The sequence below is a fragment of the Conexibacter stalactiti genome, assembly GCF_033542075.1.
Taxonomy (GTDB): Bacteria; Actinomycetota; Thermoleophilia; order Solirubrobacterales; family Solirubrobacteraceae; genus Conexibacter; species Conexibacter stalactiti.
The window spans coordinates 1-56,683 of sequence record NZ_JAWSTH010000023.1; the positions used below are offsets into that span (position 1 = coordinate 1).

Below are 56,683 nucleotides of genomic sequence, written 5' to 3' on the forward strand. Positions count from 1 at the left end.
CTGGCGCGGGCAGAGCGCGACCGCGCGGCCGACACGGGCCGCGGCGCCGACGCCCCCACCACCGACCTCGCCGCCGTGCGCGCGCGGCTGGAGCTGCTCGACGCCGTCGCCGCGCGCCCGGTCGCCGACCTCGGCGCCCGCCGCACGCCGGCCTTCTGCTCCGGCTGCCCGCACAGCGTCAGCACGAAGGCGCCCGACGACGCGATCGTCGGCGCCGGCATCGGCTGCCACACGATGGTGCTGCTCGACACGACCGGCCGCGGCGCCGTCGCCGGCATCACGCAGATGGGCGGCGAGGGCGTCCAGTGGGTCGGCGCCGCGCCGTTCGCCGAGCGCCGCCACTTCGTCCAGAACCTCGGCGACGGCACCTTCCACCACTCCGGCTCGCTGGCGATCCGCGCCGCCGTCGCCGCCGGCATCGACGTCACGTACAAGCTGCTCTGCAACGGCACCGTCGCGATGACCGGCGGCCAGCACGTCGAGGGTCAGCTGCCGGTGCCGGCGCTCGTCCGCAGCCTCGCCGCCGAGGGCGTCGAGCGGATCGTCGTGACGGCCGAGGACCTGTCGCGCTACGACGGCGTCGACCTCGGCCCGGGGGCTGAACTGCGGCCGCGCTCGGAGCTGGAGCGGACGCAGCGCGAGCTGGCGAAGGTCGAGGGCGTCACCGTGCTGATCCACGACCAGGCGTGCGCGGCCGAGCTGCGCCGCGCGCGCAAGCGCGGCCTCGCGCCGCCGCCGCCGCGGCAGGTCGTGATCAATGAGCGCGTCTGCGAGGGCTGCGGCGACTGCGGCGAGCGCTCCGGCTGCCTCTCGGTCGAGCCGGTGCAGACCGAGTTCGGGCGCAAGACGCGGATCAACCAGGACTCCTGCAACGGCGACCTGACCTGCCTGGAGGGCGACTGCCCGTCGTTCCTGACGGTGATCCCGCCGCGTGCCGAGCAGAAGGCCGAGCGCGCGCTGCCGACGCCGCCCGCCCTGCCGGAGCCGCCGCCGCTCGCCGCCGACGACGTGCGGCTGCGGCTGGTCGGGATCGGCGGCACCGGCGTCGTGACGGTCAGCCAGGTGCTGGCGATGGCGGCGCTGCTCGACGGCCGCCACAGCCGCGGCCTCGACCAGACCGGGCTCAGCCAGAAGGCCGGCCCGGTCGTCTCCGACGTGCGCATCGCGACCGCCGCCCCGGAGGGCGGCGCGAGCGCGCCGGCGGCCGGCCTCGACCTGCTGCTCGGCTTCGACCTGCTCGGCGCGGCGGCGCCCGCGAACCTGCGCGCCGCCGACCGCGCGCGCACGCTCGCCGTCGTCGCGACCGATGTCGTGCCGACCGCGACGATGGTGCGCGACGCCGACGCGACCGCGCCCGACGTGATGGCCGCGACCGGCGCGATCGACGCCGTCACGCGCGCCGCCGACAACGTCTACCTCGATGCCCACGCGCTCGCGCGCGAGCTGTTCGAGAGCGACTCCACGGCGAACGTGATCGTGCTCGGCGCCGCCTGGCAGCGAGGCGCGATCCCGCTGACGCAAGCGTCGCTGCACGAGGCCTTCCGCCTCAACGGCGCCGCCGTCGAGCGCAACGTCGCGGCGTTCGAGTGGGGCCGCGCCTGCGTCGCCGCGCCGGAGGCGGTCGCGGCGCTGCGAGAGGACCGCACGCCAGCGTCGGCGAGCCGGCGGCCGAGCGCCCGCGAGCGCGCGCTGATCGCCCAGGCGGCGCCGGCCGGCAGCGAGCTGGAGCGGCTGCTGGAGCTGCGCGTCGCCGACCTCACCGGCTGGGGCGGGCGCGCGGTCGCCGCGCGCTACGCCGCGACCGTCGCGGACGTCGCGCGGCGCGAGCAGGCGGCGCTGCCCGGCAGCAGCGCGGTCGCCGAGGCGGTCGCGCGCAACCTCCACAGACTGCTCGCGTACAAGGACGAGTACGAGGTCGCGCGGCTGCATGTGATGGCCGTCGCCGAGCTGCCGCGCGGCACGCGCGTCGCGTTCCACCTGCATCCGCCGGCGCTGCGCGCGCTCGGGTTGAGACGCAAGCTGCAGCTCGGCCGCTGGTTCCTGCCGGGGCTGCGGCTGCTGGCGCACGGCCGCCGCCTGCGCGGCACGCAGCTGGACCCGTTCGGCCGCGCCGAGGTGCGGCGCGTCGAGCGGGCGCTGCCGGGCGAGTACCTGGAGCTGGTCGACGACGCGCTCGCACGGCTGACGCCGGAGACGCTCGCGCTCGCGCTGGAGGCGGCCGAGCTGCCGGCGCTCGTGCGCGGCTACGAGGAGATCAAGCTGCGCGGCGTCGCGCGCTTCCGCGCCCGCGCGCAGGAGCTGCACGCGACGCTCGAAGCGGACGCGGCGACGACGCTGCCGCCCGCGCAGGACGCACACACGGAGGCGCGGCCACCGGCCGCGCCGCAGAACCACGACGAGGAGCGGAAGCGATGACGAGCGAGACGATCTGCACGAGGCTGACGGAGTCGCTCGGCTGGGGCCACGAACGGGTCGAGCTGCTGCACGACCGCGACAGCGGCATGCGCGCCGTCGTCGCGATCCACTCGACCGCGCTCGGTCCCGCGCTCGGCGGCCTGCGGCTGCGCCGCTACGCGCACGGGCTGCCGGAGGCGCTCGACGACGCGCTGCGGCTGTCGCGCGCGATGACGTTGAAGGCGGCCGCCGCCGGACTCGACCTCGGCGGCGGCAAGGCGGTGCTGCTCGACGACGGCCGCGACGACCTGCGCGCGCCGCGGCTGGCCGCCTTCGGCCGCGCGCTCGACGCGCTCGGCGGCTCCTACATCACCGCCGAGGACGTCGGCACGACGACCGCCGACATGGACCTGATCGCGCTGCAGACCGAGCACGTCGTCGGCCGCGCGCATGCCGGCCGTGTCGGCGGTGACCCCTCGCCGGCGACCGCCGTCGGCGTCTTCTGCGCGATCGGCGCGGCGCTGCACGCGCTCGACGGCGACGACTCGCTCGCCGGCCGCCGCGTCGGCGTCGTCGGGCTCGGCAAGGTCGGCGGGAGGCTGGCGCGGATGCTGCTCGACGCCGGCGCCGACGTGATCGGCTGCGATCCCGACCCGGATGCGTTCGCAGCACTCGAGGGTGTGCGTGCGGCCGGCACCGCCTCCCTGCTGGCCGAGCCGCTCGACGTGCTGGCGCCGTGCGCGCTCGGCGGGATGATCGACACGCAGGTCGCGCGCGAGCTGCGCTGCCGGATCGTCTGCGGCGCCGCCAACAACCCGCTCAGCGGACCCGACGCGGCCGCGCTGCTGGCCGCGCGCGGCATCCTCTACGTGCCCGACTTCCTCGCCAACTGCGGCGGGCTCGTGCACGTCGACGCCGAGCGCCACGGCGAGCACGACGAGGCCGCGGTCGCCGCGCGCGTCGCCGCCGCCGCCGAGCGGATCCGCGACACGCTGCTGGCCGCGCGCGCCGAGGGGCGAACGCCGCAGGAGGTCGCCGAGGAGCGCGCGTGGGCGCGCGTCGAGCAGGCGCGCGAGCGGCTCGCGGCGGCGCCCGCCGCGAGCCTCGCCGCGGACCCCGCCGAGGCGTCCACCGCGGGCGCGGAGGCGGCCCTGACGGGATAGGCTTCCGGGGTGCCCCGCGCCAAGCGCCAGAGCCCCGCAGAGCCCGCGCGCGACGGCGCGATCGACGCGACCGACCTGGAGATCATCGCGGAGCTGCAGGAGGACGGCCGGCGCACCTACGGGCGCATCGGCCAGCAGGTCGGGCTCTCCGAGGCGGCCGTCCGCCAGCGCGTGCAGCGGCTGGTCGACTCGGAGGCGATCAAGATCGTCGCGGTGACCGATCCCGAGCGCTTCGGCGTGCGCGTGCGCGCGACGATCGCGGTCTCGGTCGACGGCGACGTCGAGCCGGTCGCCGAAGCGCTCGCGGAGATCCCGCAGGTCGACTACGTCGTCGCCGTCGCCGGACCCTTCGACGTGCTCGTCGAGGTGCAGTGCAGCGACGAGGCCGACCTGTTCGCGGTCATCAACCGCGGCATCCGCCAGATCGACGGCGTCGCCGGCACCGAGACGTGGCCCTACCTGCGCCTCTACAAGCAGACCTACCCCTGGCCGCCGAACTGAGCTAGGCCGAGCGGCTCCGCAGGCGCGGGTCGACCAGCAGCTGCAGCACGTCGACGACGGCGTTGGCGATCACGTAGACGGCGCCGATGCAGAGCGTCACGCCGGCGATCGCGGGGAAGTCGTTGGTCGTGATCGCCTGGCTGGTGTAGAGCCCGAGGCCGGGCCACGAGAAGACGGCCTCGACGACGACGATCCCGGCGAGCATCACGCCGACCTCCAGCCCGAGGATGCTGAGCGGCGCGTTGAGCGCGTTGCGCAGCATGTGGCGGAGCAGGATCTGGCGCTCGGTCAGCGCCTTCGCGCGCGCCGTCCGCACGTAGCCGGCCTCGCGCTGCGTCACCAGCGTGCTACGCAACGTGCGCGCGAGCACCAGCGCCGGCGCGATCGCGATGCAGAAGGCCGGCGCGAGCAGGTGCCAGAGCGCGTCGGCCGTCACCCGCGGGCGCAGCGTCAGCAGGCCGTCGACCGTCAGCAGCCCGGTCGGCCCGCCGGGCGCCGCGACGTCGGCCGAGAGGCGGCCGGCGCCGGGGATCCAGCCGAGTCTGTTGTAGAGCAGCAGCAGCGCGAGCAGCCCGACGAGGAAGCTCGGAACCGACGCGCCGGCCGCCATCACGAGGCGTACCGGCGTGCCGAGCCGGGTGCCGCGCGCAGCGGCCAGCCCCGCGAGCGTGCCGAGCACGATCGTGATCACGAGCGCCGCCAGCAGCAGCTCGAGCGTCGCCGGGATCGCGCGGCCGAGGTCGTCGACGACCGGCCGGTGGGTGTGCACGGAGATCGACAGGTCGCCCTGCAGCGCGTTGCCGATGAAGCGCACGTACTGCTGCGGCAGCGGCTCGTCGAGGTGCAGTTGCGCGCGCTTGGCGGCGACGACCTCGGGCGGCGCCGACTGGCCCGCCATCAGGCGGGCCGGGTCGGACGGGATCACCGTCTGGATCACGAAGACGATCGTGACCAGCGCCCACAGCACCGCGACGAGCGCGACGAGGCGACCTGCGATCAGCCGTGCCACCTCACTTCTCCCTGAGCGCCGGCATGTCGACCTGCCAGATGTAGAGCGGCGTGTGTCTGATGTCGTCGATGCCGCTGCGCGCGACGATCACGTCGTCGAAGTCGTCGACGGCGAGCACCGCGGCGTCCTCCTGGACGAGCTGCGCCAGCTCGTCGTAGAGCGCGTCGGCCTGCGCTCTGGTCGGCGCCGAGCGGGCCTCCGCGATCAGTCTGTCGACCAGCGGGTTGCCGTAGCCGAGCAGGTTCAGGCCGCCGCCGGTCATCCACACCGGCGATGCCCACGCGTCGGGATGCGCGGCGTCGGGATTGAGGCCGGCGAGCAGCGCGTCGGGCGCCTTCTCCGGTCTCGTCGCGTAGGAGAACTGGGCGGCGAAGGTGTCGCCCTTGAGCTTCACGTCGAAGCCGGCCGGCTTCAGCTGCGCCTGCAGGTACTGGACGAGCCGCAGGAGGCTGGTCTGACCGGCGCCGGTCGCGTACGACAGCACGACCTCGACCGGCTTCGCCGGCTTCTCGGCGGTCAGCGGGGTCAGTCTGCCGAGATCTGTGTCACCGGCGATCACGGCCGGATAGTTGGAGGTCGCGACGCGGCCGGTCTTGCCGTAGACGACTCTGACGGCCTCCTCCGGTCTCAGCGCGGCGGAGAAGGCGCGCCGCACGGCCGGGTCGTCGAACGGCGGCTTGTGCGTGTTGAGGAACAGCACGTGGCGCAGCGCGGCGGGGAAGATCTTCGCCTGCAGGTTCGGGTTCTGCTCCACGTTCGGCAGGCCGGCGGCGTCGATCCCGTGGGTCATCATGTCGAGGTCGCCCGACTCCAACTGCAGCCGCTGCGTGCCGAGGTCGGGGATGACGGGGAACTCGACCTTCGCGAAGCCGGCTCTGCCGCCCCACCAGTCGTCGTTGCGCGTCAGCTCGGCGGTGTCGCCGATCCGCAGCGAGGCCAGTCTGTAGGGACCGGTGCCGACGGCGTTGCCGGCGAGCCATCTCTGCGCGTGGTCTCTGCCGGCGTGCTCCTTCAGCGCTGCCGGCGAGATCATCTTCGGCCCGTACATCGAGGCGAGCAGGTCGAGGAAGGCGTTGTTGCGCGCTCTCAGTCTGATCACGACGACGTATCTCTTCGAGGCGTCGATCGACTCGACGTCGGCGACCATGTAGGAGACGGCCTGTCTGACCGCCAGGCGGCGCTCGATGTTGGCCTTCACGGCCGCTGAGTCGAACGGCGTGCCGTCGTGGAATCTGACGTCGTCGCGCAGGCCGAACGTGTAGGTGCGGCCGTCCTTGCTGACCTCCCAGACGGTCGCCAGCGCCGGCCCGACTCTCGTCGAGCCCGGCTCGTAGGCGACGAGCCCCTCGTAGAGCGAGGTGATGACCGACTCGCCCTCGACGCCGTAGAAGACGTCGGGGTCGATGCCGCCGGCCGGCGACTCCTGGTACGGGATCCGCAGGACGGCGTCGGCCTTCGCGCCGCCGCCGGCCGGGGTCCCGCCGCCCGGCGGGGTCGAGCGCTCCGACGAACCGCCGCAGCCGGCGAGCGCGGCGACGGCTCCGAGCGCGAGCAGCGCGTGTGGCAGCCTCATACATCCTCCAACAGATCGCGGAGACCGTCTCCTGCCACGTTGGCGGAGAAGGCCAGGACGAACAGCGCAACAGCGGGTGCCAGGCAGATCCACGCCTGGCCGAACAGATACGAGAGCCCCTGCGAGGCCATCGCTCCCAGCTCGGGCGCCGGCGGCGGCGCGCCGAGGCCGATGAAGGAGAGCCCGGCGAGCGCGAGCACGAGCGCGCCGAGGTCGACCGACGCCGTCACCAGCACGGCCGGCAGCACGCCGGGGACGACGTGCCGCAGCGCCAGCCGCACGCCGCCGACGCCGGCGACGCGCGCCGCCTCGACGTGCGGCCGCACGACCAGCGCGCGCGCCTCGCCGCGCACCAGCCGCGCGTACCACGGCCACCAGACCGCGATCACCGCCAGCAGCGTGTTGCGCAGGCTGGGGCCGAGCGCGACGATCACGGCGATCGCCAGCATCGGGCCGGGCAGCGCCAGGCCGATCTCGGTGATCCGCATCAGCAGGTTGTCGACCCAGCCGCCGCGCATCCCCGCGACGACGCCGATCGTGCCGCCGATCACGACGCTGACGGAGACGACCAGCAGCGTCGCCAGCCACGAGGCGCGCACGCCGTGGATCACGCGCGAGAGCACGTCGCGGCCAAGCTCGTCGGAGCCGAGCGGCGCGCCGGGCGAGCCGGGCGGCAGGAAGGGCGTCGTCGAGGTCGCGACCGGGTCGTGCGGCGCCAGCAGCGGCGCCAGGATCGCGACGACGGTGACGAGCAGCAGCAGGCCGATCGCCGTCCGCTCCAGCCAGCCGAGCCGGGCGAGCCAGCCGCGCCGCGGCGCGGCCAGCAGCAGCGCGCCGGCGCCGGGTGTCGCGGCCAGCCTGCGGCCGCGACGCGGGAAGCCTGTCATCGCTCTCTCATCTCCTCGTGCTCCTCGTGCGGCGGGATCAGGTGCTCGACGAACCAGGCGGTCAGCGCCGCCTCCTGCGCCTCGCGCATCGGCGGCGGGCCGAGCACCGAGGCGTCGTGCGTGCCGCCCGGGATCCGCACCATCTCGGTGGCGCGGCCGTGCAGCCGCAGCAGCCGGTAGAGCTGCTCGCCCTGCTCCGGCGGGCAGCGGCGGTCGGCCTCGGCCTGGATCAGCAGCAGCGGCGTGCGGCAGCTGTGGGCGTCGGCGACCGGCGACTGCGCCAGCCACTCCCGCAGCCCCGGTCCGGGCGGCCCGAGCAGGTCGGGCAGCAGCTGCGAGCCGATGTCGCTGCTGCCCAGCAGCGAGACGAAGTTGGTCGCGGCGTTCTCGGCCGCCGCGGCCATGAAGCGGCCGGTGCGGCAGGCCAGCCAGCAGGTCAGCGTGCCGCCGGCCGACTGCCCGTGGACGCCGAGTCGCGCCGGGTCGGCCCAGCCGCGCGCGACGGCGGCGTCGACCGCGGTCAGCACGTCGTCGCAGGTGCGCTGCGCCCAGCGGCCGCGCAGCGAGACGCCGAAGGCGTCGTCGTAGCCCATCGAGCCGTGGTGGTTGACGAGCAGCACCGCGATCCCGTGCGCCAGCAGCAGCTGCGCGTCGACGTGCGGCAGCTGGCCGCTGGCGGCGTGTGGGCCGCCGTGCAGGAGCGCGACCGTCGGCCACGGCCCGGCGCCGCCGTCCGGCGGCGCGGCGAACCAGGCATCGATCCCGTCGCGCCGCGGCGTGCGGTGCAGCAGCGGTCTCAGCGGGGCGAGCGCGATGCCGTCGAGCGCGGCGCCGTTGAGATCGGTCAGCCGCCGCTCGCCGCCGCCGGCGTCGCGCAGCACCAGCTCGGGGAGCTGGTCGAAGGAGGCGACGAGCGCCAGCAGCGCGCCGTCGGCGGTGATGCCGCAGGGCTGGCAGGCGCGCGGGCCGCCGAGCACCAGCTCCGAGCGCTGCGGCCCCGCGAGCGCGATCCGCCGCAGCTCGCAGCTGCCACCGGCGTGCACGCGCACGAGCGCGTCGGCGCCGTCGTCGCCGACGACGATCGGCGTCGGATCCCACCACGCCGCCGACGGCAGGTCGCCGTCGAGGAAGCCGCCGACGGCGCCGGGCAGCTCGGAGCTGCGGTCCGCGGGCCGCGCGCCCGGCTGCGCGGCGACGACGAAGAGGTCTTCCTGCGTGCCGGCGAGCGAGCCCGGCGCGACCCCGGCGAAGACGACGGTCCGCTCGTCGGCCCAGGCGCTCGCGAACGGGCGGTAGCTGCTCGGGACCAGCTCGGCGTCGCCGCCATCTCGGTCGAGCAGCCGCAGCGTCGTGCCGCGGATCCGCTCCAGCGCGCGCTGCTCGAACAGCAGCCGCTCGCCCGACGGCGACCAGACCGGCGCGGCCTTCGCGCTCGGCGTGCAGGTCAGGCGCCGCAGCCGGTCGCCGTCATCGCCGTCGCCCTCGCGCTCGCTCTCGCCCTCGCGCTCGCCGAGCCGCAGCTCCCACAGGTCGCTGCCGGCGCGGTCGACGCGGCCGACGCCGTCGCGCTCCCACACCTCGTCGGTCGTGCGGTACGGCTGCTCGCGCGGCGTGCAGCGCTCCTCCTCGCGCGCGAGCACGAGCGCGAGGCGGTCGTCGCCGTGCCAGGCGCAGGCACCGGTCGGCTCGCCGGTCAGCCCGCCGCGCGGCGCGGCCCAGGCGGCGCCGGCCGCGACGATCGCCAGCCGCCAGCGACCGCCATGGCGCAGCCGCACCGCGAGCCAGCGCCCGCTCGCGCTCCAGGCGAGCGAGGCGACGTCGGCGCCGCCGCTGTCGACGCGCGTCTCCTCGCCGCTGCGCAGGTCGTGCCACCACAGCTCGACCGTCTCCCGTGACGGGTCCTCGCCGCGCACCCGCAGCGTGTAGGCGACGAGGTCGCCTAAGGGTTGCAGCGCCGCCTCCTGCAGCCACCGCAGCCGCCGCAGGACGGCGCCGTCGAAGCGGGCGCTCACGCCGCCGCCTCCCCGAACGCGAACAGCGTCGCGATCCCGCTGCGGATGCCGCGGCGGAAGGCGTCGAGCGTGATGTTCTCGTCGGGCGCGTGCGTGGCGCAGTCGTGGTCGGCGTACGTGACGATGTAGGCCGGGCAGCCGAGCTGCCGCTGCCAGGTCGCCAGCGGCAGCGAGCCGCCGACGAGCGGCTCGACCAGGGGCGCGGCCCCCTGACCGCGCGCGACCGCCGCCTCCAGGCGCGCCAGCAGCGGCGAGTCGACGGGGCTGGCCGCCGGCGCCATCGCGCCGCCGGTCGGCCGCAGCGTCACCTCGGGCGCGACCTCGGCGAGCCGCCGGCGCAGCGCCGCGAGCGCCTGCTCGGGCTCCTGGCCGGGCACCAACCGCAGGTCGCAGCGGGCGCTCGCGTGGGCGGGGATCGCGGCGCCGGCCGCGGCCGGATCGCAGGGACCGGCCGCGAGCACGTTGACCGACAGCGCCGGCCACGCGATCAGCCGCTCGTGGAAGCCGCGCGCGGCCGGTGCGTCGAGTCGCGCGATGCCGCTGTCGGAGCGCACGGCGTCGAGGTCGACCGGCAGCGTGCGCGCGGCGCTGCGCAGCGGGCCGACGTGAGCCGGGTCGGGCTCGAGGCCTGGCACGGTCAGCGCGCCGTCGGCGCCGCGCAGCGCGGCCAGCGCGCGCACCAGCTCCCACGCCGCGTTCGGCGCCACGCCGCCCCAGTTGCCGGAGTGCAGGTCTCGGCGCGCGGTCGTGACCGACAGCTCGAAGGAGAGGCAGCCGCGACAGCCGGCGATGATCCGCACGCGGCCGTCGGGGTGGCCGGGGCCGTCGGCGACGACCACGACGTCGGCGGCGAGCAGCTCGCGATGACGGCCGACGGTCGCGGCGAGGTGCGGGCTGCCGATCTCCTCCTCGCCGTCGAGCACGACGACGACGTTGCAGGGCAGCTCGCCCTCGCAGGCGAGCACGGTCTCCAGCGCCAGCAGCTGCGCGACGTGCTGGCCCTTGTTGTCGGCGGCGCCGCGCGCGTAGACGCGACCGTCGGCGATCCGCGGCTCGAACGGCGCGCCGCTCCACAGCGCGCGCTCGCCGGGCGGCTGCACGTCGTAGTGGCCGTAGAGCAGCACGGTCGGCGCGCCCGGGACGGTCCGCCGCGCGCCCGCGACGAGCGGATGGCTGCCCTCGCCGAGCAGGCGGGCGTCGAAGCCGAGCCGTTGGAGCCACTCGCGCAGCCGGCCGGCCGCCGCCCGCAGGCCGTCGCCGGTGGCGCTGACGGTCGGCTGCCGCAGCTGGTCGCAGAGTCGCCGCAGGTGGTCGTCGGCGTGCGCGTCGGCGTGCGCGAAGGCGCGCTGTTCGGCGGCGCTCATGCGATCGTCGGCACCGCGGCGAGGAGCGCGCGCGTCTGCTCGGCGACCGGCGCGTCGAGCACCTGCGCCGTCGGGCCCGACTCGACGATCCGCCCGCCGTCCATCACGACGACGCGGTCGGCGACCGCGCGCGCGACGCCGACGTCGTGCGTCACGACGACCAGCCCCATGCCGAGCTGGGCGCGCAGCTTGCGCAGCAGCAGCAGGACGTTGGCGGCGAGCGACACGTCGAGCGCCGAGGTCGGCTCGTCGCAGATCAGGAAGGCCGGCGGGACGATGATCGAGCGGGCGAGCGCGACGCGCTGGCGCTGACCGCCGGAGAGGCGGCCGGGGCGCACCTCGCCGACCTCGCGCGGGAGGCCGACCAGCTCCAGCGCCGCCGCGATCCGCGCGGCGTGCTCGGCGCGCGGGACGCGCTCGACCTGCAGCCGCTCCCGCAGCAGCTGCTTGACCGGCAGCCACGCCGTCAGCGAGGCGCCGACGTCCTGGAAGACGAGCTGCGGTCGCGAGCCGGGCGCCAGCTCGACGGTGCCGCTGGTCGCCTTCTCCAGCCCGACGGCGATCCGCAGCGTCGTCGTCTTGCCGCAGCCGCTCTCGCCGACGACGGCGACCGCCTCGCCGGCCTCGACCGTCAGCGAGACGTCGTCGAGCACGGTCACGTCGCCGAAGCGCTTCGTGACGTCGGTGAGGCGGAGGGCAGGGGTGCCGGACGCGGCGGGCGCCCGGCCGATGGGGCGCTCCCGCGCCTCGGCGAGCGGCGGGTGCGGCACGGCCGGGATCTCCCCGGCGCGTGCGCAGGCGTTGCGCAGCAGGCCGTCCGCGCTGCGGCGCAGCGGCGGCTCCGGCAGCTCGCAGGCGTCGGCGCGGAAGCTGCAGCGCGGCGCGAACGGGCAGCCGTCCGCGGCGCGGCGCGGATCGGGCGGGTCGCCGGGGATCGGCCGCAGCGACGCGCCGTCGCTGGTCAGCGGCAGGCGCGCGGCGAGCAGCGCGGCCGTGTAGGGGTGCGACGGCGCGCGGCAGAGCTGCGCGGTCGGCCCGCTCTCGGCGACGCGACCGCCGTAGAGGACGACGGTGCGATCGGCGATCGAGGCGGCGAGCGCGAGGTCGTGGGTGATGAACAGCGTCGCCAGCCCGAGCCGGTCGCGCAGCTCGGTGAACAGTCTCGCGATGCCGGCCTGGACGGTCACGTCGAGCGCCGTCGTCGGCTCGTCGGCGACGACCAGCGCCGGTCTGCCGGCGATCGCCATCGCGATCATCACGCGTTGGCGCAGCCCGCCCGACAGCTCGTGCGGGTACTGGCGCATGCGCCGATCGGGTGCCGGGATCCCGACCGCCTCCAGCAGCTCTTTGACGGCCGCGCCGCCCTCGCCGGCCGCCTCGGCGACCTGCCGCTCGATCCGCATCGTCGGGTTCAGCGATGTCATCGGATCCTGGAAGACGGCGCCGACGTGCGCCTTGCGCGCGCGGCGGCGCGTCTCGGCGTCCGCGCTGACCATGTCGACGTCGAGCAGCCGCGCGCTGCCGCTGACCTCGGCGTCGTCGGGCAGCAGCCCGAGCGCGGCGAGGCCGAGCATGCTCTTGCCCGAGCCGGACTCGCCGACGAGCGCGACCAGCTCGCCGGGCTCGATCCGCAGGTCGACCCCGCGCAGCGCGCGCACGCCGCCGGGGAACGACACGCGCAGGCCCGCGACGTCGAGCGCGGCCGGGCGGCCGCCATCGCTTGCGCGCGCCGTCGACGAATCGTCGGGCACCGACACAACTCCTCGCTCCATGCTCCGATATTCGCAGAGTTTTTAGGTATCTTCAAAGGAATTCGTTGTGTCTATGCCTTAGTACAACGATTCCTATCACTTAAGAGGGAGAGAGATGACCTCGGACCAGAACCAACGGCTCGCCGGCAGAGTGGCGTTGGTGACCGGCGCCGGCTCGGGGATCGGCCGCGCGATCGCGACGCGCTACGGCGCCGCGGGCGCCCACGTCTTCGCGCTCGACCGCGACCTCGACGCCGCCGAGCGGGCGGCCGCCGCGATCGTCGCCGCCGGCGGTCGTGCCGCCGCGGTCGCCTGCGACGTGACCGACGCCGCCGCCGTCGCCGCCGCGGTCACGCGCGTGCGGGAGCAGGGCGGCGGAATCGACCTCGTCGTCAACAACGCCGGGATCTCGGTGCTCGGCGCCGTCCACACGCTCTCCGAGCAGGAGTGGGACCGCCAGCTCGACGTCAACGTCAAGAGCGTCTTCCTCGTCTCGCGCGCCGTCTGGCCCCACCTCGTCGAGCGCGGCGGCGGCGTGCTGCTGAACACCGGCTCGGTGCTCGGCCTGCGCGCCGAGCGCGACGACGCGGCCGCCTACTGCGCCTCGAAGGCGGCGGTGCTGATGCTGACGCGCTGCATGGCGCTCGACGGCGCCGCGCACGGGATCCGCAGCAACGCCGTCTGCCCCGGCTACGTCACCGGCCCGATGCTCGACCACTACACCTCCGCCCAGCCCGACGCCGCGGCGGCGCGCGCGGCGGTCGCCGCGCAGCATCCGCTCGGCTGGCTCGGCGATCCGGCCGACGTCGCCGAGGCCTTTCTCTATCTCGCCTCCGACGCCGCCCGCTGGGTGACCGGCGCGGTCCTGTCGGTCGACGGCGGCATGGCCGTCGCCTGATCCGGCAGCAGCCGCTCCGGCACGCACTCCCGCGCGAGCAGGTCGTCAAGCGTCTCGGCGCGCTTGACGACCTCGGCGCGGTCACCGCTGACGAGCACCGTCGCCGGCCGCCCCATCGCGTTGAAGTTGCTCGCGGTCGTGTCCTGGTAGGCGCCGGTGTCGAGGAAGGCGAGCAGGTCTCCTGCCGCGGCGCGCGGCATCTCGCGCGCCTCCGCGAGCACGTCGAAGCCGCATGAGATGCCGGTGATGGCGGCGTGCGCGCGCTCGCCGCGATCGAGCGCGCCGGCCAGCAGCACCGTCCAGCCGTTGCGCTCGATCATCGTGTCGGCGAGGAAGGTCTCGGAGGTGTCGGTCTCGACCCACGTGCGCGCGAGCGGGCGGGCCTGGTGCTTGACGTGGCGGACGGTCGCGAGGTGGATGCCGGCGCTGCCGTAGACGGCGCGGCCCGGCTCGACCTCGAGCGCGATCCCGGCCGGGTCGAGGCCGCCGGCGCGCAGCTCCGCGCGCAGCGCCCCGGTCAGCTCGCCGAGATAGGCGGCCGGCGACGGCGCTGGCGGCGCATCGGCGCGGCGCGGGAGCGCACGGGCCGTCGGGTCGCGCGGGACGGCGAAGCCGCCGCCGAGGTCGAGCTCGCGCGGCCGCCAGCCGCCGTTGGCGCGCGACAGCTGCGCCGCGGTGCGGCCCATCGCGGCACCGTGCTCGGCCCAGAAGCCCAGCTCGACGGTCTGACGCGAGACGTGCGCCATCAGCCCGGTCGGCTCGATCTCCGGCGCGCCGAGCGCGATCGGCAAGCTCGCCTCGACCTCCTCCGGCGGCATCCCGGCGCGGTAGTCGTGGACCGACAGGTAGGCCGGCAGGTCGTCGAAGAAGTCCGACGGCGCCTCCGAGCCGGCGAGCCACGGGCGCAGGCGGAAGCGGACCGTCGCGACGCGGCCGAGGTCGCGCGCGACCGCGCGCACGCGCTCCAGCTCGTCGGCCGAGTCGAGCGTCACGCGCACGCCGGCGGCGACGGCGCGCGTCAGCGTCGCCGTGTCCTTCGTCGCGCCGTTGAGCGAGAGCCGCCGCGGCGCGACGCCGCAGCGCAGCGCCAGCTCCAGCTCGCCGAGCCCGAAGACGTCGCAGCCGAGCCCCTCGGCGTTGAGCACGTGGCGCAGCGCCAGCGAGGTGTTCGCCTTCAGCGACGGCATCACGAGCGTCGGCCCCTCCGGCCACGCCTCCGCGACGGCACGGCGCCACTCGCGCGCGTTGGCGCGCAGCGCCCGCTCGGAGACGACGTAGAGCGGGGTTCCGAAGCGCGCGGCCAGCTCGGTCGCGGCGATCTCCTCGACGTAGAGGTGCCCGTCGCGCTGCGACAGCGCGACGTCGCCGGCGAACAGCTCGTCGGGCAGCTGCAGCGCGCTCATGCGCTCGGCTCCAGCCAGCGGCGCAGTGCCGGTCGCAGGACGGCCTGCTCGAAGTCGTCGTCAGGCGCGGCGAGCTGGGTCAGCATCAACCCGTCGAGCAGCGCGAGGAAGAGCTGCGCGTCGAGGCGCGGGTCGGGGTGGCCGAGCCCGGCGAAGAGCTGCTCCAACAGGTCATGCCAGCCCGCCGACCAGGCGCGCACGACCGGCTCCAGCTGAGGACGGTGGGCCGCCTCCTGCAGCAGCGCGTACTGCGCCCGCGCGCGGATGCGATCGGGGCCGAGCTGGAGCATCATCAGCGCGGCGAAGCGGTCGACGAGCCGTCTCGGATGGCGTCCGGCATCGGCGAGCGGGCCGAGGCGGTCGCGCATCAGCTCCAGCTCGTGCTCGGCGAACCACGCCAGCGCCTGCACGAGCATGTCGTCGCGCGACGTGAACCAGTAGGTCGTCGAGCCGAGCGGGACGCCCGCCAGCTCGGCGACGCGCCGGTGGTGGACGGCATCGACGCCTTCCCGCCCGACCAGCTCCAGCGTCTTCTCCAGCAGCAGCTGGCGGCGCGCCTCGCCGCGTCTCTCCGCGGGCGCGTCGCGCTTTCTCTCGGCCGCGCGCTGCTTCGCGGTGGCTGGTCTGGGACGCGTCGGCGATGGGGCCATCGAGAGATCCTGTACGTTCGTACTGTACGAAGGTACAAGTTAGCTCAGCCGCGCACCCGCCCCGCGCACCGCGCGGGAGATCCCTCACCGCACCCCGATCCGGCCTTAACGACATCGACCCGCTCCGGAGAGCGGGCCGAGCGCGGGCTGCTGACCCGGAGCGCCTGATAACCGCAGATGAAGTCTAACGCGCGTTCCTCACTCTGACCGGCGGCGCCGTGACGCGAGGCGAAGCGACTCGCTGGCGCATGATCGTGCGTCCCGTCACATCGGGCCGCCGGTCAGCAAGGTTTGGCGGAGGGCGGGAGACTCGAACGCCATCCCAGGGAGCAACCCTCGGACTCGCGGTTATCAGGCGCTTGCGTCACCTCGACGCTTCACCCTCCGTCGCGAGCGACTGTACGACGGAGCACGGTGATTGGCTCCACACTACATCTGTGAATTTGGATGACGGCAATTCAGATCTGGCAGAGTGCCCCACTGGGATGGTGCGTCAGCGCGGCGGCATCCGCAGGGCGCCGTCGAGGCGGATCGTCTCGCCGTTGAGCATCGCGTTGTCGAGCACGTGCTCGACAAGCGCGGCGAACTCGTCGGGGCGGCCGAGCCGTTGCGGGAAGGGGACCGCGCGGCCCAGCTCGTCGCGCGTCGCCTGCGGCAGGCCGGCGAGCATCGGCGTCTCGAAGGTGCCGGGCGCGACCGCGCAGACGCGGATGCCGACGCCGGCGAGATCGCGCGCGGCCGGCAGCGTCATGCCGGCGACTCCGGCCTTCGAGGCGGCGTAGGCGATCTGGCCGATCTGGCCGTCGAAGGCGGCGATCGAGGCGGTCGAGACGATCACGCCGCGCTGGCCGTCGGCGCCCGGCTGTGAGCGCGCGATCGCCTCCGCCGCCAGCCGCATCACGTTGAAGCTGCCGATCAGGTTGACCGCGATCGTGCGCTGGAAGGCGTCGAGGTCGTGCGGGCCGTCGCGGCCGAGCACGCGCTGGCCGATCACGACGCCCGCGCAGTTGACGGCGACGCGCAGCGGCGCGACGGCGGTCGCGGCCTCGACGGCGCGCAGCACGTCGCCGGCGTCGGTCACGTCCGCGGCCGCGAAGCGCGCGCCGCCGCCCAGCTCGGCCGCCAGCGCCTCGCCGCGCGCGGCGTCGCGGTCGACGATCACGACGGCCGCGCAGCGCCCGTGCAGCCGCCGCACAACGGCCTCGCCGAGGCCAGAGGCGCCGCCGGTGACGAGCGCGCTGGCACCGCTGAGGTCGAGCCCGTCCGCACTCGCGCCAGCCGCACCGCGCGCGGAGGCGCCGCCCGCGTCGAGCCCGCTCACACCGCCCCCACGCCGAGCGCGGCGCGGATCAGGGCGACTTCGCCGAGGCCGTCGTCGGGGACGACGTGGCCGTCGAGGTCGAGGATCGCGTCGAGCCGCTCCTCGATCGTCTCCGGCGTCGCGACCTCGGGCCCCACGTACACCCCCGGCGTGACGCCGACGAAGATCCGCCCGACGCGACCGCCGCCGGCCGTCAGCACGTGATGCGTCAGCGTGCAGCGCTCAGAGGCGAGGTAGGCGACGACGGCGGCGACGTGCGCCGGGTCGAAGTGGTCGGCGATGTCGCCGAGCAGGTCTTCGGTCATCCGTGTCAGCGCCGTCGGCGAGATCGCGTTGGCGGTGATGCCGAAGCGCGCGCCCTCGACCGCGAGCACGTTCATCAGGCCGAGCAGCCCGGCCTTCGCGGCGGCGTAGTTGGCCTGGCCGAAGGTGCCGAAGAGGCCTGAGGAGGAGGTCGTCAGCACGATCCGCCCGTAGCCCGCGCCCTTCATCACCCTGAAGGCCGGGCCGAGCACGTTGAACGCGCCACCGAGGTGCACGTCCATCACCGCCTGCACGTCGTCGGGCTCGAGCTTCGCGAACGACTTGTCGCGCAGGATCCCGGCGTTGTGGATCACGACGTCGAGCCGTCCGTAGGCGGCGACCGCCGCGGCGACGATCGCCTCGCCGCCGGCCGGGCTAGCGATCGACTCGGTCGACGCGAGCGCGCGGCCGCCGGCCGTCTCGATCTCGGCGACGACGGCCTCCGCCGCGCCGCTCGACGCGCCGTCGCCGTGGACGCTGAGTCCGACGTCGTTGACGATCACGGTCGCGCCGCGCTGCGCCAGCAGCAGCGCGTGCGCGCGGCCGATCCCGCCGCCGGCGCCGGTGACCAGCACGACGCGGTCGTTGAAGTCGATGCTCATGCCGGTTCCTCCGTTCCGACCACTGCCATGAAGGCGACGCACGCGCCCGGCTGGCCGCCGAGGTTCTGCGCGACCGCGAGCCGCGCCCCCTCCACCTGCCGATCGCCGGCCTCGCCGCGCAGCTGCGTGAAGCACTCGAACAGCATCCGCAGCCCCGTCGCGCCGACCGGGTGGCCGAACGACTTCAGCCCGCCGTCGGGGTTGATCGCGACCTCGCCGTCGCGGTCGAAGACGCCGCCGAGCACGTCTCTCCAGCCCGCGCCGCGCTCGGAGAAGCCGAGGTCCTCCATCAGCACCAGCTCGGTCGGCGTAAAGCAGTCGTGCACCTCGGCGAGCGCGATCTCGCTGCGCGGGTCCGTCACGCCGGCCTGCGCGTACGCCTCCTGCGCGGCGGCGACGACCTCCGGGAAGGTCGTGAAGTCGTAGCCCTCGGCCGCGATCCCGGCGCCCGAGCCGGAGACGAACGCCATCCCCTTCAGGTAGATCGGCCGGTCCGTGTACCTGTGCGCGTCCTCGGCCCGCACGATCAGCGCCGCGGCAGCGCCGTCGGCGACGCCGGAGCAGTCCATCACGCCGAGCGGCCCGGCGATCTTCATCGAGCCGCTGATCGCCTCTCTGGCGATCTCCTTGCGGAACTGCGCGCGCTCGTTCAACGCGCCGTTGCGGTGGTTCTTCCAGGCGATGTGGGTCAACGTCTCGCGCAGCTGCGCGTCGCCGACCTCGTAGCGGTCGGCGTAGGCCGGCGCCAGCAGCGAGAAGGCGCCTGGCGCGGTCCACTCGACCTCGGTCCCGTCGCTCGGCGGCCAGGTCGCGGTGAGGCCGGAGAAGGAGGAGTCCTTCAGCTTCTCGACGCCGGTCGCCATCACGACGTCGTAGGCGCCCGAGGCAACGGCGAAGCAGGCGTTGCGGAACGCCTCGGAGCCGGTCGCGCAGAAGTTCTCCACGCGCGTGACCGGCTTGCCCGTCATCCGCAGCGGTCTGGAGAGCGTCATCCCCGACATGCCGGAGCCCTGCGTGCCGACCCAGTAGGCGTCGACCTGGTCACGCTCCAGCCCGGGCACGCTCGCCATGCACTCCTGCACGGCGTCGACGATCAGGTCGTCGGCCGACTTGTCCCAGTGGTCGCGGAACGGGGTGCAGCCCATCCCGACGATCGCGACGCGATCGCTCAGTCCGTTGCTCGCCATCTCAGGCCGCCTCCGGCCGTGCTTTCCAGAAGTAGTTGTGGATCCCGTCGCTGCTCGACAGGCGCCGGAAGGTCGGCCGCAGCAGGTCGCCGACGGCGATCCCGGCGGCCGGCAGGTCGGTCACCTGGACCGAGCGGCGCCCGCCGCCCTCGACGTCGACGATCGCGACCACCAGCGGCGGCGCCGGCGTCGGCGTGAGGTGGTCGACGGTGTAGCTGACGACGCGCGCCGGCTTGTCGCGCAGCGAGACCGGCTCGCTCGCGTCGACGGCGCCGCAGCTCGCGCAGGCGCGGCCGGGCGGCGTCGTGACCGTGCCGCACGCGGTGCAGCGGGCGGCGACGAGGCCGAACTTCCAGTCGCGCGTGCGCAGCGAGGGCGGCGCGGCCGGCGGCGCCGGGTCGGGCCGCTTGGCGCCGCTGATCTCCAGCAGGCCGCGCCAGCGCAGGAAGCGGTCGTAGGCGATCCAGGCGAGCGCGCCGGCCTGCGCGCGCACCGGAGCGGCGCGGTTGCCGGCGCCGGGCGCGCCCTCGGCGCGCAGCAGGAAGGCGTCGGCGCCGTCGGCGCCGGAGAGCGCGAGGATCGTCTCCCCAGCGGCGGCGCGGTCGAGCGCGTCGGCGATCAGCAGCGGCAGGTGGGCGGCGCCGGTGTGGCCGGTCAGCCGCTCCAGCTCCCCGTCGGCGCCGTCGCTGCCGAGCGCGCGGCGGGCGGCGCTCGCGGCGCGGCCGTTGGCGCAGGCGACGACGACGTGGTCGGGCCGTTCGACGCCGGCGGCCGCCAGCGCACCACGCGCCGCCGACGCCAGCGCAGCGCCGAGCACGCCGGCCGTGAAGCGCTCGTCCCAGACCGTCGGGTGCGCCTCGCCGGGGGCGCGCCAGCGGTCGAGCAGCTCCTCGGTCGCGGCGGCGTGCGCGAGCACGGTCGCGGCCGGCGGCTGGCCGTCGCGCGGCGGTGCCAGCGCGACGGCGGCGTCGCCGTGGGCCAGCTCGTCGGGCGCGCCGGGGGCCGGGGTGCGCAGGTCGGCGGCGACGATCGCCGCGCCGCTGCGCAGCGCCAGCGCGAGCGCACCAGCGCCGGCGCGCAGCCCGACGAGATCGGCGGCGGCGACCGTCGCCGGCAGCTCCAGCACGGCGTGCACCGTCGCGGCCGAGCCCTTGTCGAGGTAGGGCGGCTGCGAGGTCGCCAGCAGCAGCGAGCTGGCGCCCGCGATCTCGTCGGCGAGCGGCAGCGCGGCGGCGACCGCGAGCGTGACGGCGTCCTCGTCGTGGGCGGCGACGGTGCGCGTCTGGCGCCCCGGTCTGCCGGCGTCGCCGAAGCGCGTCGTCGCGAGGCCGTGCGTCGGCAGGCGGACGGCGTAGGCGCCGATCGCGCCGAGGGGCTGGGGGTCAGACGGTGACAGGGGGACCTCCGGGGGATGCGCCCGGCGCGGTCGCCGGGGACAGCGGGTGGATGCAGCGGTAGCCGTCGCGCTCGCCGCCGCCGGACCACGGGATCGCCGCGGCGCGGCACTCCTCGGTCGCGCGCGGGCAGCGGTCGGCGAAGCGGCAGCCGGTGAAGGCGCCGGTGACGCGCGGCGCCGAGCCCTCGATGCCGCGGATCGGGCCGTCGGCGCTCCAGCTCGGGACGGCCGCCAGCAGGCCCGCGCTGTAGGGATGACGGGGGTCGAGCAGCACGCGCCGCGTCGGGCCGATCTCGGCCGCCTGGCCGCCGTACATGACGACGACGCGGTCGCACAGGTCGGCGGCGAGCAGCAGGTCGTGCGTGACGAAGACGAGCGCGACCCCCAGCTCGGCGACCAGCTCGCGGAAGAGCGCGACGACCTCCGCCTGCGTCGTCACGTCGAGCGCCGTCGTGCACTCGTCGGCCAGCACGATCTGCGGCTCGGAGACGACCGCGAGCGCGATCGCGACGCGCTGCCGCTGGCCGCCGGAGAGCTGGTGCGGGTAGCTCCCGAGGACCCGTTCGGGATCGTCGATCTGCATCCGCCGCAGGACCGTCCGCATCCGCTCCTCTGCCTCGCCCTTGGAGATCCCGCGCTTGTGCGCCTTCAGCAACTCGCGCAGTTGCGCGCGCACCTTCAGGACCGGGTTGAGCGAGCGCGAGGCGTCCTGGAAGACGGTGCCGATCGCGCCGCCGCGCACGCTCGCGGTCGTGTCGCGACCGGGCGCGAGCACCTGCTCGCCGCCGACGCGGACCGCGCCGCGCGCGACCGTGACGTTCTTGTCGAGCAGCCCGATCAGGCTGCGCACGAGCGTCGTCTTGCCGCTGCCGGACTCGCCGACGACGCCGACGATCTCGCCGGGGGCCAGCTCGAGGTCGAGCCCGTCGACGAGCACGAGCGTGTCGTCGGCGAGGCGCGCCTCGATCCGCAGGTCTTCGATCTGGAGCGCGGACGCGGTCATCAGAACTTCCGCTTCTTCGGGTCGTAGTGGCTCAGCAGCGCGTCGCCGAGCAGGTTCACGAGCAGCACGACGACGGTGATCGCGACACCGGCGAACGTCGAGATCCACCACGCCTGGGTCAGCACCTCTCTGCCGGAGGCGAGGATCTGCCCCCACGAGATGTCCGGCGGCTGGATGCCGAGGTTGAGGAAGCTGAGCGCGCTCTCGATCAGGATCGCGGTGCCGACCTGCAGCGTCGCCAGCACGACGATCACGCCGGTCAGGTTCGGCAGCACGTGGCGCAGCACGATCCGCGCGCTGGAGGCGCCGGCGGCGCGCAGCCCGAGCACGAACTGGCGCTCGCGCACGGCCATCGTCTCGGCCCGCACGACGCGCGCGCAGGGCGCCCAGCCGGTCAGCGCCAGCACGACGATCAGGACGCCGAGCGAGCTGCCGCGGTTGGCGATGATCGCGAGCGCGATCAGCACGAACGGGAGCGCCAGCTGCGCCTCGATGAAGCGCGAGACGACGGTGTCGACCCAGCCGCGCTTGTAGCCGGCGAGCAGGCCGATCAGCGTGCCGGGGACGATCGCGACGATCGTGCCGACGATCCCGATCAGGAAGGTCAGGCGCCCGCCGGTGACCAGCCGCGAGAGCAGGTCGCGGCCGAGCTTGTCGGTCCCGAGCGGGTGCGACATCGAGCCGCCGTCGAGGAAGAACGGCGGCAGCAGCGTCTCGTCGAGGTGCTGTCTGTGCGGGTCGGGGAGGATCCCCAGCGCCGGCACGATCAGGACGATCAGCGCAATGAAGGCGAGCGGCAGCGCGAGCCACAGCACGGCGCGCGGGCGGCGCGCGCGGCGCAGCGCGCTCGGCGACGGCGCGATCGCGGGGGTGACGGCGGTCAGCTCCGCCGCGGTGGAGTCGGTGGTGGTGGCCATTGGTCAGGTGCGCAGGCGCGGGTCGACGACGACGTAGAGCAGGTCGACGAGCAGGTTGAGCAGGACGAAGGTGACGGCGCCGACGATCACGACCGCCTGCGCGAGCGTGAAGTCGCGGAACTGCACCGCCTCCAGCGCGAGCGTGCCGAGGCCGGGCCACGAGTAGACGTACTCGACGGCGACCGCGCCGGAGAGCAGCACGCCGGTCTGCAACGCGGTCACGGTCAGGACCGGCAGCGCGGCGTTGCGCAGCGCGTGCCAGCCGACGACCCGCCGCGCGCTGAGGCCGCGGGCGCGGGCCGCGTCGATGTACGGCTCGGCGAGCACCTCGGCCATCGAGGCGCGCGTCAGGCGCGCGATGTGCGCGAGCGGCAGCAGCGACAGCGTGATCGCCGGCAGCACGAGGTGGTCGATCCCACCCGACTGGCCGGACGGCAGCAGTCTCAGTCTCACGGCGAAGATCAGGATCAGCATCAGCCCGAGCCAGAAGACCGGCACCGACTGGCCCAGCAGCGCGACGGTCGAGGCGGCGCGGTCCCACCACGTCCCCTCCTTGACCGCCGCCAGCGTCCCGAGCGGGACCCCGATCAGGATCGCCAGCAGCATCGCGACGCCGAGCAGTTGGAGCGACTGCGGCAGCCGCGAGCGGATCAGCTCGCTGTTGGAGCGGAAGTACTGGAGCGAGTCGCCCAGCTCGCCGCGGACGGTGTCGCCGAGGTAGGTCGTGTACTGCTCCACGAGCGGCTTGTCGAGCCCCAGCTCCTGCTGCATCTGAGTGATCTGCTCGCGCTCGGCGAGCGGGCCGAGGATGTTGTAGACGGGGTCGCCGGAGAGGTGGCCGAGCGCGAACGCGGCCGTCAGCGCCAGCAGCAGCGTGACGAGCGCGGCGCCGAGCTTGCGCGCCCCGAACAGCGCCATGTTCGAATTCATGACGCCACCGCCCGCCCGGAAGAACGAGCCCCCTGGGCGAGATCTTCCAAGGCAATCCGAGGCCTCCGGCCGAGCGATTGCCCAGGGACAGCCGCGATCAACTCGCGCGTGTAGGGATGTCGCGGCGCGTCGAGCACCTGCGCGCAGAGCCCCTCCTCGACGACGGTCCCTCTGCGCATCACGTAGACGCGGTCGGAGATCCGCCGCACGACCGAGAGGTCGTGGCTGATGAAGAGGATCGAGACGCCGGTGCCGTCGCGCAGCTCCAGCAGCAGTCGCAGCACCTCCGCCTGGACGGAGACGTCGAGGCCGGAGGTCGGCTCGTCGGCGACGAGCACGCGCGGACGCATCAGCAGCGCGCGGGCGATGCAGACGCGCTGCGCCTGACCGCCCGAGAGCTGGTGCGGATAGCGGTCGAGCAGGTCGGGCGACAGGCGCACCTGCGCGAGCAGGCCGGCGTCGTCGGTCCAGCTCGTGCGCTGCGGCTGCAGCCCGCGCAGCTCCTTGAAGCCGGCCTTGACCGACTGGCGCGGGTCGAGCGAGCCGTGCGGGTCCTGGAAGATCACCTGCACCTCGGGGCGCAGCGCGCGCAGCTGTCGCGGGCGCAGCGTCGAGAGGTCGCGCCCGAGCAGCTCGACCCGCCCCGACGTGTGCGCGCCGAGCGCCGTCAGCGCCATCGCCAGGCTCGTCTTGCCCGAGCCCGACTCGCCGACGACGCTGACGATCTCGCCCGCGTCGAGGTGGATCGAGACGCCGTCGACGGCGGCGAAGCGCTCGCCTCGCCCGCCGCCGCGGCGCTGGTGGATCACCGTCAGGCCGTCGACGTCGACGATCCGCTCGCGCGTCGCGGCGTCCGGCGCCACGGTGGTGTCGACGTCACGGCCCATCGCTCAGCCGCCGAGCTTCGCGTGCTCGAAGTGCGGCACGTTCAGCGGCGAGTACTCCAGGCCGCTGACGTCCTTGGCGCCGATGTTGAACGTCTGGTTGTAGAGCGGCGCGTAGCAGGCGTCCTCGACCACGGCGCGCGTGTTCAGCTCGTCGTAGATCGGCTGCGCCGTCTCCGCGTCGGGCTGCTCCAGCGCTCTCGCCGTCAGCACGTCCAGCTCTCTGTCGGGGCAGTTGGCCGTGATCGACGTCGAGGTCATGAAGCCGCGCGCGAAGAAGTCCGGGTGCGCGACGTTCGGCACCGCGCCGAGCAGGTAGATGCCGTCGATGTTGCGTCTGACGATCTGGCCGACCATCGCGCCGTAGTCGAGCGCTCTGAGCGTGACTCTGAAGCCGGCCTCCTCGAGCATCCCGCCGGTCGCCTCGGCGACGTCCTGGATGTTCGTGTACTTCGTCGGGTACGTCAGCGTGACGCTCGGCGTCGCGCCTCTCAGCAGCGCCTTCGCCTCCTCCATGTTGGGCGTTATCTCCGAGGCCGGCTCCTCGCCGGGGAGCATGTTGAGCAGGCCGCCGGTCGCGGTCGCTCTGCCCTGGAAGATGCTCTCGACGATCTGGTCACGGTCGATCGCGAGCGCCGCGGCTCTGCGCACGGCGGGGTCGTCGAACGGCGCTCTGTCGGCCTGCAGGAAGGCGGTGATCTTGACGGCGGTCGGTATCTCGAGCACGTCGAGGCCGGCCTCCTGCGCCGCCTGCGCCTGCGTCGGCGGCAGGTCGAAGGAGACGTCGGCCGCGCCGCTCTGCAACAGCGAGAGGCGCTGCTGCGCGTCGGTGGCCCAGGTGAAGGTGACGTCTCTGACGCCCGGCGCGTCGCCCCAGTAGCCGGGGTTGGCGCTGACCTGCATCGAGCGGCCCGGCAGCTCTCTCGTCCACGTGAACGGGCCGGTGCCGACCGGTCTCTTCGTGAAGCCCTCGCTGCCGGCCTCTCTGTAGTACGCCGGCGGCAGCGCGAAGACGGTCGAGAGCAGGTTGACGAGGTTGACCTGCGGCGTTCTCGTCGTCACGACGACCGTGTCGTCGCCTCTCGCTCTGACCGATCTGACGTTGCCGAAGTACGACTTGAGGATGCCGGCGGGGTTGTCGACGTTCTCCTGGATCGCGAAGGCGGCGGCGGCCGCGTCGAACGGCTCGCCGTTGGTGAATCTGACGCCGGGACGGAGTCTGAACTCCCACGTCGTCGGGTTCGGCCGCGACCAGTCGGTCACGAGGCCCGTTCTGTCGGGCAGCTCTCTCTCGTCGACGTTGACGAGCGGCTCCAGCATCGTGCCCCAGACGTACTGCCCGTCGCGGGCGCTGACGATCGGGTCCAGCCCCGACGGCGGCGCGGCGAGCACGACGCGCAGGTTGCCCTCCGGCGTTCCGCTCGCGCTGCTGCTGCCGCCGCCGTCGGCGGTCGTCGCGGCGCCGGCGCTGGCGCCGGTGCTGCCGCCGCTGTCGCCGTCGGACTCCGACGAGCCGCCGCAGGCGGCGACGCCGACGCTCAGCGCGAGCCCCGCGGCGAGCGTCAGAAACGCCGTGCGGGACCTGATGAGCACTGCTCCTGCGTGAGCCTTCATCTCTCTCTCCTCCGTCGGGCCCGCGACCCGGGCCCCACCTCGATGGCGTTTCCAAGCGCCGTCTGGCTGCGACCATACCAACCAGACGGTATCTGTCAAATCGCTGCGTGGAACTGGTGCGTCGGCCGGCCTCTGGCGCCGGCTACGAAACCTTCGGCTCGTAGGCGACGAAGACGTTGCCGGCGGGATCCAGGAACGACAGCCGGCGCTCGTGCTCGGACTCGGCGATCGCGCCCAGCAGCGGCGTCCCCGCCGCCTCCAGCCGCGCCGCGACCGCGTCGAGGTCCGCGACCCTGATCCCGACCGCGACCTGGTCGGCGCGCGGCTGTTCCGCCTTCGCGGCAACGGCGAGCGTCGTGCCGCCGCCGTCGATCGCGGCATAGCGGTCGCCGTCGCGGAAGCGCAGGCCGAAGCCGAGCACCTCCGTCAGGAAGCCGATGCTGGCGCCGACGTCGTCGGCCGGCAGCAGCACGTGCCCGACCCTTCCGACCGGGGTGCTCATCGCGTCGTGACCTCCAGCTCGACGTTGGCGCGTACGCGCGGCAGCACCTCGGCGGCGAACCGTTCGAGGATCCTCACCGAGGTCTCGTGCGGACAGCCGAGCCACTGCACGCGGAAGACGAAGTGGTTGAAGCCGCCGGCGGCGAAGTCCTCGATCTTCTCGACGACCTCGTCGGGCGTGCCGAAGAAGAAGGCCTTCGCCTTGATCTCCTCCCACAGCGTCTCGAAGTAGTCCATCCCGTACTGCACGTACTCGGCGTACGACGCCTTCGGGAAGGTGTCGGCGAAGGCCATCGCCTCCGCCTGCGTGTCGGCGATGTAGAGGTCACGGTGGATCGGGTACGTGCGACCCTCCGGCGAGGAGCCGGCCGCGACCAGCTCCTCGCGGTAGGTCGCGAGGTTGCCGACCGCCCAGTTGCGCTTGACGTTGCCGGGCGAGAGCCAGGCGTGGCCCAGTCTCGCCGCGCGCGCGATCCCGGCCGGCGAGTTGGCGCCGATCCAGACGGGGATCTCGCCGTTCACCGGCAGCACGCTGCAGACCTGGCCGTCGAGCTGGAAGTGGTCGCCGTGGTGGACGACCGGCTCGCCGCTCCAGAGCTGCTGCATCACCGCCAGCGACTCGACCATCCGTCTCGTGCGCTGCGATCTGCGCAGGCCGAAGGCGGCGAACTCGTCCTCGCGGTAGCCGGAGCCGATCCCGAGCACGAAGCGCCCGCCCGAGAGCTGGTCGATCGAGGCGATCTCCTCGGCCCAGTGGACGGGGTTGCCGAGCGGCAGGATCAGGATCCCGGTGCCGATCTCCATCTCGCCGCTGTGGTCGATCAGGCGCGCGATCAGCGACAGCGGCTGCAGCGTCTGCAGGCTGCTGAGGTAGTGGTGGATCCCGAAGATCGAGTCGAAGCCGAGGTCGCGGACGGTCTCGGTCAGCTCGACCAGCTCGCCGATCCGCGGCGCCAGCGGCTCGCCCTTGGCGTACTGGTGGTCGAGCAGGACGCCGAAGCGCATCGCTCAGCCCTTGCCGTTGCCGTTGGCCGCCGCCTTGCTGCGTGCGTTGCTGAGGCGGAAGTGCGGCGCGACCATGTTGTCGCGGTCGGCGAGCGCCTGCGCGATCCCCTTCTCGCGCCGCTCGCGCAGGAAGTTCCAGTCGTCGTCCTCGAAGACGACGTTGGTCGCCCAGCCGTGGCCGACCCAGCCGGTCATCGCGCCGAGGCCCTTGCCGCGCGCCTCCATCACGACCTGCATCATCGACTTGCCCATCATCAGCGAGTCGAGCGGCATCACGGCGATCGCGTCGACGTAGTCGTCGACCCATCTCTGCAGCTCCTCGGGCTCGACGACCTTCGTCACGAGCCCGGCCTCCGCGCCCTCCTCGGCGCCGAGCGGCCGCATCGTCAGCATCAGGTCCTTCATCTTCGTGAGGCCGAGCTTCTCGATCCAGTGGTACATGTCCTGCGGCGCGGGGCCGAGGTAGCGGAAGGCCGGATGCGTGAAGCGCGCGTCGGGCGTCGCGATCACGATGTCGGCCGACAGCGCGATCTGGAAGTGGCCGCCGTAGCAGTAGCCCTGCACCTGGCAGACGGTCGCCTTCAGGCACTCGATGATCGGCCGCGTGAAGGCGGAGGAGAGGACGTTGCGGTCGGGCAGGATCCGCTGGCGCTGCGAGGGACGGCGGCGCGAGGCCTTGTCGGTCCCTCTCTTGTAGCCGATGTAGTGGCCCAGCTCGGCGGCGTCGGCGCCGGTGCCGAAGTGGTCGCCCTCGCCCTTGAAGACGATCACCTTGACGCGGTCGTCGGCCTCGGCCTCGCGGACGAGGTCGCCGACGCGCTCGAAGGCGGCGATCGGGATCGCGTTGAGGCGGTCGGGACGGTCGAAGGTGATCGACGCGACGGCGCGCTCAGGGTCGACGTCGTAGCGCACGTAGCCGGCGATCGTCGCCTCGTCGATCTCCATGTGGTCGGTGTCCCACTGCGGGGACAGCAGCTCGGCTTCGGTCTTCTTCACGCTCTTCGTCTCCTCGCTCCGGCACGACCGACGGTGGACATACCGTCTAGTCGGTATCTATACTCCGGCCCCACCATGACTGTCAAGTCCTCCACCCACGAGGGCGTCGTGACGCTCACGCTCGCGCGCCCCGAGCGGCGCAACGCGATCGACGACGCGACCGCCGCCGCGCTCCACGCCGCGCTGCGTGCCGCGACCGCCGACGAGCGCTGCCGCGCGATCGTGCTCGCCGCCGAGGGGCCGGTCTTCTGCGCCGGCTGGGACCTGCGCGAGATCGCCGCGATGCAGGCCGGCGGCGACCGCGCCGCGGTGCAGGCGTCGTTCGACGCCAACCGCCGCCTGCTGGCCGACCTCGCGGCCGCGCCGCAGCCGACGATCGCCGCCGTCCAGGGCGGCGCGATGGGCTTCGGGCTGGGGCTGATCGCGCGCTGCGACGTCGTGCTCGCCGGCCGCGGCGCCGTCGTCGCGCTGCCGGAGATCGCGCACGGCGTCGTGCCCGGGATCGTGATGCTCGACCTGCTCGCGACGCTGCCGCCGAAGGTCGCGCTCGACTGGCTGCTGAGCGGCGCGCCGCAGGACGCCGAGGCCGCGCGCGCTGCCGGCCTCTTCAGCCGCGTCGTCGCCGACGAGGCGCTCGCCGGCGAGGTCGCCGCGCTCGCGGCGACGATCGCCGGTCACGCGCCGGAGGCCGTGCGCGAGACGAAGGCGCTCTACCGCGCGCTCGCCGCCGCCTCGCCAGAGGCCGCCGAGGCCGAAGCGGTCCGCCGCGCCGTCGACGCGCTGCTCGGCTGAGCCACGCGACCGCGCCGCCCGCGCCGCTCAGCGCGCCCGGCCACGCCCGCTCACCCCGCCTCCGCCCGCAGCACCGGCATGACCTCCTCGGCGAACAGCCTGATCGACGCGCGCGCCTGCGCCATCGGCATGCCGAGCCAGAAGGGGCGGAAGATCAGGTGGTCGAAGCCGAGCGCGCGGTAGCCGCGGATCCTTTCGATCAGGTCCTCCGGCGAGCCGAGCAGCAGCGTGTTGGCGACCAGCTCGTCGAAGCGGTCGCGCTGCCACGCGAGCGCCGGATACTCGGCGTAGGTGTGGTACTCGCGGCGGGCGTGCGGCAGCGCCTCCTCGATCGCCTGCGCGGTCGTCGGCGCGCAGTACAGCTCGACGCCGAGCGGCCGCTCCGCCGCTCTCCTGCCGTACTCGGCGAGCGCCTCGTCGTAGATCGCCGTGTGCTTGGCGAGGTATCTCGGGCTCGGCGCGTTGCCGGGCGCGTACCAGGCGTCGCCGAGGCGGGCGGCGCGGCGGACGGCATGCCTGCCGCCCGCCCCCACCCAGATCGGCGGGCCGCCGGGGGACAGCGGCGGCACGCCGATCCGCTGGTCGGTGAACGACCAGATCTCGCCGTCGAAGCTGACGCGCTCGCCGCTCCACAGCGCACGGATGATCCGGATCCCCTCGTCGAGCCGCTTGAAGCGCTCGTCGATGTCGATCCCGAACGCCTCGAACTCGTGCTCGCGGTAGCCGGCGGCGACGCCGAGCACGACGCGCCCGCCGGAGAACTGGTCGAGCGTCGCGAACTCCTCCGCGATGTGGACCGGGTGGAAGAACGGCAGCAGCAGGATGCCGGTGCCGACGGTGATCCGCTCGGTGTTCTCGATCAGCTTCGCCGCCATCGAGATCGGCTGCGGCGTCGCGAGGTTGGAGACGAAGTGGTTGATCACCCAGGTCGAGTCGTAGCCGAGCTGCTCGGCCAGCTGGACCAGCTCGACCAGCTCATCGACATGTCTGCGCAGGTCCTCGTCGAACGGCCACTGGTGCGAGGCCATGATCCCGAAGCGCATGCTCATGCCTCCACCGCGCGGGCGCCGGCGGCCGCGAGCGCGTCGCGCCGCACCTTGCCGGCCTCGCTGCGCGGCAGCTCGTCGATGAACGCCCAGCTGCGCGGCGCCTTGAAGTGGGAGAGCCGCTGGCGCACGTAGGCGAGCAGCGTCGCGGCGACCTCGTCGTCGGACGCGCGCTCGCCGACGCCGTGCTCGCGCACGACGATCGCCTGCGGGATCTCGCCGAGCCGCTCGTCCTCGACCCCGACGACGCGCACGTCGCGCACGAGCGGATGGGCGCGCAGCTCCTCCTCGATCTCCTCCGGCCAGACCTGGAAGCCGCCGCACTTGATCATGTCGCGCTTGCGCCCGACGAGGAAGAGGACGCCATCGTCGTCGACGTAGCCCATGTCGCCGGAGTGGACCCAGCCGTCGCGCACCAGCTCGCCGGAGGCGGCGGCGTCGTCGACGTAGCCCTTCGTCATCGCCGAGCGGACGACGATCTCGCCGGTCTCGCCGCGTTGCAGCGCGGCGCCGTCGTCGTCGCGCACCTCCAGCTCTACGCCGGCGTAGAGGCGGCCGGCCGAGCCCGCCTTCCACAGCCCGGCCTTCATGTCCTGCGCCGTCCAGCCGGCGATGTGGCCGGTCTCGGTCGAGCCGTAGTTCATCACGATCGGGATCCCGAACCGCTCCTCGAACTGGCGCCGCAGGTGGATGCTGAGCGCCTGCCCGGCGACCAGCACCGAGCGGACCGAGGCGAGGTCGGGCGAGTCGTCGGCGTGGACGACGTCGTAGAGCATCGTCGGCAGCAGGAAGAGGCTGTCGAACTGGTGCTGCTCCAGCAGCCGCTCGAGCGTCGAGACGCGGAAGCGCTCCCACAGCACCGCGGCGCGGCCGACGTGGAAGGCGAACAGGAGCGTGTGCTGACCGCCGCTGTGGAACAGCGGCAGCGCGACGAGGTTGGGCGGCGTGCCGTCGGGCGCGGCGGCGTAGGGGCCGGCTCTGCCCTTGGAGGCGCGCGCCAGCCGCGCGAGCGACTCCTGCACGCCGCCGTGCGTGACGCTGACCGCCTTCGGCCGACCGGTCGTGCCGCCGGTGAAGAGGATCACGGCCTCGTCCTCGGCGTTCGCCGCGGCCGCGGCCAGGTGGGCGCGGGCGTTGCCTGGCGCGCTCAGCTGCGCCTGCGTCAGCAGCCTCAGGTCGCTCGCGGCGAGCGCGGCGTCGCGCGCGTCGCGGTCGTGCTCGTCGGTGACGAGCAGCACCGGCGCGGTCTTGGCGATCGACTCGCTCAGCTCGGCGCCGTTGTAGAGGCCGCTGATCGTGACCGGCACGGCGCCGAGCTTCCAGGCGCCGTAGATCGCGAAGGCCAGCTCGGGCGTGTTGGCGAGGTAGAGCGCGACGCGCTCGCCCCGCTGCATGCCGGCGGCGGCGAGGGCGCGGGCGTACGCCGACGCCTCGGCGTCGATCTGCGCGTAGCTCCAGGCGCGACCGTCCTCGAAGTGGAGGCCGATGCGATCGGGCACCTCGGCTGCGCGGCGCTCGAGGTCGGTGGCGAGGTTCACGGCAGCTCTCTCTCCCAGTTCATACCGTCCAGTCGGTATTGAGCGTACCGCCGCGGGCGCGCGCGGTCAAGCGCCGCGCCCCACCCACGACCTCCGCAGGTCTACTACGGCCATGCAGCAGCAGACCTGCAGTGCTCGCCCCGCGGACGGGCGCGGGGCGGCGCCTCAGCGGACGACGAGGCCGTCGAGCGCGAGGTTGGCGAGGTCGTCGGCGACCTGCTCGGCCGACATCGTGCCGTCCTCGCGGTACCACTGGTGGACCCACGCCGACATGCCGACGACGCCGAAGACGGCGACGCGCGGCGTGATGCGGGCGTCGAAGAGGCCCTGCTCGACGCCGGCGATCACGATGTCGTCCATCGCCTTGTCGAGCTTGTCGCGCTTGCGCTTTACGTCGGCGGCCGGTCTGCCGGTCAGGTAGCGCCGCTCCTGGAAGAAGACGGCGACGTGCTGGCGGTAGCGCGTGACGGTCAGGACTGACTCGCGGATCACCTCGCGCAGCTGCTCGACCGGCGACTCGACCTCCTCGAGGATCCGCTCTATCGCCTCGCGCTGCACGTCGAGGAACTCGTCGTGGATGAGGCTGAGCACGTCCTGCTTGCTCTCGAAGTGGTGGTAGAAGGCACCCTTCGTGACCTGCGCGCGCTCGACGATCTCCTGCACGGAGGTGCCGTGGAAGCCCTGGTCGCCGAACAGCTCCAAGGCGCTGTCGAGCAGCAGTTGGCGCGTCTGCTCGGGGTCGTAGCTCCCGCGCGTCTTTCTTCTCGGCGTCTGAGTTCTCGGGGCCATAGCCGGTCGAGTCTACAAAACCGACCGGTCAGAATGTGGAAGTCGCGGAGGACGCCGAAGCGGGCGTCAGACGGGGGATCACGTCCTCCCCGAAGCGGCGGATCTGGTCGAGCGCCTGCGCGTGCGGCATCCCCATGAACTGGAGCCGCAGCGCCAGGTCGGTGATGCCGTGCTCGCGCTCCAGCCGCTCGATTCGCGCCACGACGCGGTCGGCGTCGCCGACGACGCAGTGCTCGTCGAGATAGGAGTCGACCTCGACCTGCTGCGCGGTGTCCCACGACTTGTAGGCGGCATACTGCGCCTCCAGGTGCGGCCGGATCAGCGCCCGCGCCGCCTCGGTCGTGTCGCCGACGCAGGCCTCGCGGCTCATCGGGTACGGGCGGTCGAGCGAGTGGCCATGCTCGGTCAGCGTCGCGCGGAAGAGGCCGAGCCGCTGCGCGATCGCCGCGTCATCGCCCTCGGGCCCGATCAGCCAGCTCGTGTTCAGCGCCGCCGCGCGTCTGATCGCCGGCTCGGCGAAGGCTCCGATCCAGATCGGCGGGCCGCCGGGCTGCACGCATCTGAGCGGCAGCGAGGCGTTGCGGACTCTGCCCCACGTGCCCTCGGCGTCGATCGTCTCGCCGTTCCACAGCGCCCGCATCAGCGGCACGTACTCGCGCAGCCGCCGGATCCGATCGCCCCACTCGACGCCGAAGGCGTCGGTCTCGCGTCTGCGGTAGCCGGCGCCGATCCCGACGACCATGCGGCCGCCGGAGAGCACGTCGAGCGTCGCCAGCTGCTCGGCGAGCGCGAGCGGGTTGTAGAGCGGCGCGAGCAGGATCCCGAAGCCGATCCGCACCCGCTCGGTCGCCGCCGCGAGGTAGCCGGCCAGCTCCAGCGGCTGCAGGAAGGCCGAGTGCGCGAGGAAGTGGTGACCGAGGAAGACGGCGTCGAAGCCGAGGCGGTCGGCGAGCCGCGCCTGCTCGACGACGGCCGCCAGCCCCTCCTGCGCCGACTGCTCGGGCGGGAACTGCGCGCTGAGGAAGACGGAGACGCGCATCGCGTGCCGCGCGCTACGCGCTCGTCGCCCCGGCGACCGCCGACGACGCGGCCGGCGCCTGCTTGAACTGCGGGATCACCTCGGTGGCGAACTGCTCCATCGAGCGCAGCGCCTCCTTGCGCGACATCGACGGGATCCGCAGCCAGCCGATGTAGTGGTTGATGCCGAGCTGCTCGCGCAACTGGTGGATCGTGTCGGCGACGCGCGCGGGATCGCCGAAGTTGCCGCCGTGCGTCAGCGTCTGCTCGAGCGTCAGCAGGCGGATGTTCTCGGCGACCTTCTCGTAGTAGTCGCGCTCGGCGTCGATCGCCTCTTCGGAGCCGGGGATCACCTTGCCGACCGACTGGTAGTACTCCAGCGCCGCCTGCGCGGCGCCGCGCAGCCCTGCCTCTCCCTCGCCGCACCAGACCTGCTGCATGAACGGCAGGTCGTGCGCGTCCGGGTCATGGCCGTTGGCCGCCATCGCGTCACGGTACAGGTCGAAGTTGCGCTTCATCAGGCCGAGCGGGGTGAAGTTCGGCGAGGTGATGATCGGCTGACCACGGGTGCCGCGATCCTTGAAGTTCTCCGGCGAGACCGTGCCTTCGAGGATCAGCGGACCGCCGGGCGTGAGCGGCCGCGGGTAGGTCGTCATGTTCTCGTACTTGAAGATCTCGCCCTCGTAGGACCAGTTCTCCTCCGTCAGCGCGAGACGCAGGACGTCGAGCACCTCCTGATAGCGCTGGCGCGACTCCTCCAGCGGCACGCGGAAGCCGGCGAACTCCTTCGGCTGGTAGCCGCGCCCGACGCCGATCTGCACGCGCCCGCCCGACAGCACGTCGAGCGTCGCGATGTCCTCAGCCAGCCGGACGGGGTCGTAGAAGGGGAGCACGAGCACCGCGGTGCCGATCGTGATCCGCTGCGTGCGCTCCGCGATCGCCATCCCGAAGTTGATCGGGCTGCCGAGCACGCCGTAGCGCGAGAAGTGGTGCTCGGCGAGCCAGACGGAGTCGAACCCGAGCTCGTCCGCGAGTGCGATCTCCTCCAGCGTCTCGTGCAGGACGCGCTGATCCGATTCGCCCTCCCCACCTGGGAAGAGATTCATGATTCCGAACTTCACCGTGGTCCTCCCAGGGCTTGCATCGCCGTAGATTCCGACTGGACGGTATGTTAGGTTCAGCGCCAGTCGTTGTCAAACCGATCGGTATGAAATGACGTCTGAGGGTGTGGAGATCGAGGTGCGGGGCGCGGCGTTATGGGCGCGGATCGCGCGGCCGGAGCGCGGCAACGCCTGCGGCCCCGAGGTGATCGACGGGCTGCGCGCCTGGCTCACCCGCGGCGCCGCCGACGACGCCGTGCGCGCGCTGGTGCTGACCGGCAGCGGCCGCGCCTTCTGCGCCGGCGCCGACATGCGCGCGGGGGCTGAGGTGATGGCGGCGGCCACGCGCGTCGCGGACGCCGAGCCGCGCGCGGCGGCAGCGCCTGGCGCGACGAGCGCCCGCGACGAAGCCCTGCTCTCCTACCTCGCGCGCGGGCGGGCGCTCGTGGATGCCGTCGCGGGCGCCGCGAGCCGGTGATCGCGGCCGTCAACGGCGCCGCCTACGCCGGCGGCTTCGAGCTGATGCTGGCCGCCGACCTCGTCGTCGCGGCCCGCTCGGCGCGCGTCGGCGACGGCCACGCGCGCCACGGGATCGTCCCCGGCTGGGGCTCCAGCGCGCGGCTGCCGCGGATCGTCGGCGCGCGCGCCGCGAGCGAGCTGCTGCTGACCGGCGGCGACCTCAGCGCCGAGCAGGCGCTCGCGCTCGGCCTCGTCAACGCCGTCGCCGACGACGACGCGCTCGTCGCCGCGGTCGACCTGCTCGTCGAGCGGCTGACCGTGCCCGACGCCGCCACCACCGCCCGCATCCTCGCCCTCACCCGCGCGACCCGCGACGCCGACGGCACGCTCGCCGCCGACCTCGCGCGCGAGTGGTCGGCGCTCGCCGAGCACGTCACCGCGCCCGCGTTCGCCGCGACCGTGGAGCGCTTCCTCGGCCGCTGACGCTCGGAGGACCGGCGGTTTGTTCATCCATGCGATGAACAAACCGCCAGTCATCTGGGGGCGTCGCGCGGGCGGGCGGCGGGGCGGACCGCGCGGGGGCCGGGCGGCGCGCCGCGGCCTGGCGCGGCGCGTCAGGCGGGGACGGGCTCCGCGACGCCCGCCAAGCGCATGCGGCCGAGGGTGCGGCGGTGCCAGCGGGCGCTGCCGAGCCAGGCGTCAGAACCGAGCGCGCGGCGGCTGAAGAGGTGCGGGTCGGCCTCCAGCGTGATGCCCATGCCGCCGTGCACCTGCGTGCAGCGCTCGGCGGCGAACAGCGCCGCCTGGCCGGCGCGCGCCTTCGCGCCGTGGACCGCCGACGCCGCCCGCGGGTCGCCCTGCTCGACCGCCCACGCCGCGAACAGCGTCAGGTCCCACGCCGCCTTGACGCCGACGAAGGCGTCGACGAGCTGGAAGGCGACCGCCTGGAAGGAGCCGATCGGCTTGCCGAACTGCTTGCGCTCGCGCGCGTAGTCGGCGCCGAGCCGCACCGCGCCGAGGCCGGCGCCGCAGAGGTCGGCCGCGGCGACGACGGTCGCCCGCAGCAGTCCGTCGCCGAGCGGCCCGGACGCCAGCACGTCGAGCCCGTCGAGCTGCATGTCCCAGACCGGCCGCGTCGGGTCGAGCGAAGTGCGCGCTGTCGGCGAGGGCGCCCGCACCAACGCCACCTCCTCCCCGGCCACGACCACCAGCGCGTCCGCGCCTCCGGCATGCGGCACGAGCGTCTTGAACCCGCTCAAAGCAGAGCCGTCCAGCGAAGCCGCCCACCCCGATGGCCCGTCGGCGGCCGGCTCGTCGGCGGCGATCGTCCAGCGGGCGCGGCCCTCGGACGCGTCGCTGACGTCGATTCCGGCCGCGGCGGCGAGCTGGATCGCGGCTGCCTGCGCCGGCAGCCGTGACGGCGCGAGCGTGCGGCCGAGCGCCTCGACCGCGATCGCGAGGTCGACGAGGCTCGAGCCGAAGCCGCCGGCCGCCTCGGGCAGGCCGAGCTGGCCGTAGTCGGCCAGCAGCGCGGCGTCGAAGGCCGGCTCGCGGAAGCCGTGCTCGAGGCAGTGGCGGGCGTCGAGCAGGCCGCCGGCCGACATCTCGGCGATCGTGCGGTCGATCTCGACCTGCTCGGGAGTGAAGGTTGCGCGCATCTCAGGTGCTCTCCAGGTCGAAGGGTCAGCGCGAGCGGGGGAGCGCGAGCACGCGCTCGGCGAGGATCGACTTCTGCACCTCGTCGGTGCCGCCCTCGATCGTGTGGCCGCGCGAGCGCAGGTAGTGGTGCAGCAGCGAAATCGCCTGCGGCTCGTCGACCAGCGGCGCGGCCGGGCCCATCAGCTCGAGCCCGAGGCGGGTCGCGTCCTGCACCGTTCTCGCCCACAGCAGCTTGCCGACCGAGGTCTCGGGGCCGGGGCTCGCCTCCGACATCGCGCGCAGCGAGCCGATCCGCAGCGCCTCGGCGTCGGCGTCGAGCGCGCCGACCGCGTCGGCGACGCCGGGATCGTCGAGCAGGCCGCGCGTGCGCGCCGCCTCGACGACCGCGTCGACCGCCTGTCGCGCCCACACGCACAGCGACAGCGCCAACCCGCCGCGCTCGTACGCGAGCGTGGTGAGCGTCACCTTCCAGCCGTCGTTCACCTCGCCGAGCACGTCGTCGTCGGAGACGAAGACGTCGTCGAGGTACATCTGGTTGAACTCGGCGTCGCCGTTGGTCATCACCAGCGGCCGCACGTCGATCTGCTCCATGTCGGCGAGGAAGTAGGTGATGCCCTTGTGCTTGGGCGCCTCGCGGTCGGTGCGCGCAAGCAGCATGCACTTCGTCGCGTTGTGGGCGTTGGAGGTCCAGACCTTCTCGCCGCTGATCAGCCAGCCGCCGTCGGTCTTCTTCGCCATCGTCCGCAGCGAGGCGAGGTCGGAGCCGGCGTCGGGCTCGGAGAAGCCCTGGCACCAGTACTCCTCGCTGCGCAGGATCCGGCCGAGGTAGCGCTCCTTCTGGGCCGGCGTGCCGTGGGCCATGATCGTCGGCCCGGCCAGCAGCAGGGCGACGCCGTTCTGCGCGTACGGGGTGCGGCGCTTGGCGCACTCCTCGTTGAAGATCGCCTCGAAGACGACCTCCTTGCCGTGGCCGCCGTGCTCGACCGGCCAAGTGAGACCGGTCCAGCCGCCGTCGGAGAGGCGCTGCTGCCACAGGCGCGACCACTCCTCGCGCCGCTCTTGGTCGAGCCCCTCCTGCTCGGGCACGTCGGTCAGGTTCGCGTCGAGCCAGGCCGCCGCGCGCGCACGGAACTCGGCCTCCTCGGGGGTGTCGTCGAAATCCACGCGTCTCTCCTGCGCGTCAGGTGTGGACGGGCGACCGCTCGGCGGTCAGCCGCTGCTTGTAGAGCTTGCCGTTGGGGTCGCGCGGGAGGCTCTCGCGCAGGTGGATCTGCCGCGGGCGCTTGTGGCGCGCCAGCCGCTGCTCGCAGAAGGCGGCCAGCTCGGCCCGCAGCCGCTCCGCGTCGGGCGCGCCGAGGGCAGGCTGGATCCACGCCTCGGGGACCTCGCCGAGGTCGCCGTCGGGGACCCCGGCGACGCCGGCGTCGAGCACCCAGCGGTGCTCCAGCAGCGTCGCCTCGATCTCGGCCGGGTAGGTGTTGACGCCGCCGACGATGATCATGTCGCTGACGCGGCCGGTCAGGAAGAGGAAGCCGTCGTCGTCGACGTAGCCGCGATCGCCGACGGTCAGCAGCCGGCCGGAGCGGACGCCGTCGGTCTTGGCGGGATCGTTGTGGTACTCCATCCGATCCTCGCCCTGGCGCATGTAGACGATCCCCTCGGTGCCGGCGGGCACCTCCTCCCCGCGCTCGTCGAGGATCCTCAGCTCCGAGATCGACATCGGCAGGCCGACGGTGCCCGGCCGCTCCAGCCACTGCTGCGGCGTCGCGACGGTCGAGCCGACCTCGGTCGAGCCGTAGTACTCGTAGACGATCGGGCCGAACCAGTCGATCATCGCGCGCTTGTCGGCCGGCGGGCAGGGCGCGGCGCCGTGCAGCACGTAGCGCAGCGACGAGGTGTCGTAGCCGGCGCGCGTGTCGGCGTCGAGCGCCAGCAGGCGGTGGAACTGCGTCGGCACCATGTGCGTGCCGGTGACGCGCTCGCGCTGCACCGTCTCGAGGAACAGCTCCGGCGTCCACCCCTCCATCAGCACGACCGAACCGCCGAGGTGGAGCGCGCCGGAGGCCGGCGTGATGTTGGCGGTGTGGTACATCGGCGAAGCGACGCACCAGCGCGCGAAGTCCTGGCCGATCCCGAGCGCGTCGAACAGCCACTCGTAGACGTGCGCGCCGGCGTCGGCGTCCTGGCCGCTGAGCGGCCGCTTGACGCCTTTCGGGCGGCCGGTCGTGCCGGAGGTGTACTGCATCAGGGAGCCGGCGGCGGTGCTCTGCGGACGGGCGGCGGGCTGGCCGCCGGTCAGCTCGGTGAGGTCGCGCAGCCCGACCGCGCCGCCGTCGCAGAAGACGATCGCGCGGTCGTCGACCGCCTCGCGCACGACATCGGCGACGCGCCCGGAGCAGAGCACGGCGGACGCGCCGGAGTCCTCGACGATGTAGCGGATCTCGGCCGCGGTCAGGTGGTAGTTGACCGGCACGAGGTAGAGGCCGGACTGCATCGCGGCGAGGTAGAGCGACAGCATCGGGATGCCGTTGGTCATCACGCACGCGACGGTGTCGCCGACGCCGAGGCCCGCGACCTCGCGCAGGCCGTGGGTGAGGCGGTTGACCTCGGCGTCCAGCTCGCCGTAGGTGCGCGTGCGACCGCGGGCGTCGACGACGGCCGGGCGGTTCGGCTCAGCCTGCGCCCATGCCCAGAAGCCCATGCGCTGCTCGCTCATGCTGCTCTCTCCATTCCTGGCTCCTCCACCTCCCGAACGGTCCCGATCACTTGATTCCGACCATTCGGTATGTTGTGAATATAGCGATGACCACTGCCTCCGTCCACCGCGCCGCCTTCCATGCCCGCGAGGTCGGCGCGCCCGAAATGGTGTGCGACGGCATCTGGGCGGTGCCGCTGCCGCTCGCCGGCAGCCCGGTGCTGTCGGTCTTTGTCCACCTGCTGCGCCACGACGACGGCGTCGTGCTGGTCGATGCCGGCTACGCCGACGAGCTGAGCTGGGAGGCGCTGCTGGCCGGGCTCGCCGCCGCCGGCCATCGCATCGGCGACGTCACCCACCTCGTGCTGACGCACAACCACCCCGACCACATCGGGCTCGCCGCGCGCGTGCGCGAGGCGTCAGGGGCGCCGATCGCGATCCACCCGCTCGATGCCTTCCAGCTCCAGCGGCCGCTGCGCGGCAGCTTCTTCGACCAGCTCGAACGGGAGCTGACGCTCGCCGGGCTGCCGCCGGCGGTGCTGGAGGAGATGGTCGCCTCCTCGCGCGCGCTCGCCGCCCACAGCGACGACCTGCTCGTCGACAGCTTCCTCGCCGACGGCGAGACGCTGCGCCTCGGCAGCCTGGAGCTGGAGCTGCTGTGGACCCCCGGCCACGCGCGCGGCCACGTCTCGCTGCTGGATCGCTCGCGCCGGCTGCTGATCGGCGGCGACGTGCTGCTGCCGGAGGGCGAGGTGCAGGTCGGGCTCGTCAGCGACGACGACGACGATCCGGTCGCGCAGCTGCGCGACTCGCTGCGGCGGCTCGCCGCGCTGCCGATCGACCAGGTGCTGCCCGGCCACCAGTACCGCTTCGGCGACGTGGCGGCCGTCGTCGCGCGCACGCTCGGCGAACAGGACGAGCGGCTCGCGCGGACTGCCGCGGTGCTCGCCAGGCGGCCGGACGCGACCGCCTGGGAGCTGACGACCGCGCTCGACTGGGGCCGCCCATGGGAGCGGATCGGCCTGACCGGCCGTCGCTTCGCCGTGATGCAGGCGATGGGCTGGCAGCGCTACCTGGAGCGGCGAGCCGGTTAGAGGACCGGCTCGCGCGGGGTCTGCGGCGCGAGCGCACGTTCGAGCGCGCTCGCCACCCGCAGCAGCGCCGCCTCGCCGCCATGACGACCGACGAGCTGGAGGCCGACCGGCAGCCCCTCGGGCGTGAACCCGGCCGGCACCGAGACGGCCGGATGGCCGGTCACCGTGATGCGCGAGCAGGAGCGCAGCCACGCGATGTAGTGCTCCATCCGCTCGCCCGCGATCTCGCTCGGCCACTCGACCTCGACGGGGAACGGCACGACCTGCGAGGTCGGCAGCGCCAGCACGTCGTGGTCGTCGAGGAAGCTCCGCAGCTCGTGGAAGGCGCGGCCGCGCAGCGAGATCGCGCGCGCGACCGCCTCGCCGTCGAGCGCGCGGCCGCGGTCGACGTTCCAGTGGATCGTCTGCTTGACCTGGTCGGGCGTCTCGGCGACCTTCGCGCCGTGCGCGGCGACGAACGCGACCGCGCGCAGCGTGTCGAACGCCTCATCGGCGACGGCCAGGTCCGGCTCGGCGTCGCGCAGCTCGCAGCCGAGCGACGCGAGCACGGCGCGCGCCGGTTCGAGCGCGGCGGTCACGGCCGGCTCGACCGGCAGCCCGCCGAGGTCCCGGCTCCACGCCACGCGCGTGCCAGCGACCGCTCCGTCGAGCCGCTCCTCCAACTGCGCCGGCAGCTCGTCGAGCGCGCTCAGCGGCGCGCGCGGGTCGCGGCCGGCGAGCGCGCCCAGCAGCAGCGTCGCGTCGGCGACGGAGCGGCCGAAGGTGCCCGTCACGCCGAACGGGCTCCACGGATCGGCGACGCCGGGGTCCGCGGGGATGCGACCGGGCGTCGGCCGGATCCCGACGAGGTTGCAGAAGGACGCCGGGTTGCGCACGCTCGCGGCGAGGTCGGAGCCGTCGGCCAGCGGCAGCATCCGCGCCGCGACCGCCGCCGCCGCGCCGCCGCTGGAGCCGCCGGGGGTGCGGGCGAGGTCGTACGGGTTGCGCGTCGTCCCGAAGACCTCGTTGAAGGTCTGCGAGCCGGCGCCGAACTCCGACGTGTTCGTCTTGCCGATCACGATCGCCCCCGCCTGCCGCAGCCGCTGCACCAGCAGCGCGTCGCGCGTCGGCACGTGGTCGGCGAACAGCGGCGAGCCGTAGGTCGTGCGGATCCCGGCCGTGTCGACGAGGTCCTTGATCGCGATCGGCAGCCCGTGCAGCGCGCCGTGCGCCTCGCCGCGCGCGAGCGCGCGATCGGCCTCCTGGGCGGCCGCGCGCGCGCCGTCGGCGTCGAGCGTGACGATCGCTCTCAGCCGCGGGTTGACCGCGTCGATGCGGTCGAGGTGATCGCTCAGCACCTCCACGACGGAGAAGCTGCGCGCGCGGATCCCGGCCGCGATCTCGACCGCCGAGAGGCGGTGGATCGCGCCGCCCGCGGCGCTCATGCCGCACCCCGCAGCGTCGCGATCAGCGCGTCCGGGTCGGGCGGCGCGGCGGTGCCGCGCCAGGCGACGTGGCGATCGGGCCGGACGAGCACCATCGGCGCACCGTACAGCTCGCGCAGCGCCGGGTCGGACAGGCGCAGCTCGGCGAGCGGGAGGCGCTGGGCGCGGGCGGCTTCGAGCAGGCCGGTCGCGTCGTCGGCGTCGGCGTCGGCGCCATCCGCGTCGAGAGCGGCGCCGTCGCCGCCCAGCCGCAGCAGCGCGTACCCGGGACCGGCCGCGTCGAGCAGGTCGTAGAGCGGGACGCCGTCGACCTCGGCGTGCGGCGCGCGATGGCCGGGGCGTGCCAGCGGCGCGTAGTCGCCGCTGCTCCAGACCGGGGCGACCGTGCCGTCGGCCGCGACGATCGGCGAGCCGTCGTAGCGCTGGTCGAGCACGACGCCCTCCGATCTCCAGCGCGGCAGGAAGGTCGCCGCGACCTCCTGCGCGAGCGCGACGTCGGCCGCGGGCGAGCCCGGGTCGGCGAGGTCGTCGCGCCGCCGCGCGATGATCTCGGCCAGCGCCTCGTGCTGCTCGACCACCGTCTCCAGCGACCGCAGCCCGGTCTGCCAGGCGATCGGCCGGCGCTCGACGTCGTAGCTGTCGAGCAGCGCCTCCCCGCCCCAGCCCTCCAGCACGGCGGTGAGCTTCCACGCGAGGTTGGCGGCGTCGCCGATCCCGACGTTCATGTTCTGGCCCATGTTCGGCGGGAACAGGTGCGCCGCGTCGCCGGCCAGCAGCACGCGGCCGCGCCGGTAGCCTCTCGCGATCTCGCAGCGCGCGGCGTAGCTGGAGTACGACTCGATCGTCGCGCCGACGTCGGCGCCGAGGACGGCGTCGATCGCGTCGCGCACGGCGCGCTCGTCGATCTCGGCCTCGCTCGCGAACGGGCCGATCCCGAACCGCCAGCGGTCGGCCTCGTACGCGAGGAAGATGCTCTGCGCCCGCTCGTTGACGACGAAGTTGATCGCCGCCGGTGCGGTCCCCAGGCGCTCGAACAGCTCGGGAACGCGAATGTGGACGTTGGCGAAGTGGCCGGCCTGCTGCGAGACGTCGCGGGTGATTCCGGCGCGCTCGCGCACGGCGCTGGCGCCGCCGTCGCAGCCGACGAGGTAGCGCGCCCGCACCGTGTGACGGCGGCCGTCGCGGGCGTCGCGGAAGGTCGCGCGAACCGCCTCGCCGCTGTCGTCGTGATCGGTCAGCTGGACCCCGCTGACGATCGTCGCGCCCGCCTCGGCGGCCGCCTCGCGCAGCGCGCGGGTCGTCAGGTACTGCGGCTGGATGTGGTGGTTCTCGACGGCGACCTCACGCCAGCCGCCCAGCTCGCCCGGGCGGGCGAGCCGCGCCAGCGCGCGACCGGCGATCGACGTGCGAAAGGCCATCTCCTGAAACCACTCCTGCGGCACGCTGCTGCGGTGCGCGCGGACGCGCTCGGCGACGCCGAGCGCACGCAGCCGCTCCATGCTGTGCATGCTGAGGTTCTGCGCCCGCACGTTGTGCTCGGGCACGTTCAGGTACTGCTCGGCGACGACCGTCCGCACGCCGCGGCGCGCGAGGTCGAGCGCGAGGACGGCGCCGACCGGGCCGGCGCCGGCGATCAGCACGTCGGTCTCCGGCGGCAGCGGACCCGGCGCGTAGACGACCTCCGGCATCAGGCGGCCGCCGGCTCGGCGCGCACGACGAAGATCGTCTCGGAGGTCGTCGCCGCCGAGCGCTCGTGGTCGAGGAACTCCAGCTCGTCCGCGGTCACCGCCGTCCGCACGGCCGGGTCGCACGTGACGCTGCGGAAGTGCGCGACGTCGTCGTAGTGGGGCTCGGAGAGCGCATGGAACGGCGCGGCCGCCAGCCCGGTGGCCTCCGCCGCCAGCGCGCTGCGCTCGCCGTCGACGGTCGTGAAGCGGAAGCCGGCGAGGCGGTTGGCGACCGGTCTCCCGTCGGGGTCGTCGGGCAGCGCGATCGTGACGTGGCGCTCGCGCAGGCGGGTCAGGAACTGCTCACGCGAGAAGTCCTCGCGCGGGTTCTGCAGGAAGGTGACGACGAACGGGCCGTCGCCCTCCTTCACGTCCATCTGGCGGCCGACGAGGATGCGCGAGCGGCGCTCGTCGATCACCGGTTCCGCCAGACCCTCGACGAGCGCGCCGACGGTCGCCGCGATCTTCAGCCGCGCCGGCCCCCACGCGTCGAGCGTCGCGTCGAACGGCCGCAGGTTCGGCAGCAGCTCGCGGAAGTGCGTCTCGGCGAGGTCGGTCACCGGCCGGCGCACGGTCGCGCGCACCGAGACCTCCGGCCCGAGGGCGGCGGCCCAGACCTCGGCGAGCTGCCGCACGTGCGCGCGCAGCAGCTCCTCCTCGCCGTGCTGCGCGGCGAGCTGCAGCGACACGCGATCGGGAGAGGGTGAGGTCATGCGTGGCTCCTTGAGGGATCGGATTGGGTCAGAAGGTCGTCGTCGCCGAGGTAGCCGGCGGTCAGCTCGCCGATCTCGTCGCGCATCGCCGCGGCCGGGCCCTGCGCGGTCACGCGCCCGTCGGCGAGCAGGTAGGCGCGGTCGGCGACGTCGAGCGCGCGGTGGACGTGCTGCTCGACGAGCAGCACGCCGCAGCCGGAGGCGAGCGCGACCTCGCGCAGCGTCGCGAGCAGCTGCTCGACGATCAGCGGCGCGAGGCCGAGGCTCATCTCGTCGATCATCAGCAGGCGCGGCGCCATCGCCAGCCCGCGCGCGATCGCCAGCATCTGCTGCTCGCCGCCGGAGAGGACCGACGCGCGCCGGCCGCTGATCGCCGCCAGCGCCGGGAAGATCGCCAGCACGCGCGCCAGCTCCTCGCGCGAGCGGGCGGCCAGCCGCAGGTTCTCGGCGACGGTCAGCTCGCCGAACAGCTCGCGGTTCTCGGGCACGTGCGCGACGCCGGCGCGGGCGATCTTCTCGGTCGCCCAGCCCTTGACGTCGGTGTCGCCGACCCGCACCACGCCGCGCGCGGAGACGAGCCCGGAGATCGCCAGCAGCGTCGTCGTCTTGCCGGCGCCGTTGGCGCCGAGCAGCGCGACGACCTCGCCGGCGCCGACGCGCAGGTCGATGCCGTGCACGACGTCGAGGCCGTCGTAGCCGGCGTGGAGGCCCTCGACCGCCAGGACGGTCGGCTCCGCGACGACCTCGATCTGCTGCGGCGGGGCCTGCGCGGGTGCGTCGGCGTCAGCGTCCCCGACCCCGAGGTACGCCTCCGCGACCGCGGCCGAGGCGCGGATCTGCTGCGGGCTGCCGCGCTCGATCAGCCTGCCGAAGTCGAGCACGGCGACCTCGTCGCAGAGGCCGAGCACGAAGCCCATGTCGTGGTCGATCACGAGCACCGCGGCGCCGTCGTCGGCGAGCGCGCGCAGGTGGACGGCGAGCCTGCGCCCCTCGGCCTCCGACAGCCCAGCGGCCGGCTCGTCGACGAGCAGCACCCGCGGGCGCACGGCGACCGCGCGCGCCAGGCCGGTGACGACACGCTGGACGTGGGTGATCGCGTTCGGCAGCCGCTCGGCGACGCCGTCCAGCTCGAACCGCTCCAGCAGCTCCTGCGTGACGGCGTCGGGACCGTCGCCGCGGACCCGCAGCAGGTCGCGCGCGAACTGCAGCCGCCCCGGCCGCCGCAGCGCGACGCGCAGGTTCTCCTCGACCGTCAGGTCGGCGAACAGCTGCACGCCCTGCCAGGTGCGCGCGATCCCCAGCTCGGCGCGCTCGTGCGCGCGCACGCCGAGCACGTCGCGGCCCTCCAGCTCGAGCGTGCCGGTCAGCGGCGCGAAGCCCGTGATCGCGTCGACGAGCGAGGTCTTGCCGGCGCCGTTGGGGCCGATCAGCCCGGTGACGCGGCCGCCGTCGAGATCGAGGTCGACGGCGTTGACGGCGGTCACGCCGCCGTAGCGGACGGTCAGCCCGCGGCCGTGCAGCAGCGGCCCGCTCATCGCGCCAGCCTCGCCGCCGCGCGCTTGGCCGAGCGCCCGGCGAAGCGCGCCCGCCCTCTGTCCCATTGATGGCGGAAGACGCCCGCGGCGCCCTCGGGCTCCGCCAGCACGGCCGTCACGACGCCGAGACCGCCGGCGAGCATGTAGTACTCGCTCGGGATCCCGAAGACCGACGTCGTGAGGTGGAACATCACGCCCTGCGTGACGCCGAGCGCGGCGATCACCGCGCCGGTCACGGTCGTGATGCCGCCGAGATAGGCGACGGCGAGGAACGAGACGGCCGTGATCGCGCTGAAGCGCTCCGGCCCGATCGCGCCGAAGCTGTAGGCGTACAGCACGCCCGCGATGCCGCCGAGGAAGCCGGCGAGCGCAAACGCCTGCAGCTTCGCGCGCGCGACGTTGACGCCGGCGCCGATCGCCGCGCTCTCGTTCGAGCGGATCGCCAGCATCCGCATGCCGGAGGGGCTGCGGCGGAGGTTGACGACGAGGATCGAGACGAACAGCAGCACGGCGAGGACGACGAGCCCGAAGCCGGGCTCTGGCACCTGTCCGTCGCCGGCCCAGAAGGAGTCGGTCGCGCCGAACGGGATCCCGAACAGCTCGGGCGCGGGCGCGCGCGCCGGCTGCAGCCCGCCGCCCCAGTTGGGGTGCCGGAACCACACCTCCTGCACCGCGACGGCGCCGGCCAGCGTCACGACGGCGAGCTGCATCCCGCGGATGCGGATCGCCGGGATCGCGACGAGCACGCCGACGACGGTCGCGATCAGCACGCCGAGCAGCGGGCCGATCGGGGTCCCGATGCCCCAGTCCTCCGACAGCCGCGCGGCGACGAAGGCGGCGACCCCGCCGAGCGTGATCGACTCGAAGGTGAGCTGACCGATGTAGCCGGTGACGACGATGAGCGAGAGGCAGACGATCGCGCCGATCATCGTGTTGATCGTCGCCTGGCGCCAGCCGAAGTCGAGCAGCGAGAGCGCGCCGATCGCGATCGCGGCGCTGATCATCATCCGCACGCGGACGGCCGAGGGGCGCGGCGCGGCAGGCAGCTTCGGGGCGGCGACGGTGAGGCGGTCGGGCATCCGCCGGCCGCGCGCGAACAGCACGACGGCGATCACGAAGAACGGCAGCGCCGCCTTGATCCCCGGCAGCGGGATGCCGTTCGCCGTCGGGTACCAGCTCTGCGTCTCGGCGTAGGTCAGCAGCGACTGGCTGATCGCGATCCCGAAGCCGCCGAGCACGGCGAGCCAGAAGGAGCGGAAGCCGGCGAGCACGGCGGCGCCGAGCGCCGGCACGATCATCAGCGTGTAGACGTCGGGCAGCAGCGTCGTCATCGGCGCGACGAGGATCCCGACGATGCCGCCGAGGACCGAGGAGAGGACCCAGTTGGTCGCCTCGATGCGCGTCGAGGAGAGGCCGATCAGCTGCGCGCCGGTGCGCTTCTCCGCGGCCGCGCGCGTCGCGAGACCGAAGCGCGTGAAGCGGAACAGCGCCCACAGCGCGAACGCGATCGCGATCACGATCGCGGCGAGGATCAGGCGGTCGGCGGGGACCGCGACGCCGAGCGCGTGGACCGGCCGCTCGGTCAGCACCGGCTGGAGGTTCTGCAGCTCGGCGCCGAACTGCAGGATCACCGCCGCCTGCAGCACGAGCAGCACGCCGGAGGAGGCGACGACGCGCGCGAGCGGCCCGACGTCGCGCAGCCGGCGGTAGACGAGGAAGTACTGCACCAGCCCCAGCGCCGCCGCCAGCAGCACGCTGATCGTCAGCGCGGAGGGGACGCCGAGCCGCATCCCCTCCGGCGTCAGCGGGATCATGAAGCCGACGAACAGCTGGCCCTCCTCGCGCAGTGCGAGGTAGGCATAGGCGACGTATGCCGCGCTCGCCCCGGCTGCGAAGTTCAGCACTCCCGACCCGCGGTAGGTCAGGACCAGGCCGAGGCCGAGCGCCGCGTAGACGGCGCCCAGCCCGAGGCCGAGGAAGACGAACGCGAGCAGGTCGCTCACGGCGTGTTGTCCTCCCAGACGTCGTCGCCGACGTAGCTGGAGACGATCGCCGTCGGGCTGCAGAGCGCCGGCTGCCCCTCAGCGGCGAGCGAGCCGCAGGCGAGTCTCTGCGGGCCGGCGAAGACCGGGCCCTCGAACGCTCTCAGCGCTCTCTCGACGTTCTCGAAGGTGAGCGCGTCGACGCCCAGCTCGTTGAAGATCTTCGCGAGCGCGAGCGTGTTGCCGAACGGGAAGATGAGGCTGTACGGGACGCCCGACTGGTACTCCTCCATCGCCGCCTGCACGGCCGCGACCTCGGGGTTGGAGGGGTCGTTGTAGTTGGCGCTCTGGTAGATGAAGTTCCATCTCGGATAGTCGCCGAGCGCCTCCGCGACCTCTCTGCTGGCGCACAGGTCGGTGCCGATCACCGGCGTGTCGATGCCGAGGCTGGTCTTCGTCTTCTCCAGCTGGGCGCAGGTCGCGCCGGAGCCGAGGAAGACGATCGCGTCGGCGTCCTTCGCCTTCGTCGCGACGAGCGCGGCGTTCAGCTGCGCGCCCTCCTCGCCCATCGAGGCGGCCGTGTATGTCATCCCGAGGTCCTCGAAGGCGGGCGCGAGCGCCTGCACGCCGCGCTCGTCGCCGCCGTAGACGAAGGCGACCTTTCTGGCGTCGAGTCTGTCCTTCGCGAACTGCGCCATCGTCGTGCCGGTGCGGGCGGCGCCGGGCGTGTAGAAGACGGCCGGGGCGACGAGCGACGACGGCTCGATCGCGAGTCCGCCGAGGATCGCGCGGCGGCCTCTCAGCGTCGTGTAGATCGGGTCCAGGGCGCTGCCCATGCCGATCTGGACGACGGCGACGTCGTCGTCAGCGGCGAATCTCTGCGCGCACGCCTGGTTGTCCTCGGCGGCGTTGACGACGAAGCAGGTCTCCAGCTCCAGCGGGTGCCCCTCGATCCCGCCGAGCTGCTCGTTGACGAGGTCGACGGCGGCCTGCGCGGTGGCGGTCGCGTCGGGGTCGTCCTCGACGCCGCCCTGCGTGTTGATGAAGCCGATCTTGACCGGCTTCAGGCTGGCGTCGGCTCTGCCGGGCGTGCCGCCGACGTACGCGGCGGCCAGTCTCGCGGCGTCGCCGAGCGGGCCGGAAGCGGTCCCGCCGGCGCCCGTCGCGGTGGTGCTCGTCGCCGCGGGCGCGGCGTCGGCGGCGGTGGAGCTGTCAGCCTTCTCCTCGCCGCAGGCGGCGACGAACAGCGCGGCCGCCAGCAGCGGGGCGGCGAGTGCCGCCCGCAGCGTGCGCCGGCGAGGGCGCGACGAGCGTGGCGGTCCAGAAGTGACGCGGGACATGCGGACCTTTCGAGATCACGACCGAGAGCGTTATTCTGATCAAATCCGATCAGCTAAGTCGACAAAGCTGCCACGTATCGCTCCCGATCGCGTACGTACACCGCTACGTATCTCCGAGCGCGGCGCCGTCGCGCTGATCGGCCGCGAGCAGGAGCTGGCGCGGATCGACGCCGCGATCGCCGGTCCGACCGCCGGCGCGATCGTCCTGCGCGGCCCCGCCGGGGTCGGCAAGACGCGGCTGGCGCGCGAGGCCGCGCGCAAGGCCGGCGGGGCCGCGCACTGGGTCGTCGCGACGGAGTCGGTCGCGACGATCCCGTTCGGCGCCGTCGCCGCGCTGCTGCCCGAGCGCGCCGACGCCGTCGCCCACCGCCACGACCTGCTGTCGGCCGCCGCGAGCGCGCTGCGCGACGCCGGCGGCGAGCTGCCGCCGCTCGTCGTCGTCGACGACGCCCACCTGCTCGATCCCGGCTCGGCCGCGCTCGTGCTGCACCTCGCCGTCAGCCGCGTCGCCTCGCTCGTCGTGACCGTGCGCGACGGGACGGCGGCGCCCGACGCGATCACGGCGCTGTGGAAGGACGGTCACGCCGAGTGCGCCGACCTGCACCTGCTCACCCCCGCCGAGGCCGCGACGCTGGCGGAGACGCTGCTGGGCGGGCCGTGCGAATCGCGCTTCCTCGCGTGGGCGTGGGCCCGCACCGAGGGCAACGCGCTGTTCGCGACCGAGCTGCTGCACGGCCTGCGCGAGAGCGGCGCGCTCGCGCGCGACCACGGGCTGTGGCAGCTCGCCGATCCCGACGTCGCCGTCCCCGCCGGGCTCGCCGAGCTGCTGCGCACGCGCATCAGCGAGCTGGACGGCGCGGCGCAGCGGCTGCTGGAGCTGGTCGCGGTCGCCGAGCCGTTCGAGCGCGCGCTCGCGGCCGAGCTGGGCGGCGCCGACGCGCTCGACGAGCTGGAGCGGCTCGCGCTCGTGACGACGGTGCGCGACGGCCGCCGGCTGCTGCTGCGGCTGAGCCACCCGCTCTACGGCGACCTGCTGCGCGCGCGGCAGTCGCCCGGCCGCCGCGCCGACCTCGTCGGCCAGCTCGCCGCCGCCGTCGCGCAGACCGGCGCGCGGCGCGAGGCTGACGTGCTGCGCGTCGTCGAGTGGCGCCTGGAGATCGGGCTGCCGGTCTCCGCCGATGCGCTGCTGGCCGCCGCCAACATCGGCCTGCGCAACTTCGACCACGCGCTCGCGCGGCGGCTGGCGCAGCTCGCCTGCGAGCAGGGCGGCGGCCTGGAGGCGGCGCTCGCGTGGGCGCGCAGCGCGACGGCGACCGGCGCCTTCGAGGAGGTCGAGCTGGCGCTGGCGCCGTTCGACGGCGCGCACGACGACCCGCTCGTCGAGGCCGAGGCGATCCGGCTGCGCAGCTCGGCGCTGCAGTGGGGGCTGCGCCAGGGCGACGCCGCGCTGGAGCTGCTCGACGCCGCGCAGGAGCGCTGGCCCGGCGACGCCTGGCGCGCGCGGATCCAGGCGCTGCGGATCGCGGTGCTGGCCGACCGCGGCGAGATGTCGGCCGCCGTCCGCGTCGGCCGCGAGGCGCTCGCGACGGCCGGCCTGCCGCCCGGCCTGCGGCGCGAGATCACCGCGCAGCTCGCCTTCTCGCTGCACCTCGACGGCTTCCCCGACGAGAGCCGCGAGCTGATCGACGCGATCGTCGACTTCGAGACCCCCGACAGCGTCGACTGGCGGCTGCTGTGGCCGTGGCTCGTGACGCGGCTGCGCGGCGCCGCCGCGTTCGCGGAGACCGACGCGCAGCTGCACGCGCTGCGCGACGCGGCCGCCGGCAACATGGCGCTCAGCGGGCTGGTCGCGCTCAGCCTCGGTACGACCGCCTGGTACCAGGGGCGCATGCGCACCGGCATGCGCTGGCTGGGCGAGGCCGTCAGCAGCTACGACGACGCCGATCCGCGCGCGATGCGCCCGGCGGCGCTGCTGATGCTCGCCCGCTGCGCCTTCATGGTCGGCGAGCACGAGACGGCGCGCGAGGCCGCCGCCGAGGCGCGCCGCGCCAGCTCCGGCCGGCCGCTGGAGTGGATCGAGATCGTTCCGGTCAGCTTCGCGAACGTGCTGGAGGCGCTCGCCGAGGGCAGGATCGCCGAGGCGCGGCGGCTCGCGCTCGACAGCTCGCGCGCGTGCAGAACGGTGCCGGTCCACGAGGCCGAGCTGCTGCATCTCGCGCTGCGGATCGGCGCGCTGCCCAGCCCGATCGCGCAGCGGCTCGACGCGATCGCGACGGCCGCCTCATCCGACCAGTTCCACCTCTTCGCGATCCACGCCCGCGCGCTCGCGAGCGGCGACGGCGCGGCGCTCGCGCGCGTCTCGGCCGAGTTCGAGCGGGCCGGCGAGCTGCTGCTGGCGGCCGAGGCCGGCGAGCATGCGGCCGAGGCGCTGCGGCAGGCCGGCGCGCTCGACCGCGCGGCGTCGGCGGCCGCGCGCAGCGCCGCGCTGCTGGAGGCGTGCGAGGGCGCGCGCCTGCCGTTCACCCATCCGCCCGGCACCGTCCTCGACGAGCTGACGCGGCGCGAGCGCGAGGTCGCCGGCCTCGTCGCGGCCGGCTACGCCAACGCGGCGATCGGCGAGCGGCTGGTGATCTCGGTGCGGACGGTCGAGGTCCACGTGCTGCGCGCCTGTCGCAAGCTCGGCGTGCGCGACCGCCACGCGCTCGCGGAGCTGATCAGGTAGCCGACCAGTCCGGTGTCAGCTGCGCGACGCGCTCGCGCAGCTCGCGCTTGAGCACCTTGCCCGACGGGTTGCGCGGCAGCTCGTCGAGCACGTAGACGGCCTTCGGCACCTTGAATCTGCCCAGCCGCGTCGCGCAGTGCTCGGCGATCGCGGCCGGGTCGAGCCCGTCGGCGGCGGCGACGAAGGCGACGGGCACCTCGACCCACTGCGGGTGCGGGACGCCGATCACGGCCGCCTCGATCACCGCCGGCACCGCGTCGACGACCGCCTCGATCTCGGAGCTGGCCATGTTCTCGCCGCCGCTGCGGATCATGTCCTTGAGGCGGTCGAGCACGTAGAGGTAGCCGTCGTCGTCGAAGCGGCCGACGTCGCCGGTGTGGAACCAGCCATCGCGGAAGGCGCGCGCGGTCGCCTCGGGGTCGTCGAGGTAGCCGTCGCAGACCTTCGGGCCGCGCACGACGATCTCGCCCGCGACGCCGGGCGCGACCTCCGCGCCCAGCTCGTCGACGACGCGCACGTCAACCCCGTGCAGCGGCGTCCCGACCGACCCCTGCTTGCTGAGCATGTGGTCCATGTCGAGGTAGGTGAGGCCGTTGCAGGTCTCGGTCATCCCGTAGCCCTCGATCAGGCGCGCGTTCGGGAAGGCCGCGACGGTCTCGTGGAAGAGCGCGGGCGTCACCTGGCTGAAGATCAGCCATCTGACCGATCTCGTGTCGCGCTGCTGGTCGAGCGGCAGCCGCCGCATCATGTTCAGCATCGTCGCGACCATCACCATCCCGGTGATCCGCTCGTGCGCGATCGCGTTGAGGATCGACTGCGCGTCGAAGCGGCGCATCAGCACCATCGTCGCGCCGACCCACCAGGTCGTGTAGCCCGGGATGTCGAGCCCGCCGACGTGGTAGAGCGGGGCGAAGTTGAGGATCCGGTCGTCCTTCGTCAGCGCCAGCTCGGCGACCTGCGCGTGCATGTTCGCGTTGACGTTGCCGTGCGTCAGCCGCGCGCCCTTCGGGCGGCTGGTCGTGCCGGAGGTGTAGAGGATCCGCTGCAGGTCGCCGTCGCCGACCGGAGCGTCGGGCACGCGCGCGCCGGCGTGCGCGGCGATCAGCTCCGCGGCCGTCGGCCAGCCGGCGCCGAGGTCGCCCTCCAGCGAGAGGTTGGCGCGCAGCGCCGGCAGCCGCTGCGCCAATGCCCGCGCCGTCTCGGCGAAGGCCGACTCGCTCGCCAGCCCTTCCGCTCTGGAGTGGTCGAGCAGGTAGTGCAGCTCCTCCTCGTGGAGGCGGTAGTTGAGCGGCACCATCACCGCGCCGAGCTTCGCCAGCGCGAGGCCGAGCAGCAGGTACTCGGGCAGGTTCATCGCCAGCACGGCGATCCGCGTGCCGGGGCCGACGCCGCGCTCGCGCAGGCCGGCGGCGAGCGCGTTGACGTCATCGTCGAGCTGGGCGTAGGTCCAGCGGCGCTGCTCGAAGACGAGCGCGTCGCGCTCGGCGTAGCGGTGGCGGGCCCACGTCAGCAGGCGGCTGAGGTTGGCGGTCGGCGCGCTCATCGCCATGTCACGACCTCGTCGGCCGGCGCGCGCCGCGCCGCCTTGAAGTCGAGCCCGCGCGTGTAGGCGACCGGCAGCAGCGCGACCTGCGTGAACTGCTCCGGCAGGTCGAGGATCTCGGCGACCTCGCGCTCGTAGTGGAGGTGGATGCAGGTGAGCGCCGAGCCGAGCCCGCGCGAGCGCAGCGCCAGCTGCAGCGACCACAGCGCCGGGTAGACGGAGCCGTAGAACATGCTCGCGAACGGTCCGCGCGGCTCCTGCGGGACGCGGTCGACGGAGCCGACGAGGATCTGCGCCGGCACCTCGTGGAAGTGGTCGACGAGGTGCTGCGCGCTGACCATCGCGCGCGCCATCTCGGGCCGCGGCTCGCGCGGCGGCTTGCCGGCGGCGGCGCGGCGCTCGGCGGAGATCCGCAGCGGCGTCGTGACGTGATCCTCGATCGCGCGACGATAGACGGCGGCGACCTGCGCGCGCACGCCGGGATCCTCGATCACGACGAAGCGGGCGACCTCGCGGTTCTCCGCCATCGGCGCCTGGCGCGCCAGCTCGATGCAGCGTTCGAGCACCGCGCGCGGGACGGGGCGGCCGAGGTCGAGCCGCCTGCGCACCGCGCGCGTCGTCGAGAGGACCTCGTCGACGTCGGTCAGCAGGGGCGCGGTGGCGTCGGGCGCCTCGGCGGCGGCGCTCATGCGGCGGCCTCGTGCGCGCCGGCGTCGTGCGGCGCGGCCGCCGCCTCCGTCCGCTCGTCGGCGCGCAGCACCCGCTTCAGCACCTTGCCGGAGTCGTTGCGCGGCAGCGCCGTCACGAACGCGACCTGCTTGGGCAGCTTGAAGCGGGCGAGCTGGGCGCCGCAGTGGCGCAGCAGCTCGGCCTCGCTCAGCTCGGCGTCGGCGCGCAGCAGCACGAACGCCTTCGGCACCTCGTCCCACTTCGGGTCGGGGACCGCGACGACGGCGACCTCGGCGACGGCGGGATGGTCGGCGATCACGCGCTCGATCTCGGCGCTGGCGACGTTCTCGCCGCCCGACTTGATCATGTCGCCCTTGCGGTCGGCGAACCAGAGGAAGCCGTCGGCGTCGATCGAGGCCATGTCGCCGGAGTGGAACCAGCCGTCGCGCCAGGCGCGCGCGGTCGCCTCCGGGTCGCGCCAGTAGCCGGGCGAGACCTTCGGCCCGCGCACGACGATCTCGCCGACCTCGCCGGGCGGCAGCTCGGCGCCGGTCGACGGGTCGACGACGCGGATGTCCATCAGCGGGAACGGCGTCCCCTGCGAGCCGAGCTTGCTGCGCGAGTGGGCGGCGTCGAGGTAGCAGGCGCCATTGGTCAGCTCCGTCATCCCGAACGTGTCGATCGAGCGGACGTGCGGGAACGCCTCCTGGAAGCGGCGGCGCACGACCGGCGGCACCCCGGCGAAGATCACGAATCGCAGCGCCGAGAGGTCGTAGTCGCCGAGGTCGGGCATGTCGAGGATGTCGAGCAGGATCTGCGCGGCCAGCACCATCCCGGTGATCCGCTCGCGCGCGGCGAGCGCGACGATCTCGCGGCCGGCGTAGGTCGGCGTCAGCACCATCGTGCCGCCGGCGGCGAGGATCGTGTGGCCGGGCGCCTCCAGGCCGCTGACGTGGAACAGCGGCGCCGAGACGAGCGTGCGGTCGCTGGCGCTCAGCTCCAGTTCGAGCAGCTGCCCGAGGATGTTGTGCGTGACGTTCCCGTTGGTGTGGATCACGCCCTTCGGATGCGAGGTCGTGCCAGACGTGTAGAGGATCCGCTGCGGGTCGTCGAGGCCGGTCTCGGCGTCGGCGACCGGCGCGCCGTCCGCGGTCGCCTCCAGCAGCGCGCCGAGCGCGTGCCAGTGGCCGGGGGCGCTGGCGGCATGCGTGATCGTCGTGCGCATCGCGCCGAGCGACTGGACCGCGCGCGCCTTCTCCTCGAACTCGGCGTCGACGATCAGCGTGGTGAGGCCGGAGTGCTCGACGATCCAGCCCAGCTCGCGCGCGTGCAGCCGCCAGTTGAGCGGCAGCATGATCGCGCCGATCCGCGCCAGCGCGTACAGCTCCAGCACGTAGGTGGCGTGGTTGCGCGCGACGATCCCGACGACGTCGCCGGGCTCGATCCCGGCGCTTGTCAGCGCGCGGGCGTGGTGGTCGACGGCGGCGTCGAGCTGACGGTAGGTGAGGCGCAGCTCGCCGTCGACGAGCGCCTCCTGGGAGGCGCGGCGGATCACCTGGCGGCGCAGGTGCCGGGCGAGGTTGGCGGTCGGCATCAGGTCTGCTCCGGCGCGGACGCAGGCGCGGGCTCGCCGGCGGCCGCCGCCTGCTGCTCGCGGTATGCCTTGATCTGCTCGCGGCTCGGCAGCGAGACGAACTCGAGCAGGTTGCCGTCGGGGTCGCGCGCGGCGAACGCGTGGATGTGGCCGTAGTTCTCCAGCAGCACCTGCGTCGGCCGGTCGATGCAGCTGCCGCCGTTGGCCTCGACGGCGGCGTGCAGCTCCTCCAGCTCCTCGACCGGGACCTGGAAGCTGAGCAGGAAGGTGCCGAGGTGGAGGTGGCCGACGCGCGGCGGCTCGCCCGGGCCGTCGTCCCACTGGATCAGCTCCAGCTGGCCGATCTGCGATGGGCCCTGCATGTACTGGATGCTGCCACCGATGTCTTGCGGCAGCGCGAGCGAGCGCGCCATCTCGGGGCCGCCGACGCGGGCGCTGAGCGTGCGCCGGTAGCCGAGCGCACGCTCGTAGAAGGTCGCCGCGCGCTCCAGGTCCGAGACGCTCATCGCCACGTGGTGTACTTCGCTGACGGGCACCCGCTCACTCCTCCTGCCGTAAAACCGACCAGTCGGTATGGCAGCCTAGCGGGGGCGGATGGCGAGCGTCAAGGGCGCGACCGCCGCGAGGACCGCAGGCCTACTACTGCCATGCAGCAGCAGACCTGCACTGAGCCTCAGGGCGCGGCGGCGTAGAAGCGGCCGAGCGACTCGGCGACGCAGACCGGCTTGTCGGAGCCCTCGCGCTCGAAGCGCTGCTCGATCGTCGCCTGCACGCCGCCGGCGACTTCCTCGACCGCGAGCAGCGTCGCGCGCATCCGCACGAGCGAGCCGGCCGGCACCGGCGAGGGGAAGCGGACCTTGCCGTAGCCGTAGTTGACGCCGAACGCGACGCCCTCGACCGTCAGCACCTCCTCCAGCAGCCGCGGGCCGAGGCTGAGCGTCAGCAGCCCGTGCGCGATCGTCGCCCCGAACGGCGAGGAGG

Annotated in this window: 48 protein-coding genes (1 of these 48 cut by a window edge); 9 read left to right on the top strand and 39 right to left on the bottom strand. The window is 73.9% G+C overall.

Going from position 1 to position 56,683, the window contains the following annotated elements:
• The 3 genes from R7226_RS10795 to R7226_RS10805 form a co-directional block, all read left to right on the top strand.
• A partial coding sequence (locus tag R7226_RS10795) for an indolepyruvate ferredoxin oxidoreductase family protein (RefSeq protein ID WP_318597148.1) occupies nt 1–2,415 on the top strand: 2,415 nt, incomplete at its 5' end.
• A complete protein-coding gene (locus R7226_RS10800) occupies nt 2,412–3,557 on the top strand; it encodes a Glu/Leu/Phe/Val dehydrogenase dimerization domain-containing protein (protein ID WP_318597149.1) in 1,146 nt (381 codons plus the stop codon). The genes R7226_RS10795 and R7226_RS10800, both read left to right, overlap by 4 nt.
• 9 nt (nt 3,558–3,566) lie before the next feature.
• Complete coding sequence (locus tag R7226_RS10805; protein ID WP_318597150.1) at nt 3,567–4,058, top strand: Lrp/AsnC family transcriptional regulator; 492 nt, start codon at nt 3,567–3,569, stop codon at nt 4,056–4,058.
• 1 nt (nt 4,059) lies between these two features.
• On the opposite strand, the gene R7226_RS10810 is transcribed toward R7226_RS10805, so the two are convergent.
• From R7226_RS10810 to R7226_RS10835, 6 genes are read right to left on the bottom strand one after another with little or no spacing between them, the layout of a single operon-like run.
• Nucleotides 4,060–5,067 (bottom strand): ABC transporter permease, encoded by a 1,008-nt coding sequence (locus tag R7226_RS10810; RefSeq protein ID WP_318597151.1) that lies wholly within the window; start codon nt 5,065–5,067, stop codon nt 4,060–4,062.
• 1 nt (nt 5,068) lies between these two features.
• Nucleotides 5,069–6,640, bottom strand: a complete 1,572-nt coding sequence (locus R7226_RS10815) for an ABC transporter substrate-binding protein (RefSeq protein ID WP_318597153.1) — start codon at nt 6,638–6,640, stop codon at nt 5,069–5,071.
• Nucleotides 6,637–7,527 carry an ABC transporter permease gene (locus tag R7226_RS10820; protein ID WP_318597154.1) on the bottom strand — a complete coding sequence of 297 codons (891 nt, stop codon included), beginning with the start codon at nt 7,525–7,527 and terminating at the stop codon, nt 6,637–6,639. The genes R7226_RS10815 and R7226_RS10820 overlap by 4 nt, the downstream gene beginning before the upstream one ends.
• Complete coding sequence (locus R7226_RS10825) at nt 7,524–9,539, bottom strand: S9 family peptidase (RefSeq protein WP_318597155.1); 2,016 nt, start codon at nt 9,537–9,539, stop codon at nt 7,524–7,526. Before R7226_RS10825 ends, R7226_RS10820 begins: the two co-directional genes overlap by 4 nt.
• Nucleotides 9,536–10,903 (bottom strand): M20/M25/M40 family metallo-hydrolase, encoded by a 1,368-nt coding sequence (locus tag R7226_RS10830; protein ID WP_318597156.1) that lies wholly within the window; start codon nt 10,901–10,903, stop codon nt 9,536–9,538. Before R7226_RS10830 ends, R7226_RS10825 begins: the two co-directional genes overlap by 4 nt.
• On the bottom strand, nt 10,900–12,654 hold the full coding sequence (locus R7226_RS10835; RefSeq protein ID WP_318597157.1) for an ABC transporter ATP-binding protein: 1,755 nt from the start codon (nt 12,652–12,654) through the stop codon (nt 10,900–10,902). Before R7226_RS10835 ends, R7226_RS10830 begins: the two co-directional genes overlap by 4 nt.
• 115 nt (nt 12,655–12,769) lie before the next feature.
• Here R7226_RS10835 and R7226_RS10840 point away from each other — a divergent pair, with 115 nt between their 5' ends.
• Nucleotides 12,770–13,552, top strand: a complete 783-nt coding sequence (locus tag R7226_RS10840) for an SDR family NAD(P)-dependent oxidoreductase (protein WP_318597158.1) — start codon at nt 12,770–12,772, stop codon at nt 13,550–13,552.
• Here the strand turns inward: R7226_RS10840 and R7226_RS10845 are convergent.
• The 14 genes from R7226_RS10845 to R7226_RS10910 form a co-directional block, all read right to left on the bottom strand.
• Nucleotides 13,477–14,955, bottom strand: a complete 1,479-nt coding sequence (locus tag R7226_RS10845; protein WP_318597159.1) for a diaminopimelate decarboxylase family protein — start codon at nt 14,953–14,955, stop codon at nt 13,477–13,479. The genes R7226_RS10840 and R7226_RS10845 overlap by 76 nt on opposite strands.
• Nucleotides 14,952–15,605, bottom strand: coding sequence for a TetR/AcrR family transcriptional regulator (locus R7226_RS10850; protein WP_318597160.1), 654 nt, complete (start codon nt 15,603–15,605; stop codon nt 14,952–14,954). The genes R7226_RS10845 and R7226_RS10850 overlap by 4 nt, the downstream gene beginning before the upstream one ends.
• A 493-nt stretch (nt 15,606–16,098) precedes the next feature.
• A complete protein-coding gene (locus R7226_RS10855; protein WP_318597161.1) occupies nt 16,099–16,926 on the bottom strand; it encodes an SDR family NAD(P)-dependent oxidoreductase in 828 nt (275 codons plus the stop codon).
• On the bottom strand, nt 16,923–17,831 hold the full coding sequence (locus R7226_RS10860; protein WP_318597162.1) for an SDR family NAD(P)-dependent oxidoreductase: 909 nt from the start codon (nt 17,829–17,831) through the stop codon (nt 16,923–16,925). Before R7226_RS10860 ends, R7226_RS10855 begins: the two co-directional genes overlap by 4 nt.
• Nucleotides 17,828–19,018 carry an acetyl-CoA acetyltransferase gene (locus R7226_RS10865; RefSeq protein WP_318597163.1) on the bottom strand — a complete coding sequence of 397 codons (1,191 nt, stop codon included), beginning with the start codon at nt 19,016–19,018 and terminating at the stop codon, nt 17,828–17,830. Before R7226_RS10865 ends, R7226_RS10860 begins: the two co-directional genes overlap by 4 nt.
• Nucleotide 19,019: 1 nt before the next feature.
• A complete protein-coding gene (locus R7226_RS10870) occupies nt 19,020–20,153 on the bottom strand; it encodes an OB-fold domain-containing protein (RefSeq protein ID WP_318597164.1) in 1,134 nt (377 codons plus the stop codon).
• Nucleotides 20,154–20,400: 247 nt separating this feature from the next.
• Nucleotides 20,401–21,417 carry an ABC transporter ATP-binding protein gene (locus R7226_RS10875; RefSeq protein WP_318597165.1) on the bottom strand — a complete coding sequence of 339 codons (1,017 nt, stop codon included), beginning with the start codon at nt 21,415–21,417 and terminating at the stop codon, nt 20,401–20,403.
• The gene (locus R7226_RS10880) at nt 21,417–22,334 is read right to left on the bottom strand and encodes an ABC transporter permease (protein ID WP_318597166.1); all 918 of its coding nucleotides are present in this window, start codon (nt 22,332–22,334) and stop codon (nt 21,417–21,419) included. The genes R7226_RS10875 and R7226_RS10880 overlap by 1 nt, the downstream gene beginning before the upstream one ends.
• 3 nt (nt 22,335–22,337) lie before the next feature.
• Nucleotides 22,338–23,264 (bottom strand): ABC transporter permease, encoded by a 927-nt coding sequence (locus R7226_RS10885; RefSeq protein ID WP_318597167.1) that lies wholly within the window; start codon nt 23,262–23,264, stop codon nt 22,338–22,340.
• A complete protein-coding gene (locus tag R7226_RS10890; RefSeq protein WP_318597168.1) occupies nt 23,261–24,151 on the bottom strand; it encodes an ABC transporter ATP-binding protein in 891 nt (296 codons plus the stop codon). Before R7226_RS10890 ends, R7226_RS10885 begins: the two co-directional genes overlap by 4 nt.
• 3 nt (nt 24,152–24,154) lie before the next feature.
• The gene (locus tag R7226_RS10895) at nt 24,155–25,741 is read right to left on the bottom strand and encodes an ABC transporter substrate-binding protein (RefSeq protein ID WP_318597169.1); all 1,587 of its coding nucleotides are present in this window, start codon (nt 25,739–25,741) and stop codon (nt 24,155–24,157) included.
• A gap of 163 nt (nt 25,742–25,904) precedes the next feature.
• The gene (locus R7226_RS10900) at nt 25,905–26,264 is read right to left on the bottom strand and encodes a VOC family protein (protein WP_318597170.1); all 360 of its coding nucleotides are present in this window, start codon (nt 26,262–26,264) and stop codon (nt 25,905–25,907) included.
• Nucleotides 26,261–27,268 carry an LLM class flavin-dependent oxidoreductase gene (locus R7226_RS10905; RefSeq protein WP_318597171.1) on the bottom strand — a complete coding sequence of 336 codons (1,008 nt, stop codon included), beginning with the start codon at nt 27,266–27,268 and terminating at the stop codon, nt 26,261–26,263. Before R7226_RS10905 ends, R7226_RS10900 begins: the two co-directional genes overlap by 4 nt.
• A 3-nt stretch (nt 27,269–27,271) precedes the next feature.
• On the bottom strand, nt 27,272–28,264 hold the full coding sequence (locus R7226_RS10910; protein WP_318597174.1) for an enoyl-CoA hydratase/isomerase family protein: 993 nt from the start codon (nt 28,262–28,264) through the stop codon (nt 27,272–27,274).
• Between the two features lie 75 nt (nt 28,265–28,339).
• Here R7226_RS10910 and R7226_RS10915 point away from each other — a divergent pair, with 75 nt between their 5' ends.
• Nucleotides 28,340–29,056: an enoyl-CoA hydratase/isomerase family protein gene (locus tag R7226_RS10915; RefSeq protein ID WP_318597175.1), complete on the top strand. Its 717-nt coding sequence runs from the start codon at nt 28,340–28,342 to the stop codon at nt 29,054–29,056.
• A 50-nt stretch (nt 29,057–29,106) separates the two neighbouring features.
• Here the strand turns inward: R7226_RS10915 and R7226_RS10920 are convergent, their stop codons facing one another.
• From R7226_RS10920 to R7226_RS10940, 5 genes are all read right to left on the bottom strand, one after another.
• A complete protein-coding gene (locus tag R7226_RS10920; RefSeq protein ID WP_318597177.1) occupies nt 29,107–30,105 on the bottom strand; it encodes an LLM class flavin-dependent oxidoreductase in 999 nt (332 codons plus the stop codon).
• The gene (locus tag R7226_RS10925) at nt 30,102–31,640 is read right to left on the bottom strand and encodes a class I adenylate-forming enzyme family protein (RefSeq protein WP_318597179.1); all 1,539 of its coding nucleotides are present in this window, start codon (nt 31,638–31,640) and stop codon (nt 30,102–30,104) included. The genes R7226_RS10920 and R7226_RS10925 overlap by 4 nt, the downstream gene beginning before the upstream one ends.
• Before the next feature lie 165 nt (nt 31,641–31,805).
• Nucleotides 31,806–32,429 carry a TetR/AcrR family transcriptional regulator gene (locus R7226_RS10930; protein WP_318597181.1) on the bottom strand — a complete coding sequence of 208 codons (624 nt, stop codon included), beginning with the start codon at nt 32,427–32,429 and terminating at the stop codon, nt 31,806–31,808.
• Between the two features lie 28 nt (nt 32,430–32,457).
• Complete coding sequence (locus R7226_RS10935; RefSeq protein ID WP_318597183.1) at nt 32,458–33,468, bottom strand: LLM class flavin-dependent oxidoreductase; 1,011 nt, start codon at nt 33,466–33,468, stop codon at nt 32,458–32,460.
• A 13-nt stretch (nt 33,469–33,481) separates the two neighbouring features.
• Complete coding sequence (locus tag R7226_RS10940) at nt 33,482–34,552, bottom strand: LLM class flavin-dependent oxidoreductase (protein WP_318597186.1); 1,071 nt, start codon at nt 34,550–34,552, stop codon at nt 33,482–33,484.
• A gap of 106 nt (nt 34,553–34,658) precedes the next feature.
• Here R7226_RS10940 and R7226_RS10945 point away from each other — a divergent pair, with 106 nt between their 5' ends.
• Entirely contained in the window at nt 34,659–35,024 is a 366-nt protein-coding gene (locus R7226_RS10945) for an enoyl-CoA hydratase-related protein (RefSeq protein ID WP_318597188.1), read from the top strand.
• The gene (locus tag R7226_RS10950) at nt 35,021–35,488 is read left to right on the top strand and encodes an enoyl-CoA hydratase/isomerase family protein (protein ID WP_318597190.1); all 468 of its coding nucleotides are present in this window, start codon (nt 35,021–35,023) and stop codon (nt 35,486–35,488) included. Before R7226_RS10945 ends, R7226_RS10950 begins: the two co-directional genes overlap by 4 nt.
• Nucleotides 35,489–35,619: 131 nt before the next feature.
• Here the strand turns inward: R7226_RS10950 and R7226_RS10955 are convergent, their stop codons facing one another.
• The 3 genes from R7226_RS10955 to R7226_RS10965 are packed head-to-tail and all read right to left on the bottom strand — an operon-like array spanning nt 35,620 to nt 39,380.
• Nucleotides 35,620–36,663: an acyl-CoA dehydrogenase family protein gene (locus R7226_RS10955; protein ID WP_318597191.1), complete on the bottom strand. Its 1,044-nt coding sequence runs from the start codon at nt 36,661–36,663 to the stop codon at nt 35,620–35,622.
• 25 nt (nt 36,664–36,688) lie between these two features.
• A complete protein-coding gene (locus R7226_RS10960) occupies nt 36,689–37,828 on the bottom strand; it encodes an acyl-CoA dehydrogenase family protein (protein ID WP_318597192.1) in 1,140 nt (379 codons plus the stop codon).
• 16 nt (nt 37,829–37,844) lie between these two features.
• Nucleotides 37,845–39,380, bottom strand: a complete 1,536-nt coding sequence (locus R7226_RS10965) for an AMP-binding protein (protein WP_318597193.1) — start codon at nt 39,378–39,380, stop codon at nt 37,845–37,847.
• A gap of 86 nt (nt 39,381–39,466) precedes the next feature.
• Here R7226_RS10965 and R7226_RS10970 point away from each other — a divergent pair, with 86 nt between their 5' ends.
• Nucleotides 39,467–40,453: an MBL fold metallo-hydrolase gene (locus tag R7226_RS10970; protein ID WP_318597194.1), complete on the top strand. Its 987-nt coding sequence runs from the start codon at nt 39,467–39,469 to the stop codon at nt 40,451–40,453.
• Here R7226_RS10970 and R7226_RS10975 read toward each other — a convergent pair.
• Genes R7226_RS10975 through R7226_RS11000 form a run of 6 tightly spaced genes read right to left on the bottom strand, consistent with a single transcriptional unit; the run spans nt 40,450 to nt 49,174 of the window.
• Nucleotides 40,450–41,877 (bottom strand): amidase, encoded by a 1,428-nt coding sequence (locus tag R7226_RS10975; RefSeq protein WP_318597195.1) that lies wholly within the window; start codon nt 41,875–41,877, stop codon nt 40,450–40,452. The genes R7226_RS10970 and R7226_RS10975 overlap by 4 nt on opposite strands.
• Nucleotides 41,874–43,565: an FAD-dependent monooxygenase gene (locus R7226_RS10980; RefSeq protein WP_318597196.1), complete on the bottom strand. Its 1,692-nt coding sequence runs from the start codon at nt 43,563–43,565 to the stop codon at nt 41,874–41,876. Before R7226_RS10980 ends, R7226_RS10975 begins: the two co-directional genes overlap by 4 nt.
• Nucleotides 43,565–44,317, bottom strand: a complete 753-nt coding sequence (locus R7226_RS10985; RefSeq protein WP_318597197.1) for an EthD domain-containing protein — start codon at nt 44,315–44,317, stop codon at nt 43,565–43,567. Before R7226_RS10985 ends, R7226_RS10980 begins: the two co-directional genes overlap by 1 nt.
• Nucleotides 44,314–45,852: an ATP-binding cassette domain-containing protein gene (locus R7226_RS10990; RefSeq protein ID WP_318597198.1), complete on the bottom strand. Its 1,539-nt coding sequence runs from the start codon at nt 45,850–45,852 to the stop codon at nt 44,314–44,316. Before R7226_RS10990 ends, R7226_RS10985 begins: the two co-directional genes overlap by 4 nt.
• On the bottom strand, nt 45,849–47,855 hold the full coding sequence (locus R7226_RS10995; protein ID WP_318597199.1) for an ABC transporter permease: 2,007 nt from the start codon (nt 47,853–47,855) through the stop codon (nt 45,849–45,851). The genes R7226_RS10990 and R7226_RS10995 overlap by 4 nt, the downstream gene beginning before the upstream one ends.
• Nucleotides 47,852–49,174, bottom strand: coding sequence for an ABC transporter substrate-binding protein (locus tag R7226_RS11000; RefSeq protein ID WP_318597200.1), 1,323 nt, complete (start codon nt 49,172–49,174; stop codon nt 47,852–47,854). The genes R7226_RS10995 and R7226_RS11000 overlap by 4 nt, the downstream gene beginning before the upstream one ends.
• Here R7226_RS11000 and R7226_RS11005 point away from each other — a divergent pair.
• A complete protein-coding gene (locus R7226_RS11005; RefSeq protein WP_318597201.1) occupies nt 49,173–51,896 on the top strand; it encodes a LuxR C-terminal-related transcriptional regulator in 2,724 nt (907 codons plus the stop codon). The genes R7226_RS11000 and R7226_RS11005 overlap by 2 nt on opposite strands.
• Here the strand turns inward: R7226_RS11005 and R7226_RS11010 are convergent.
• The 5 genes from R7226_RS11010 to R7226_RS11030 form a co-directional block, all read right to left on the bottom strand.
• A complete protein-coding gene (locus R7226_RS11010) occupies nt 51,889–53,439 on the bottom strand; it encodes a class I adenylate-forming enzyme family protein (protein ID WP_318597202.1) in 1,551 nt (516 codons plus the stop codon). The genes R7226_RS11005 and R7226_RS11010 overlap by 8 nt on opposite strands.
• Nucleotides 53,436–54,128: a nitroreductase family protein gene (locus R7226_RS11015; protein WP_318597203.1), complete on the bottom strand. Its 693-nt coding sequence runs from the start codon at nt 54,126–54,128 to the stop codon at nt 53,436–53,438. Before R7226_RS11015 ends, R7226_RS11010 begins: the two co-directional genes overlap by 4 nt.
• The gene (locus R7226_RS11020) at nt 54,125–55,702 is read right to left on the bottom strand and encodes a class I adenylate-forming enzyme family protein (RefSeq protein WP_318597204.1); all 1,578 of its coding nucleotides are present in this window, start codon (nt 55,700–55,702) and stop codon (nt 54,125–54,127) included. Before R7226_RS11020 ends, R7226_RS11015 begins: the two co-directional genes overlap by 4 nt.
• A complete protein-coding gene (locus tag R7226_RS11025; RefSeq protein ID WP_318597205.1) occupies nt 55,702–56,238 on the bottom strand; it encodes a VOC family protein in 537 nt (178 codons plus the stop codon). The genes R7226_RS11020 and R7226_RS11025 overlap by 1 nt, the downstream gene beginning before the upstream one ends.
• A 137-nt stretch (nt 56,239–56,375) precedes the next feature.
• Nucleotides 56,376–56,683, bottom strand: partial view of a MaoC family dehydratase gene (locus R7226_RS11030; protein WP_318597206.1) — the 3' portion only. The gene runs 154 nt beyond the window's last position; only the last 308 of its 462 coding nucleotides appear in the window; the start codon falls outside the window, past its right edge — the gene reads right to left on this strand; the stop codon is at nt 56,376–56,378.

Coding starts and splice junctions, on each gene's coding strand:
- R7226_RS10975 (WP_318597195.1), bottom strand. CDS start 41,877: ATGAGCGCCGCGGGCGGCGCGATCCACCGCCTCTCGGCGGTCGAGATC.
- R7226_RS10955 (WP_318597191.1), bottom strand. CDS start 36,663: ATGCGCGCAACCTTCACTCCCGAGCAGGTCGAGATCGACCGCACGATC.
- R7226_RS10840 (WP_318597158.1), top strand. CDS start 12,770: ATGACCTCGGACCAGAACCAACGGCTCGCCGGCAGAGTGGCGTTGGTG.
- R7226_RS10880 (WP_318597166.1), bottom strand. CDS start 22,334: ATGGCCACCACCACCGACTCCACCGCGGCGGAGCTGACCGCCGTCACC.
- R7226_RS10985 (WP_318597197.1), bottom strand. CDS start 44,317: ATGACCTCACCCTCTCCCGATCGCGTGTCGCTGCAGCTCGCCGCGCAG.
- R7226_RS10845 (WP_318597159.1), bottom strand. CDS start 14,955: ATGAGCGCGCTGCAGCTGCCCGACGAGCTGTTCGCCGGCGACGTCGCG.
- R7226_RS10990 (WP_318597198.1), bottom strand. CDS start 45,852: ATGAGCGGGCCGCTGCTGCACGGCCGCGGGCTGACCGTCCGCTACGGC.
- R7226_RS11015 (WP_318597203.1), bottom strand. CDS start 54,128: ATGAGCGCCGCCGCCGAGGCGCCCGACGCCACCGCGCCCCTGCTGACC.
- R7226_RS10850 (WP_318597160.1), bottom strand. CDS start 15,605: ATGGCCCCATCGCCGACGCGTCCCAGACCAGCCACCGCGAAGCAGCGC.
- R7226_RS10930 (WP_318597181.1), bottom strand. CDS start 32,429: ATGGCCCCGAGAACTCAGACGCCGAGAAGAAAGACGCGCGGGAGCTAC.
- R7226_RS10945 (WP_318597188.1), top strand. CDS start 34,659: ATGACGTCTGAGGGTGTGGAGATCGAGGTGCGGGGCGCGGCGTTATGG.
- R7226_RS10875 (WP_318597165.1), bottom strand. CDS start 21,417: ATGACCGCGTCCGCGCTCCAGATCGAAGACCTGCGGATCGAGGCGCGC.
- R7226_RS10915 (WP_318597175.1), top strand. CDS start 28,340: ATGACTGTCAAGTCCTCCACCCACGAGGGCGTCGTGACGCTCACGCTC.
- R7226_RS10905 (WP_318597171.1), bottom strand. CDS start 27,268: ATGCGCTTCGGCGTCCTGCTCGACCACCAGTACGCCAAGGGCGAGCCG.
- R7226_RS10890 (WP_318597168.1), bottom strand. CDS start 24,151: ATGGGCCGTGACGTCGACACCACCGTGGCGCCGGACGCCGCGACGCGC.
- R7226_RS11020 (WP_318597204.1), bottom strand. CDS start 55,702: ATGCCGACCGCCAACCTCGCCCGGCACCTGCGCCGCCAGGTGATCCGC.
- R7226_RS11010 (WP_318597202.1), bottom strand. CDS start 53,439: ATGAGCGCGCCGACCGCCAACCTCAGCCGCCTGCTGACGTGGGCCCGC.
- R7226_RS10815 (WP_318597153.1), bottom strand. CDS start 6,640: ATGAGGCTGCCACACGCGCTGCTCGCGCTCGGAGCCGTCGCCGCGCTC.
- R7226_RS10965 (WP_318597193.1), bottom strand. CDS start 39,380: ATGAGCGAGCAGCGCATGGGCTTCTGGGCATGGGCGCAGGCTGAGCCG.
- R7226_RS10970 (WP_318597194.1), top strand. CDS start 39,467: ATGACCACTGCCTCCGTCCACCGCGCCGCCTTCCATGCCCGCGAGGTC.
- R7226_RS10885 (WP_318597167.1), bottom strand. CDS start 23,264: ATGAATTCGAACATGGCGCTGTTCGGGGCGCGCAAGCTCGGCGCCGCG.
- R7226_RS11005 (WP_318597201.1), top strand. CDS start 49,173: ATGCGGACCTTTCGAGATCACGACCGAGAGCGTTATTCTGATCAAATC.
- R7226_RS10980 (WP_318597196.1), bottom strand. CDS start 43,565: ATGCCGGAGGTCGTCTACGCGCCGGGTCCGCTGCCGCCGGAGACCGAC.
- R7226_RS10920 (WP_318597177.1), bottom strand. CDS start 30,105: ATGAGCATGCGCTTCGGGATCATGGCCTCGCACCAGTGGCCGTTCGAC.
- R7226_RS10820 (WP_318597154.1), bottom strand. CDS start 7,527: ATGACAGGCTTCCCGCGTCGCGGCCGCAGGCTGGCCGCGACACCCGGC.
- R7226_RS10830 (WP_318597156.1), bottom strand. CDS start 10,903: ATGAGCGCCGCCGAACAGCGCGCCTTCGCGCACGCCGACGCGCACGCC.
- R7226_RS10860 (WP_318597162.1), bottom strand. CDS start 17,831: ATGAGCATCGACTTCAACGACCGCGTCGTGCTGGTCACCGGCGCCGGC.
- R7226_RS10935 (WP_318597183.1), bottom strand. CDS start 33,468: ATGCGCGTCTCCGTCTTCCTCAGCGCGCAGTTCCCGCCCGAGCAGTCG.
- R7226_RS10940 (WP_318597186.1), bottom strand. CDS start 34,552: ATGAATCTCTTCCCAGGTGGGGAGGGCGAATCGGATCAGCGCGTCCTG.
- R7226_RS11000 (WP_318597200.1), bottom strand. CDS start 49,174: ATGTCCCGCGTCACTTCTGGACCGCCACGCTCGTCGCGCCCTCGCCGG.
- R7226_RS10900 (WP_318597170.1), bottom strand. CDS start 26,264: ATGAGCACCCCGGTCGGAAGGGTCGGGCACGTGCTGCTGCCGGCCGAC.
- R7226_RS10865 (WP_318597163.1), bottom strand. CDS start 19,018: ATGGCGAGCAACGGACTGAGCGATCGCGTCGCGATCGTCGGGATGGGC.
- R7226_RS10800 (WP_318597149.1), top strand. CDS start 2,412: ATGACGAGCGAGACGATCTGCACGAGGCTGACGGAGTCGCTCGGCTGG.